We start from the raw sequence: 57,671 nt of genomic DNA, 5'->3' as shown, positions 1-57,671 counted from the left end.
GTGAGGGCGAACCGATCCGGAATAACGATGGAAGCATTAAGACAATCATGGTTCAGGAAGAGGTCCAGGTTTCTCCTGGGTATGAGCTGAAAGATGTGGATACCCCTGTAACGGCTGTTTATGACGGGAAAGGTTATACCATAGAGGTGGGAGGGGAAAATGAAACCACTTCTACTGATTACAAGATTTCCTATACAGATGATTTTGTGGAAGGGACAAATACCACACCGGAGGAATACGCTGGGTATTACGGAACTATCTCCGTATCTCCTAATATGGCCGGGGCAGGGACCTACATTGAAACGGTTACGCTGCATTATGATAAAAACCAGTTATATTCAGATGGAGGGACACGCCAAAGGAAAATTTCTGTAGAAGAGCGTCCCATTATGCAGAAGATCAAGATTACAAAGGATATTTCTACTAATAATGATGGAACTTATAAAGATAATACCTATGCAGAAACTGGACATGAGGATAAGTTTACGGAAAACGCAGGAGGTAAAGAAAATGACGCAGGATATTTAAAGAACTTTCGGTTCAAAGCCTATTTAAAGTCCAACTTAGAACGGCTCTACCGAGCAGAGGATGGAACCGTAACATGGCAGAATCGAAATGGTAACACTGTGGATATCAATACCTACCGGGCAGCTTTCCCTGAAAAAGCCCAAAAGCTTTACACCAGGGTAGATTACCAGACCAATTCTCTAAGTAAGGATTCAAACAAGGCAGCAATCGCCAATACGGAACTTTATAACTATACCAGTGGCTTGATTAATCTAAATCAGAACCCAGGCTATACGACGATTTTGGAGAAAACGAAGCAAAAAGTCAAAGACAAGGCTGGAAATGAACGGGAGGTCAACTGCGACAATTATAAAAAATTCTTTGATGCAATAAAAGTGGCCAATGAGGACCAGTGGGACCGGACAGATAATAATAGCAGCTCCTTTAAACCATTTGCAATTATAAAAAAACTCCTATTTGGAATAAACGGAGGGGAAAAAGACTATCCAGCCTTACATAACAATGCGGATATTGAAAATAAGATCAATACCTCAGATACCGCAAAAGATAACGCCCTTCAGTCTGATCATGTCCGCCAGTTTGCCATAACCTGGTATCTAGACGATGAAGTAGCAAAGCTGGTCAAAGATAATCCTGCTGGGGAGAAAGAAAGTGCTTCAGGTAATGAATCATATTCCGATGAGATTTATGATAAAGCCCTTTCCGAAGCAATTAAGAAGGCAGAAAACTACTTAAAACCGTTTTTTACTTATGATTTAGATGAAATCTACTCGATCAGCTGGGACAGTGAAACAGACGGAGGAAAAGATAAAGACAATACAACGCTTAGTGCAGATTTAGAAGATACCGGAGCGGGTTATTGTTATGGTATCTCAGAATATCTTCCATACGGAACCTATTTGGCTGTAGAACAGCAGCCCTTTAACAAAGACTTAGGGGACCTTTTTAATAAGCATTATAAAACCGATGCGCCCAAGGAAATCGAACTTCCATCGGTCTATGCCCGATGGAGCGGGGCAGGCTCTGAGGGTGGTAAATCCGGATCAGATCAGACCCCGGAGGTATTAAGCAACTATTATCATTATAACGCAGCGGATAACGTCTCACAGCTTTCCTCCAAATACCATATCCGCTTTAACGAGGAGTGGCCGGGAGAAGGCGGAGATGATTTAAGAAAGTATGTAATCCGGGCGCACAATTACCTGGGGGATTATGAAATTTATCAGTACGGTTTAGACCTTAACAAGCTTTCCGGCTCATCTGCCGGTGATCCATCAGGACGAGGACACTTTACCATTACCCAGGGAGGAAATGATCCAGTAAAGGATTACTACAACACGTTGGTTGATCCGGAAGGCGCCGGTGGAAATCCAAACAGCCACTATCTGGCCGACAATGGAAATTCCGGAAAGCATACTGCAAACGGAACCACTTATGAGACAGACGGAATAGAAAAAATCTACCGTTACGGGTCTGCATCTGAAGATAAACAGACCTATGACAATGTTTCCTTCCCTTCCGGAGATGGAGAGGTCTACCGGGACAATGTGACGGTTATGGAAGGAATGCAGACAGCTTATGACGGGAAATACGCGTCCATGCTGGTACCGTGGAGTGTCGCAGAGCCAGCTGATGAAACGGAAGATACCGTACAGAATCTGGATGGAACATCGAGCTATAAGGGCTATGCTTATCGAAAGTACCGGAACACCTTTTACACAAGCAGGTTACGGATTGAAAAGGTGGATTCCGAAACAGGAGAAAATATCCTTCATGATGGAGCCTTATTTGCCCTTTATGCAGCATCCAGAGAGGATGGAGAAAATACGGACGGCCTGGTAAAGTTTTATGAAGCTGATACCAATATCGAAGGCTCAAAGGAATTTTTAAAAGCCATGGATGCCAGTAACATTATTCAGTCCGGAGAGACATGGACCGGAACTGTACCAGCAGGAACTCCGATCTGTAAAGAGGAGGAGCAGGTAATCCTTGCCGATCAGGAAGGAAGAAGAACCGGGCAGTTTGAGGCTATTACGACCACCAGGGATGGAACACAGGCGAAGGAAAGAGATTTAACAAGTACTTCTTATCAAGATCAGAATACAGGCTATTTAGTAACACCGCAGCCCCTTGGGGCAGGGACCTATGTCCTGTGTGAGATCAAACCTCCGGCTGGCTATGTAAGAACCAAACCGGTAGCCATTGAAATCTATTCCGACCAGACAACCTATTATCTTGACGGAAACCGGGACAGCCGGGTAGCTGCAGCCATTTATGCGGACAAGAATCAGGCTGGAACTAAGGTAGAAGATACCGCCAGAATCTATATAGGAAATACTCCAGTACGCCTTGAAGTGTCTAAAATTAAGGATTCGGTTCATACCGTAACCTATAAAACGGATACCAGGCTTGAAGGGACAGAACTGGAATTAAAGCAGAAGTATGGAAATGAAAATTTAGAATTTGCTTATAAAAACGGAACTTACTTAGGATATGCCTGGTACAAAGGAACTATGGAATACCTTCAGTCCAGAAAGGATGCTGGGGACGATGTAAATCTGATTTATGTCGATGGTGTTTTTGCCGGCTACGGTCTCATAGAGAGAACACTGGATACCGATGATGATCAGAACCGTTACGTATCTGGCGCAAAAATGGTCCTATACGATGCCATAACCATAACAGAGAGCGGAGACAGCGGAGATTATGGATACAACGGCGTGGAAGTGAAGAGAGACCGGAATAATAATGTTCAGACCGTAAATGTATTAAAGGGTTACGCTGGCAATACCGTGGAGTTTTTAAGAAAGGAAGATACAGAGGGAAGCCTTGCAGGAGAGACCGGGAATGGAACCTGGACCTATGAGACTATAGAAAGAGGGGATACCGATATCCTGTTTTACTCCCTTGGAGGGCTTAAGGTAACAGAGACCGGAACGGACGGAAAAATTTATGGCTATGATAAAGACGGGAATAGAGTTCAGGTGAAGAATCAGGAATCAATTTATGTTTTAAAATCTGGCCAGCCAATCTTTGAACTTACAGGAGGGGATTTATTGGCAGTGAAATATAACCCTGTCGATAAAATTTTCAACTTAAGCTCTGGGACCACTATGTATCACTTGGACAGTGATGGAAACCGAGATTCATATGTAAATCCTACCACCGGCATGGCTTTTGCTAAAGAAGGGGAAAAACTTCTGGTATGGCCGGTAAAGATCTCTCAGACGGAAAGCGGCGCAGTGATTGCCAGGGAGAAAATAAAAACCTGGAGAGTTGCTGCTATCAACGCCGATACGGATCAGGAATACATTACAGGGACCCACAACGGAAGCAGCCTGGTAAAAAGCATGAATCCAGTTTTAAATGGTCATGGACTTCCGGAGTATTATCAGAAGTCAGGTGAAACCTATAAAAAAGGAGAACCCATTTATGATATAGACGGTGACTTCGTCCGCTACAAATATGATGATCTTCTTTTTGCTTATAACAATTCTTCCTACAGCATAAACAATCAGACTGGTATGAAGGATATTGGAGAAGAAGAGAATATCACAGATGATAAGAAACTTTATCACCGCCAGGGAGAGTCCTGGGTGATGGAAAACACCTGGATTACCGGAGAGAAGTATCCTAACGATCCATTTAAGAAAGATATGACAGTAGGCCAGGCAGATATGCTAAAGAGAGTGATTCCAGGGACCTACATTATGGAAGAGGTAACGGCTCCATCAGGTTATGTAAAGGGACTCCCGGAAGGCGTTACTGTAAATGAATTCAGAGAGGTCAACAAGACCAGTATGGAAGATAAAAAAATCAAAGTTGAGATTGTAAAAACAGATGCAGCGGATCAGTTAAAGATTAACGTAATCAGCGATTACCAGAATGGACTAACCGTCACAGAGCCGAAAGGAGCCTATAGTTACAGTCAGGTATCCGGTGCGTATTTAGCACTTTACAAGGGAAAAAGAGTCTATACCACCGACAGTGAGAATTATCCCAAGGGGTATTATCTGATAAAAGCAGAAAATACACCAGCTAAGTGGACGGTGGAAAATAGCGCAGATAATGCTCCGATGACAGTGATTGTCGACTGGATCACGGACGGAACTCCCAAATACTTTGAAGGAATCCCGGCAGGAGATTACATACTTGAAGAAGCAGAGGCCGCAAGCGGTTATGTCCGTACTTCCATGGAAGTTGAGATAAAGGAAACTGGAGAGGTCCAGACCGTCAATATAAAGAATGATCACACTAAACTGGAAGTCTATAAATATTACATTGACAGCAAGGGGAATAAAGTATCCCTTCCCAATGATCACGCTGCAGGACTTGCTTTATTTAAAGCCAAATCTGACAGTGAAGGAAATATTTTATTTGAAAACGGAAAACCAATGTATGACCCGGCAAAAAAGATTGAAGAATGGACTACTGATGATTTAACGGAATATACAGAAAAAACGGAAATCAGCACTAGTATCATTGATCGATTAAAATCATTTTTCAGACTATCGGAAAACCAGTCCAGTTTTATTACGGATTTTGAAGCTGCCTACAAAGAAAGCGGAAAGGAATTGACTTCCATCACCTGGCAGACCAAAGAAGGGGAACGAACTGCTTCCCTTACCAGAATGATTCAGTCTGGAAACGGGGAAGGAATCACAGAAACCTGGACCACAGACACAGGAAAAACAATACGGATCACCATTTACCGGAATGTCACAAACGGCTCCCTTGATACAGACGGTCAGCTGCCGCTGAACTTCGAATACCAGTTTAATTACAAAGAGAATGGAGGAATCAAAAGTTATGATACGCTAGAGGGAATGCACCGGATCGATTATTTACCTCTTGATACAGAAAAAGAGGGTAATAAAATAGGCACTTACGTTCTGGTGGAAGAAACGGTTCCCTATGGGTATGAAGCAGCCGATCCGAAAGCAATTGTCCTTACTGAAATCGGAGATGTGCAAAGATTCAGCCTTGAAAATGAAGAGAAGTATATCAATGTCTTAAAGGTAGTAAATGATGGTACCAACGAATATGCAGTTACCGGAGCCATACTTGCCTTATATCGGGCAGATGCAGACGGGAATCTTTTAGAAGATGAATCTCATTTAGTTGAATCATGGACTTCTGGATCAGACGGAATCTACACAGAAGAAGATAAGTTTAATGGGAACATGCCCGAAGGCTTTTCTGTTGGAGATTTAAAACCTCACCGAATCGATAAGACTGCCTACGGTACCTATTACATCGTGGAGAAAGAGGCACCACCCTATATGCAGAAAGCAGATCCGGTAAAGTTTACGGTAGGCGCTGAAAAAGTCCCATTTTATAAAGTGGTCAACATTCCGGCTACTGGGAAACTGGAGATAAAAAAGAAAGCTTCCGATACCGGAGACTGGCTGGAACATGCAAGGTTTAAAGTAACAAACAAAGAGACAGGAGAAACCTGGTACATGACTACCGGATCAGATGGGGAGTCACAACTCACCGGCCTTTCGGTGGGCGAGGTCCGGACAGATGGGACCATAAAACCATACTCCTATACGGTAGAAGAAATTTCCCCACCGGATTTTTACCAGATTTCCGAGGGAGTGAAAAAATTCCAATTTGATGGGAAAGGGAACGGAAATGAACTACTTTATTCCTGTGAAATTGAGAATAGTCCAACCAACATTAATTTTAGAAAAACCAATTTTGGCACTGGTATGGCGGTGGAAGGAGCTGAGATTGCTGTTTACCATGCAGTAGCTGTAAACGGAGAATATGAAAAGGACGGAGAAGCCATAGCAATAACCGTTTCGGGTCCCAACGGTTTCACCCTGACAAAGAAGCTGTCTGCAGGACAGGTTTATATCATGGAAGAGTTAAAAGCTCCAGCTGGATACGTTCTTTCAGCGCCGGTGATTTTTACTGTAAATCATTCAGGAACAGGAATCCTAAACGTATCCAATGATTTCAGTGTTTTAAAACTGGCAAGTGAGAATGGCACCATAGAATCACTTACCATAATCGGAAAAGTTCCAGTAAAAACCTACCTTATCTTAAAGGATTTAGATACCGGGACAGAGCTTCCAGCCTTAATGGGAACAGGAAGCAGCCTTTCTCTGACTGCTAATGACGGGATCATGGACGGACATTTATATGAGATTACCGAGTATACCAGGTATTCAGATGGCCAGACAGAAAAATCTGGGAAAGAAACTAGACGGATCTATCTTGATGAACAGGGAAACTACTCGCTGCCTTCCAGAACTTATTTAGAGACCAGGCAGGAACTGACCGACTCTGAGGGAAATGTGCTGGCAGACTGGATCGTCAGTGATGATACCCACGATTACAACATAACCAACCCGGTTACGAAAGAAAGTCCAATTGTCGAAGTGACAAGCATCGTTGGGACAGGTCACAGTGCAGTTAAGGTAGGAAGCGTCTTGAAATACACAATTTCCTATAACAATCCATACAGTTACCCGGCAGATATAAAAGTAAAAGCGGTTCTCCAAGGGGGACTTGATTATTTACGCTCCACCGCATATGGAGTGGAATTAAACGGAAATGTAACCTGGAATCTTACCAATGTAACTGCCCATGACAGTGGAACCGTGGATGTGGTAGCTATAGTTAACGGAGAAAACGGAACGGAAGCCGAAGCAAACTTTATAACGACAGCCGGAGCGGTCATAAAAACTACGAATCTCTGGAACCCGATTGTCCCGGACGGATCAGCCAGCATAATAAATAATCTGACTGGGACAGGAAAGAGCCAGGCAGATACCTTTACCTATCATGTGAAATTCACAGATCAGGCAGGAACGGTCTTAATTGGATATCAGGCGTTTGCTGGTTCCAAAACAGGAAGAATCAAAGGAGAGGGTGATATCACTCTTACCGGAGATGGATTTATTACCTTTTCCGGTCTGCCCTATGGAACCAGATATGAAATCACCAAAGTGGGAGCAGATGGATATGAACCGGGTGAGAAGATCATGACCGGAGAAATTCAGAAAAACTTCCAAAGTGAAGTGTTTGAAAGCAACCGGAATGATGAATCGATCAGGGAAATCCTGACAGCCGGAGGAAGCTATAAACTTATGGAGACAACCTCTTACAGCGATGGGAACAGCCTTTTAAGCGGTGCATACCGATTTGAAGTAAATCCTTCAGGAATGGTTGATAACGTTGATATGGAAGACCGGACTATGCAGCCGTTTTTTTCCAAGCTTGACCATGATACTGGCAAGGAGCTTTCCGGAGGCAGCTATCAGCTTATTGATGCAGAGACAAATAAAACAATTTATGAATTTACTAAGGAAGGAGAACGGGTACAGATCCCAGCAAAACTTGTGACACCTGGGAAAGAATATATCTTAAAAGAAATCTGTTCCCCAAATGGATACGCTTACGAGAAGGATATTAGATTTACTGCAGAAGACAGCGGAATTCCTGAGACCATTATCATGGAGGATCAGAAGACAGAAGTGAGCATTTTAAAAACGGATGCAGAATCAGGAGAGCTTCTAAGTGGAGGGCGGTTTAGTATCAGGGAAAAGGATACTGGCACATTGATCAAAGAGTTTACACCAACAGGACAACCAGTTATTTTTTCAGGACTTTTAATTGCCGGAAAAACCTATGAACTTTCGGAGGAGGAGCCTCCTGCCGGTTATGCCTATAGCGAAAGTGTGACATTTACTGTGCCAGAAGAAGCAGAAACCATAACCGTTACTATGAAGGATCGAAAAACGGAAGTTGAAATTCAAAAACTGGCCAAGTTTCTGACGGAGAGTACTCCTTCTGAGGCAGCGCATTCTCTATCTGGAAGTACGCTTCAGATCTTAAATGAGGATAAAACAGCTGCAAAAGCGGTTCGTGATGGAAATGGCATCACAACCGGGGAAGATTTAATCTTTACAACAGGAAATGAGTTTAAAGTATTAAAAGGACAGTTAATTGCTGGAAAAAACTACTGGCTCCATGAAGTAAGACCGGCAGATGGCTATGCCTATGCGGAAGATATCCCTTTCTCCATTAGCTTAAATGGTGATAAAGATAAGGTGGTAATGATTGATGATCCGACTCATGTAATACTCTCTAAAAAGGCAATCACGGGCAGCGAAGAACTTCCCGGAAATCGTCTGAGTGTAATAGATCATGAAGGGAATCTGTTAGAAGAGTGGATGTCCGGAGAGCAGCCCCATGAAATCATCGGAAAACTAATTGCTGGAGAAACATATCACTTAATTGAAGAAAAACCGGTAGATGGCTATGCCTATGCAGAAGATATTACCTTTACTGTCAGCAAGGATGGAAGAGTAGATCAGTTAGAAATGAGAAATGATGAAACAAGAATCCGTATAAGAAAAATGGATTCATCAGGTCATATTTTAAGCGGAGCTACTTTACAGATATTGGATCAGCAAAAAAACGTAGTTGTACCAGATTTTGTATCAACAGATGAACCGATAGATATCACAGCAAAATTAGTGGCAGAAAGAACTTATTATCTTCATGAGGTAAATGCTCCAGCTGGATACCTCCTTTCCTCTGATATAGCATTTACTGTACCCAAAGGCCCCGGACTATTTGAGGTTAATATGACAGATCTCAAGCAACAAAACCCAGGCTCAGATAAAATGTATCTCTACAAAACAGATGCAGCAACAGGGCAGGGAATTAAAGGAGTGGAATTTTCTATTTACCGCCCTAACGGAAGTTTATACCTGACTGTGAATACTGGGGAGGATGGATACGCAAAATTCGATATGCCAGAAAACGGGACCTATACATACAAAGAGACAAAGGCAGCTCCTGGCTACCTTACAACAGATAATACTTACTCTTTTAACATAAAAAATGGAGAGGTATCAGAAAACAGTACAGTATCAGTTGTTAATTACCTTTCTCCGGAAGTGATAATCCAAAAGGCAGATACTGAAACAAGGGAAAGATTAGCTGGAGCTGAGCTAGAGATCAGAAATGAAGCTGGAGAGCCGGTATTCAAAGGGATGACAGATAAAAATGGCATTATTTCATTCCATCCGATCCGTTCTGGACAATATACTGTTCATGAAATGAAAGCTCCGGAAGGGTATAGAAAGACTGATTCCTATTTGACTATTTACGTAAGGGACGATGGAACCGTAACAGGAGAACTAACAATGTTTAACAGTCCGGAGCGCGGAAAGAAAAAAGGCATTATAACTGCACAATATCAATCTAACTTATATGGTCTTGGAATTACAAGTCATAAAGGAAAAGGATTCTGGGGCTGGTTGAGCAGATTACCTAAGACAGGTGATGGAGGCCTGGGTGGTAGATTTGTTTTATGTATCGGACTTGCTGGTATTGTGACTGGAATTGTCATCGTAAGGAGGAGAAGAGATAAGAAAGATGAAAAATAAACTTAAGAAAGGTTTTGCTGCTATGATCCTTGTTGCACCCCTTGTTCTGGGGTGCGCTGGATTAGCACATGCAAAAGAAACGTCCATTGAAATAAAAAAAGAGTATAGGACTTATATAAAAGAGGAGGATGGAAGATCTCAGTTTAAAGATACTTATGAAAAGGAGGGTATTATCTATCGGCTAAAATCTGTCAAAATAGATAATGTAGAAGAAGTCTATCCAGGTGACATTATTATATATGACTCTGATCCCTTTGTTGGAGATCCAGAAGTATATGCTCCGAAAGAGGAGATAACGAAGGAAGGGAAAAAGTATCGTTTAATAACCAGTAAACTAACAAAAATAGTAACGGAAGAAACTTCAAAATATTCAGAAGCCCCCATAATTTACAAAGGTGTAGAATATATAGATTCGCTTCCGGAGATCGTAGTGGTTAAGGTAATAAATGAAGATTTAAAACAGGAAATACAAGTAAAGCTCCCAGCGGTTGATTATAAAGAGAGCAGCACTTACTGGGACTATAATTTTTCTTTTCCAATAACCGTGACTGGTTACGATTCAGATTCCTATATGCTGGGTGAGACCGAGATATCTAATAATTCTCCATTAATAGATCATGCAAATGAGTTTTTAAATTATCTTAATTTACCTTCACAGTATTATGAGATAACAAAAATAGAATGGGATGGAGAACCTGAATTAAAGGCAGGAGAGATGACCCGGAATGCAATCGCTTCCGGACGTAAGCTTGTAAAAGATATTAATGGAGTCTATGGAGGGGATGTGACCTTTCCTTCCATAGGGGCCAATGTCTATCACGGAACTTATATTGATGAAAAAGCTGAAAATCAGACAGAGAAGATTATTTATAAGAAAGAAGCAACAGCTACTTATGAGCGGGATGGACGAAAGGGGTTCTGGGATTTCCTAAAATGGCTGTTATCGAATCCAATAACATTAGCAATACTACTATTTTTATTACTAATTGCAATTATATTGTTGATTCTTGCTAAAAAGAGTATGAAACGTAAGAAAAATAAATCACCTGAAATTGAGGAGGAAGAGGATGAGGAAATTTAAAAAAGAGAGCCAGACGATTGCGGTTGCTGGCTGCCTGGGGCGCATTGGAACTACGACTCAGGCAATGCAGATTATAAAATATTTAAGCTTAATGGGGTATCGATCCTGTTATATAGAAATGAATCGCCATGGATATATCGATGGTGTAAAAGAATTATACAATAACATAAAGGAAGACAGGAAAACGAAACGTGTTACTTTTGATGGAATTGATATGTTTAAACAGGAAAATATTGCAGAGGTTAGTAAGCTGGAATATGAATACCTAGTTAAGGATTACGGATCTATTGCCGACCCAGTCTTTGAAAAAATATCTTTTCTGGAGCAGAATTTCCGGATCTTCTGCGCGGGAATTAAGCCAGGAGAAATAAATTCCGTGTACAATGTGCTGTTAAATCAGACATATGCGGCTACGGGGTATATCTTTAACTTTGTACCAAATGGTGATAGAGAGGCTATAAAGGAAATGATGGAGGAAAAAGGGGACCTTACCTTTTTTGCTGATTATGTCCCGGATGCGTATTCCTATTCTGCTACGGCTAATCAGATATATCGAACATTCTTAAAACTATAGGAGTATACATATGGCGAAATTTAATAATGTATTAGTGAAAAAGGTCAAGGAAGATCTTGCTTATGAAAAGGATCAAAGATATTTAAAGAAAAAGCATAAAATCAAAAATAAGAATGTTGTTGTTGTGGAAAAATCCAGCAATTTGAAATTCTTAATTTATACTTTGAGAGGTATTATAATAGCTGCTCTTTTGATTGCGATTGCAGTACTTATGTTTATTGCTATTACAGCACTCTGCTATCCGGAACCCAGGTATGGACTGCAAACTGTTTATCTACAGGGAATCGAGGAGCTGAGATCTTATTGTCATAACCCTCATATCGTTGTTTTTTTAAACAAAATTGCAGAAATGCTCAGATACAACTTGTCTTGACACAAGAATTAACGATACAAATCATATATTGAAACAAAATAAAGTACTTAATGGAGTGAAATTGTATTTTATGAGAGTAGAAAATGTGTACCCGGACTATAAAGATGCCCTTGAAAGAGAAAAAAGACTACAAGCTGTATATACAGAACTTCAATTGATTTTCTATAATAAAGAGAAAGGAAGTAAAAAAAACAGTGCCATTTCTGACAACGGGAAGAACATTGATTTTAAAAAGAAAGGGAATTAATTGAAAAAGATATGGATGCTATTTATGCGAGGCAATCAATTGAAAAAAAAGACAGTTTATCAATCGAAACGCAATTGAATTTTGCCAGGAGCGTTGCAGTTGGTGAACCAGGAATATATATTGATAGAGGAATATCAGGAAAGGATGTCATACACAGACCAGAATTTAACAGACTTTTAGGTGATATAAAAAATGGAGTTATAAGCAGAGTATTGGTTTATAAACTGGACCGATTTACCAGGTCTCTTCTCGATTTTGCTAATATCTGGGAATATATGAATAAGTTTGGGGTGGAATTTGTTTCTGTTACAGAGAATTTTGATACATCAACCCCGATCGGAAAAGCAATGATTTTTATTATGGCTGTGTTTGCGCAACTGGAGAGAGAACAGATATCAAAAAGAGTATATGATAATTACTACGACAGAATTGAGTTAGGCCGTTGGCCTGGCGGTCCAGCCCCATATGGATATAGTAATGCTATAATTGTACAGGATAATAAAAAGGTATCCTCTTTGAAGGTAGGCGAATCAATAAATGTGCTGGAAGAAATCATGAAAATGTATTCCTATCCAACAACAAGCCTTGGTGATATACGGCGTATACTTACGCATAAGAAATGTCCTGGCCCCAATAGCAAAAACTGGTCCTCTACCGCTATTGCTCGTATACTCAGAAACCCAGTTAGTGTAAAATGTGACCACGCCGTTTATACTTATTTTAAAAAGCTGGGTGTAAGCATTCTAAATCCATTAGAAGAATTTGACGGTAAACAAGGTGGCATGTTGATTGGTAAACAGGGAGCTACGAATAGGGATACTTTAAAACCACAGGAAACTACATTTGCTATTGGTAACTGGCCTGGCTTTATAGATTCAGAATTGTGGTTAAAATGCCAACAAAAGCTTGATACCAACCAGCAAGTGGTTTCTAATGATGGACCGCGTACCAGCTGGCTGACTGGATTGTTAAAATGCGGTGTTTGCGGGCGAGCGGTCATGGTTAGAAGATATAAACGTAAGACGGACGGTGAGACAATCCGTAACATGCGGTGCAGGGGAAAAGAGTATTTTGATTGTGATCTGGCGCTTGAAATGAAGATTGATGATATTGAACAATCTGTAGAAAAAGAACTGGAAGCTCTTTTTGATAGGTGCAAGCCGACGCCGATGGAAACAGTCCATGGTACAAATGAAATTGAACTTGAGCTTATCAGGATAGATGAAGCCATAACTAATTTGTTGCAAGTGCTTAAAACAAAAACGGTCAGTGCATTGACGATGGAATACGTTAATAAAGAACTGAAAGAGCTTACTGAAAAAAAGAATAAGTTGATGGATCAAAAGGCTAAAGTGATCCAGGAGTTAGTAACTCCGCAAAAGATTATATTTTCGGAGCTAAACAAAGACGATAAGAGGGCAGTGGCGTTCTCTTACATTGAAGCTGTTATTACATATAATGACTATATCAAACTGGTATGGAAGAAGTAACAAGACACCTATCCATCTGGGTAGGTGTCTATTAAAATCTTACAGGAAATATAGAAACATAGGAAACAAATTAATTAAGAGAATGGATATTACTGTATATAAAATCTGAACATAGGGAGGCAGAAAATGTATAATACAAAATTTGTGTTAATTAGCAATAAAGATGTATATCCTGGATATTTAGACAGAGAGCATAGAGAAATAATAAAAAAACAGTTTAATGATAAAAAGGAATTTATGTGGTGCGGCTGCAGAAGTGATCAAAAGCTATTTTACAGAATTTCAGAAGATTTAAAAATTTATCCAGAACATAATAATTATGAGCATAAAAAATCTTGTTGTCGTTATAAAACTTCTTCAGGTGAACAAGAAAGACAAACGGCTTATGTTATTGATGAAGAAAGTGGACAAGTTCTCACCTATCTCACTTTTAATCCTAAAAAATTTGAATTAAACGAAGAAACAGAAATGGATCAGGCTACCTCTAAATCATCAAATGAAGATGATTTAGAGGTAAACGAAGAAGTGGTTTGCCTTTATTGATCCGAAGTATTAATGTTGATACATTTTCTGAAAAAATTCTTAATAATAAAAGTATTAATTCTAGGGAGCTTTTCTCCAAATATGTTTTTCATAGAATGAAAAATATTAAAGTAAGTAAAATGAAAAAGAACATTGGAGATTTATCACTTGAAGCTGACGGAGTAAGGTTTCTTTATGCTCCATTTGCCAGAATAGCAAAGAAAACTGAAAAAGGGCTTACTAAGTGCTATATTCAGAATTGAGGACCAGACGGAGAAGTATATAGTAATTTAATTTATCCTGATACATTGAAAAAAGTTGTAAAAGATTTTGTAGCCTATCCAGGTATAGAACCCAATGAACACTATGCTTGCCGGATTTCAATATAAAAAGAAAAGCAGAAATGGAAGTTCATATAGGGTTCTGGGACGAGTACATTTATTCCAGACTTCTAAAGTAGGCATATATTGTAGGAATCTAAATGAAAAGGAAGCTTTCGATTCTCTTTACGATTTTTGTGAAAAAAACAAAAATGTAAAATTCTGGATACCACCAGAAGATGATAGTATTGGAGGAATTCTACAAGTAGAAAATAAGGAAAAGAAATTTTTACTTCTGTTTAAGGGGAAAAAAAGTGAATTTTTATCTTATGATACTTCTATGTACGATCCAATAGTTATAGGCTTGGATACTCCTTTAACAGAGGAAATTTTGTGTAATATTATTGAAAAGGGGTAAATGGAGAGTGATGGATTAAAAAACGACTTTTTTGATTTTGAAATGCCTATTTGTAGCACTTTAAATAATTCTATCCACCCTAAATGTATACATTTAAAGTGGATTATAAAACCCTTAAAAAATAACCCCGAAAAGTATAAAGCAATATATTTAAAACACCCCAATTATAAATTTACATTTCGGGGTGTTTGTAATATACTTGTAATATGAGGTGATTAATTTGTATTATGGATATCATAGAGTAAGTACACAAGAACAACATTTGGATAGGGGGTTGAAAGAACTCCATGACTTTGCGTATACAAGAAGTATACATCTACAAAAGATATATGTTGACAAAATATCAGGAAAAGACTTTAATCGTCCTCGATATACAGTATTAAAAGAAGATGTATTAAGATCAGGTGATACCCTCATTATAACAGAATGTGATCGATTGGGTAGAAATAAAAAAGCAATATTGCAGGAGTTACAGTTTTATAAAGATAATAATATCAGAGTTATGATTTTAGAGATTCCTACAACATTAATGGATTTTTCTACTTTCACAGATCAATTAGCTACAATGTTGATGGAAACTATTAATAATATGCTGGTTGAAATGTATGCGGCATATGCGCAAGCAGAAATGGAAAAGCGGCAAAAGCGGCAAAGAGAAGGTATTGAGACTATGAAATTAAGAGGGGATTGGCAAAAATACGGAAGGCCAAGATCCCTATCTATTGAAGAGTTTAGAAATCAATATGATAGAGTTTTAATAAGTGAGATATCAGCATCAAAGTTAATGAAGGAATTAAATATATCGGATACAACATATTACCGTTATAAAAAAGAACTAGAAATTGAATCAATGAATAATAATAAAATTTTTACAACATAATTGAGAACTTCACAAGTAGAAACCAGATCGTTAAGGATTCTTCAAAATAGATTATTAAAGATTGAAAAAAGAATAAAAAAACCAAAGGGAAAACCGAGGATTTGGAAGTCTTAATATAAGACAGCAGTTTAGGGGATTTTGCGCCTTGCATTTATAAAGGTAGCTTTGTAAATATCCCCGAATCTCTGGGAGAAATAGTCAGTAAACTGAAACTCCGCAGAGCCTGCCGGTCCAGATCGGCAAATAGCTTTAGTTAAAAATTTTGGAAAGCTAATATTTCGATGTAATTAAGATAACAAAAGGAGTAACATTATGAGAGGCAATGAAGATAAATTTATTATACAAAACAAAATAAATCACGAAGCATTGTTTGGGGGATCTTATTGTGATCCAGAAAGAAAGCTTGATAAATGTACAGGGTATATTAATAGTGACTATGCATGTATCGGAAGAGCATTTCTAACATTTTGTTTTTCTAAAATGTTTAATATACATAGACTTTATGGATATGAAGATGGCTTTATGCAACAAAATGGTAATAGTTACGATATCGAAAGAGCTTTTTCTTTATTAACTGAAAGAGATTTGATAGAAGCGGAAGAAGAGTTAAAATTAATGTATGTAAAAACACAACAATACTTGGAACGCGAATTAAAAAGTAATTTTATAAAAATAGTTCGTGCATTGAGACCATTTGAGATTGATCAAATTATTGATCAGATTGAAAATGGTAGAGAGGAGATTATATTAAAAACAAACACAATTACATCATATGCAGGGGATGGGCAACCGTTTCATTATGGTGCCAGTATTACTATTGTACGCAACATACCAATAGAAGATGTTGTAATTCATTATAAGGTTTTAGCTTATCCAGAAGATACTTGCAGATATTCACCTATGCACGGGGGTGAATATGAAATTTGGGTAAAAAACGAACACCCATTAGGGTTAATAAAATTATCAAGGGATCAAGTATGCATTCAAAGAGAGCGCTATGAAGATTACTTAAATATGCGTAATTCTAGGAGCAATTATGTAAGTGACTGGGACGAGTGGTATTCACAAAGACCATTGTTACGCGATGACGAGGCAAATAAAATATTCCCAAAGTTCTATCGGCCATGCATTAATGATCCAATTTTAAAATTTCTTATGAAATGGAAAAAGTATATTTAGTGTTATTATGATTTTTAATAAAATACACCTTTTGATAGATTTAAACATATAAATAATTCAATAAATTTAGATGTTTTGAAAAGTTGAAAAAATATTTTAAAAATATTATCAAAATATATTGGTTTTTAAAAAAAAGCGGTAATATATAAAGAAGTGTGAACTGAAGTTTAGACCGCTTTGGGAGAATTATACTGAAATTAAAGAATGGAATCGTATTATTAATGTGATCTAGGCGGATATTAAAGTGCTAGATCTACCTTTGTTGAATACAGGCATAGAAAAATCATCAAAAGGGATCCTGATTTAGAAAGAAATTCTATTAGAAATTTAGTCTTTATTATTTTTATGTTATGTTTCAGAAAAAGAGCGGGAGAATATAAAACGACTACGACTGCAGTAAGATAGTATAATAGATATATAACTAACGAAAGGAATTTATATAATGGCAGTTTATGAAGAAATTTTAGATTGGGCACAGGGTAAACAAATATTTATTCAAGATGCTTTAAGAAGAATTATTACATCGACAGAGCTTACACAAAATGATATTGATGAACTTGTTCTATTAGTGAAAAAAGAATGTGGAGATACTTCTATTACTATTAATGCACTTCCTATAAACAGAACTCATATTCCTACAACAGTTTCAGTAAATGGAGATTATCCAAGATTAATTAGTTTAAGTAATCCAATAAATATTTGTGCTTTACATGAACAAGCTAGCTTACAATTTTCAAAGACAGGTTTGACTGTTATCTATGGAAATAATGGCTCTGGTAAATCAAGTTATTCGCGTATTTTTAGAAAACTTTGTTGGAGTAGAAATCCAAGTGTTATATTAAAGAAAAATGTTTTTAGATTATCTAGAACTCCCCAACAAGTTAATTTCGTTCTTGAAATTAATGGTATAAATAATTCGTTTACTTGGAATGAAAATAGTCAAAAAAATACGCTCCTCAATTCTATTTATGTTTTCGATAACGATTGTGGTGAAACATATATTAACAATGAAAATCCAACTGAATATAAACCTATTGGAATTGATGTCTTAGAAAAATTGATTTCAATATTAGGAAGAATTTCGCAAACATTAGAGTTGTCTATTTCACAATTTAATACTCAAAAACCTGTTATGCTACAAAATATGCATCAAACGAATTCTGCTCAATGGTATAAGAGTATTGAGACTTTACAACTTGCTGATGTTGAGTCACGAATTCAATTTTTTAATACAGATGTGGAGAGAAAACAACAACTAACTAATTTATTAGCATCACAAAATCCTCAGCAAAATATAACAAATTTAATAGCCAAGCGAAAACGGATAATCAACTACATACAACAACTATCACTTATAGAAGTATTATTTAACGAGCAAAATATAAAAGAACTAAGAATAAATCGAAATCAATTTGAAATTATAGAGCAGGCTAATATAATTGCTATAAATGAACTCAACAGTGTAAACACTTTAAATGGATTTGGAACAGACCCCTGGAGAACATTATGGGAAGCTGCAAAAAAATATGCAGAAAAATCAAAGCTCACGGATGGTAATAATTTTCCTTCATCAATTTCTTTAGAGAAATGTGTATTGTGTCAACAAGAACTTGATGAAAGCGCAAAAAAAAGAATGGCTTCATTTAATGACTATGTTCTTAATGACGTATCAACACAATTAAGTTCAATAAATGAAACAATTCAAAATAAAATAAATATATACAATTCTATAGTTGTACCTTCATATGAGTATTTTACTGAATTAGAACAATTTTTACCTGAATTACGTGAAGACTATGGTTTATTTGCAAGTTCTGTAGATATATTTAAAAATTTAATTATTTCATTTTTAAAAAGCGGTGGTAATCTTGACATTAATCTACTAACTCTAACACCACGTATAATGAGTATACTTCCAAGTATTGATTCAGAAATTAATATGAATAATCTGCTAGTGCAAGATAGAAATGCTTTAATTGCTGAGCTAAATGAACTTACTGTTAAAGAGTTTTTGTTTAATAATAAGGTGATAATTCTACAATATTTCAATGAGTATAAATACAAACAATGGATAAAAAATTGTCAGATGCAATTAGCGACAAATACAATATCGCGAAAGATTGGCGAGTTAATGGATACTCAAGCGGTAAATTTACAACACCAAGAATTTATATCACATTTGAGCTCTTTTAATAGAGATCTAGCAAGTAAAGTTCGGATTTCAAAAACAAAGACAAGTCAAGGGAGTACATATCAAAGGTGCGGCTTTTACAGCATTAATGATCCAATAAATTCTATTATGAGTGAAGGAGAGCAAAAAATTATTGCCTTATCAAATTTTTTGGCAGAATGTACAATTGATAACCGTTTAAATACTATAATATTTGACGACCCTGTTACATCTTTAGATACAAATTATAGAGATTTAATTGCACAGAAAATCGTCCAATTATCTGAAAATCGACAGATAGTAGTTTTTACTCACGATTTATCATTTTTGCGTTTGCTTATAGATACGCATAATACATTTATATTAACAGATTGTAATGTTATCTGTATTGATAAATACAATGAAATAAGTGGTATTGTTACCGATGAAATTCCATATTTAGTTAAAAACGTGCAGGAAAGGATTGATTCAATTAAGAGAATCCTAAGGGAATATGATTCACTTGAATTAAATGATGCGCATGGAAGAGAAATAAAGCTCGATTCTGCGCGAAAAAGGTTTCGGATGTTACTGGAACGTTCTGTTGAAGAAATTTTATCAAATAAAACTTATGAGCGATTTAATAAAAATATACATTTAAAAAAGGGAAATTTATCAAGTTATATAGTTACTGAAAGAGCAGATATTGATTTTCTTTTGAATCTATTTAGTAGATACTCTATAACAGAACATGATGGAGGAACATCAACAATCTCTCAACTGCCATCTAAAATAGAAATTGAACAAGATATCAGAAGCTTTACGACTTGGAAAGAAGATTTTAAACGAAAGTTATATGCATTTTCAGCAACATATCGTTAATTTAAAAAATGGGTGAATAATTTTCATTATAAAAAATAAAGTTATTTAGAAATTGCATTATATTAAATTGACATTAACTGGAATTTAAATGGAACATATACTAAAAAATTGGTGATACATTAGAAAAAGAATGCAAGTTTAAATAAGGAGAAAATATGAATGAATAATACAATAAAGTTGGAAGAAATATATTTAGCCAGGCCTTTTAGAACAAGAAATGCGGATGAGTATGGGATAGAAGAAATTTTAGATTTATTTGTTGATCCTACAGATGGGTTAAATAGGCCATTTGACTATGAAAATACAATCGTTAAAGGCAAAATGGGATCGGGAAAGACTATGTATTTAAGAGCCAATTATGCCTTTTATATACATACGTTAGTGTCTGATTTAATGGAAAATAATAATATTATTCTTCCGATTTATATTAATCTCAGTGATTGCCAAAATATATTAAATAGTAAAGAGATTTATGAAAAAATATTATTTAAAATAAATATAGGAATGGTAGAAATATGTGACAATCTTATATCAGCTGAAAAAATGGCAGAAATACATAAAGGTTGTCAGAATATCGGAATGCAATTACCAAGTCAAAAGAAATTAAGCGAAATTAAAAAGAAAATAAACTTAATGTCAGCAGCAGAATATATTGAAATAATACAAAAAGAAATAGAGACTGAGGGTAAAGCAGCATATAAATTTTTCAATCTTTGTAAAAGTGAACGAAATAAACAACAACTTGAACTGAAAAAAATAGGAACGCCGCAATTTGATGATATTAATAACACATATGAACAAATTTTAAAGCCTTTCTCTGGAAAATTAATTATCTTATTTGATGAAGTCAGTTCATTAAACAAAGATTTTTTTAGAGAAAATGAAAATGAAATATCATATTTCGAAATCCTTATGAATCAATTGAGAACTCTACAATTTGTAAGAACAAAAGTAGCAATATATCCATATAGTATATGCGATGTGTTAATGGAAACAAGATATGGTGATAATGTGCAGTTGGAAAGTGATATTTACAGTGGATATGAATCATATTTAAACAGGATTATTACTCTAATCGATAGGTATTTACAAAATGCTTCTCATGAAATAGCAAAAGCAGAGGACTTGTTTGAAATATCAAATGATGAAATGAGACCGATAGAACAATTACTATTTGCATCCAATGGAAATATGAGAAGATTAGTGCATCTTATTGATTTAACAATGGACTGTGCATATAGGAGAAATTCTGGAAAAGAAAAAATTACAACGGATGATGTATTTGAAGCAATAAAAAAGCAGGCGAGAGATTGTGAAAGTTTATTTACATATAGTGAAAATGAATGGCTATCTAGTATAATTAAGGTTTGTAGAAGTAGAAGTACATACCGCTTTATGTTTCCAAATAAGACAGTAAATCTTGCAAAATATATTAATAGATCATCAGAATATAACATAATAAATGTTATAGAGAACGGTGCAGGTAGAAAAGGAAGCACATATGAGTTTGATTATGCATATTGTGTATATAAAGATATACCAACACATTATATAGAGGGGACAGAGCGTTTGGACAAGTTAAGAAGTAATAAAAATGGAAATTTAATAAAAAAAGTTACTAGAATTACAGATACGCTTATACAGCAGGCTGTTATACCAGGAAAAATTGAAGGCGAAGTTACATTCATCAATTCAAAAAAAGATTATTATTTCGTAAATGGAGATGATGGAACGGAGTATACTTTTTCAAATACAAATATTATCGAAGATGATAAAAAGAAAAAAATACTAGTTTCAAAGAGAGTAAGATTTATTCCACATAGCTTAGGCGAATTGCTACTTGCAGAAGAAGTAGAAATATTATAGTATAATGCGAAACATAGTGTTTAAATTCAATGGCGACTTTGTGAGTTGAAATAATAGAAATATTGGATAAATGATTAAGAGAAAGGACAGAAAAATCGCACTTAAAGTTTAAACGTATCTTTAAGTGCTGAGAAAAGTAATTGGAATTTGGCAAGTAAATTAACTAGGAGTGTAAGGAATTAGTAAATATGATTATTTTATATGAGAAAGAAATTTTGAAATCAAGTTTACTCTAAACGTAAAATTTCATTGAAATATTACGTTAGAAGTGGTATAATATAATGAGAAGAAAGGAGGGCTTATATTGATCGTATTTAATTTAAAAAGCTTATTAGATAAAAGAGGTATGACTCAGACGGAACTGGCACGTAAGGCCGGAATAAGAGAGGCTACCATGTCTGCAATTCTAAATAACACTATTAAAGAGGTCTCTGTAATCAACATGGAAAAGATTTGTGATACCCTAGATTGTGCACCTGGTGATTTTATTGATAATATACCGGCGGCCGATTTTGAGAAGAGGAGGAATATATTGAGCAAAGAGTATTTTATCCCTACCACGACCAGGGAAGAACGTGAGAAAATTGTTAATGACGCTCTAGCTTTATCTACTTTAGATGCTCCTGAACCAACAAGACATACAAAACAGTTAGCAGATCAGTTTATCGAAGGTAATATATCTGAAGAAGATATGCTGAGGGCAGCTATCGAGAGATATCAACAGTAGGGAGAGGTAACATGAGAGATCCATATTTGTATGATGATGTTCCCGTTTTAATAAATAAGTTAAACATAAAAGATGCTGCTCGGCTACAGGCGGCGGAGGCTGATATTACATTTATTAAATTTCTTAGTATAGACAAGTTGAATCAGGGACAAGAGTTAGATTTTGATTATGTGAAAGTTCTTCATCGTCACATATTCGAAGACGTGTATCCATTTGCTGGTCAAACAAGAACAGTTCAAATTTATAAGGCTGAGGCTGTATTAGGTGGAGATACAATAAGATATTCACATCCTGATAATATAGAAGGACATGCTGTAAATATCATAGATGAAATGAATGGCATTAATTGGAGATCACTTAGTTTAGAAGATCGATCTATGATGTTTTCAAAAAACATTGCAGCGTTATGGCAGGTGCATCCTTTTAGAGAAGGAAACACAAGAACAACTATGACTTTTGCTTCTCACTTTGCGGGGAGAAATGATTTCCCACTTGATAAACAACTCTTCAGAGAGAATGCTTCTTTTGTAAGGAATGCATTAGTAAAAGCCTCTGATGGAATGTATGCCGATTACCAGTACTTGAACAAGATAATGAAAGACTCTATGGTACTGGGAGAGGAAGCCTTCATAGTAGATAATATTAAATCAGCGGGTTTTCGCCCCACAAAACTGCTCATTCAAGGAATGAAAGATATTAACCATGCGTTCCAAAAACTTAACTCAGTTAAAGAATTGAGAGATTATTATAAGAATATCAAAAGTCTTGACAAAGACAAAGGAGAATTGGTAAGATCCGTGGCAAAGGATTTCGCTGACCAAGAGATACAAAACAAGAAAGTTAAAAGTATTAATCGAGCCCAGAATATTTCTCCTGAGCAATAAAACGTATAAAGACTGTATAAACTATCTTGAGTTATTTTTCCATCCATAGAGCAATACTTAAAATAAGTAGATCTTATAAAGCTGCTATATTTACACAAAATTTAGAAAAAAACTAAAATAAGTATTGTAATACCATAAAATGGATGATATGCTTAAAGCACCATTTCTAGAACATTTTTTAGATCTTTTTCATATCGAAACATATTTTCCAACTGTACGCAATGCGAAATCACCGGGATGAGAAAATAGTATAACCCAGTGTCCTTTGTAGTCGGATAATTTTATAGGTCCGAATGTAGTCATCGCAGTAAAATCAGGAGCTTTCATTCCTGTGCTAACATTCATAAGTATTCCTTAATTGCATTTTGTAATAGTATATGACGGTGTGAAAAGAAATAGTTCTGTGATCTCTGTCCTTCTTATATATTTGTAAGATTTGGTTAATTATATTTTTAGCCTCCCCCAAAAAAGTTGAAAAACTTTTATTTAGGGTATTTAATATTTATGAAAGTTCTGGTATAATGGAACTCAGCACATTATTTTTATCTGATATTGCTTTCTTTTTATATTCTGGTTATCCCTGTTTTATTTCTTTTATTCCACAAACATATTTTAAATAACGGAATGTTTATGACCGTTTTTGACAGGTGCATTCATCAATGCATTTTCTTAATTTTCCTTTTTTAAAATTTCTCAACTAACGCTATGACTTAACCTTAATGCGGGTCTTGCTTGCTGCGTTTTTGTTTTAATTCCATATTCCCATATAAAATTTCTTAAGTTCATATTATCTTTCGGTAAATTTCCAATAATGGTAACGGTTCTAACTATATCTATTTTTCCCAATTATTTATAAACAGATTATTAAAAGAAGGAGATTTCTTAATTATTAAGAGAGGGGGACATCTTTAAGTGGCAGCTTATTTACATTTTTTTAAATAAATCAGGTTGGTGGTATGAATGAAAAACAGAAAGTTTATTGCTTTATTTAGTTTGTTATTAGTATTTGCAAGTATTCCGATGCCAAGCTGTGGGGCCTGGATTAAAGAAGGACACAGCAGGTCAGGTACAAAAAACAGTGCAAGCCCCAAAAGTGGAAAACCAGATGAGTCACAAAAGGAACCGGCTTCTCCTTACAAAGCAAAAAAGGTTTCCTGGAAGCTGTACTTTGTGGAAGCGGATAATCACAGCAATGAGATTTTTAAATCTCAGAGTGGACAGAGTGAGGAAGAGACGGAACTTACAATTGACTTCCCGGAAACGTTTCTGGGGAAAGACAAGTATTATTATCATTCCCGGGTATCCAGTCCCTGGAGTATGGTTATAAGCGGTACTGGGACCCAGAAATATTATGTGGAGTTTGAAAAGGGTGAGAAACTGCCAGAGGAAGATGATCCGGATCAGGAGACAAAAGATAAACTGAGTCAATGGCTGGATACAGCGAGAAAAGCAGATTTTGCTATTACAGGGAGTGAGCCTACAGATCAACAGCTGATTACAAAAAGTTTGGGAGAGAGCAATGAACGGCTTTTAAACCTCGCTTCAATGGCAGATAGCTCTGGACGCATGGAGCTGTATTTAATTGCAAAGAATCATACTCCTGCAATTTTAATTATTAGTCAAAAAATAAATAACATTAAGAATCTGTCACAGCTGATCATGACAGAATTGGTCGTTGATGGAGATACATACACGGTTATGAGAGTAGGGTTTGAAAAGACCTATGAGGAAAGCACATGCAGTCATGATCATGAAAGAATTCAACGGGTAGAACCAACCTGTACGGAAAATGGTTATGAAATTATAAGGTGCAGAAGGTGCGGTAAGGAGGAAAATGTGATTCTACCTGCGAAAGGACATACAGACATAGATTATGACGGAATCTGCGATATCTGTTTTAAATTGGTTAATAGAGCGCCGGAAGCGGTTCATTACAGCCTTGGAGATATCCAGGCCGGAATCATTGGTAAGCGTATTTATTTATTCCGCTGCATTGATGAGGATTATGAAGATACAATGGGGAACAGCCAGAAAACGGCACTGTTTCTTTGTGATAGTGTAATACGCTCCGACATTATCGGAGCTTCCAAAAAGTTGAACTTTGGAGACAGCAATAACTATAAATATTCTAATGTACGAGAATGGCTTCAAAAAAATGCAGTTGATTCGATTTTTCTCTCTGATACCTGCGTTGGCATAACGAAGGCCTTCTTAGGCTCAACCAGAAGGGGAATGTATGACCAACTAAATGAAAGCGGACTAACGGGATATGGCCGTTTATATCAGTCTATGAATGATAAAATCTTTATTCTGTCAGTGGAGGAGGGGTTAAGGTACAGGGATTATTTGTGGAAGTTTAATGGCAGTGATATTAATAATCCTAAATCCCAGATCTCCGCTTATTCCAAAGGATATTATCTAAGGACTCCGCAAGATGGTGGACCGAATGATTTTAGGTATGGCGAAGGGATTTATACAGTCAGTCTCACAGACGGGAACATACAGCCAGTTAATGTGTCAGAGACAAGTATCGGAATTAGACCTGTCATGACGATTCCGCAGGGATAAAGAGGTAGAGTGATGAAAAAAATTGTGAAACTGTTAGGGGAGACATTTCCTGGCATAATTGATTTATTTTATGGAATTTTGAAAAGCATAGTGGGAGAAGTTCCAATAGAGTTTATGGGAGCTGAATTTCAAAAAGGAACATTTTCTCAAAGTGTAAAGAGTTGCTTTTCAATCTATATAACGTTTAGGATATTTTGTTTTTTTATGATTATAAAACTGGGGTTAATGATTATAACGAGTATATTTAAAATTTCTACAAGGCATTTTGGCAGCTTTGAAAAAGAGACAATACATCATAAACAAGCCTTTGCAGTGGCAACCGGTACGAGCAAAGAGGTGACAAAATCATGAATATTCTGTTTTATATATTATTTGGATTTATTTTTGCATCAATTGTAGTTTTTATTTTTATCACACTATCCTCTTTGACAATTGTAAGTTCCGGGGACAAAGATCAGGAGGATCAGGAACAAATACAATGGATAAATGATTATGGAAAAAATTAGGAGAGAAAGGAACATGAGAGGTAATGCAAAAAGAATTATATCCCTTTGTCTTGCTGTTATTATCGCAGTAACTACAGTAGGGTATGCGCCGCCATCCTTAGCGGCTACTGCAATGACAAAATCAAAAATGGAAGAAGCAGTAGGAGCGCTTGCGTCTCCGTCACAAGCAGAGGAAAATGTGGCGGAGACGGCCACCCCGTCAGAGGCAGAAAGTCCGGGGGATAAAGCTACACCCTCTGAGGCAGAGAGTCCAGGGGGAAAATCAACACCTTCTGAAGCTATAAAAAAATTTGTGAGAGCAGAACCGGAAGAAATTCCGGAATATTACTCCCAGGTATCAGCTTCTGGAAAAAGGTTTTGGAGGTTTGAGGACCGGTATGGAATGATGCAATACCGGGATTATGGCTATATGCAGGGGGGAGTTGAATTCCCCTCATGGTATGAAGCGGATCAGACGGGATCTGTTGAAACACAAACAATTATTAATCAGGATGAGGAATTTTATGATCTAGCCCCGTACATATGGACTAGTGTGAAGCCCAATGAAGAAAATTGGAAGGAACTTTCCGAGCAGCAATATTGCAACATACAGAGGAAGAAGTTATTACAATTCGAGAATTGGGATGAAACAAAGTATGGCATATGGCATGTAATAGTAACAGAAAAGCAAGTTGAACATAAGGCTGACGATTATGATTTATCGGAAAAGGAATCATATCAGCAAAAAAGCTATGACCTATATTTTTTTTATGGGTTTGCACAAAATGTTCGTTCAAAGGACGATCCTAAATGGTTAGAGTCTGATAGTAACGGGCATGTGATGATGAGAGGAAGCACTTCGTATCAAAATATAATGGCAAAAATGGCGTTGAATGTGGAAGCTGAATCATTGATTCCTATAAAGTTCAGAAGATATAACCTAAATCAGGCAAATTCATTGGAAGAATTTTATGACGAAAAGGTGATTTATGCTGGTGAATGGCCAGCAAACAATAATGACTATGACGCCATGAATCTATGGAATTCAGATGCGAATTTAGAAAATGTTCAATTTCCAGTGCTTAAGAATGATGGAGACATATTTTTAGGATGGGCAAAAGATATTGAACTAAAAAATCCATTTTATGGAAGTATCAGTGCTGACAAGGAATATTTAGGGCAAGTACCACAGATTTTTAGAAGTACGAATTCATTCACCCAATATTTTAGTGTTGGAAGTGACAGCTCCCCCATTTCAAAGTATAACACTATTCCGGGATTTCCCTTAATACCTGGTGGTACCGAGGTGGAAGCTAGATCCTTTATGGGTCCTCATAATTCAAGTAGTGATAGGATTTATCAAGGTGTATGGATTCCTGGTGATAAGCCATCATTAATATTGATAAATGGACTTAAGGATTATTATGGTGGATTTGGATTTAGATGGCATGATTATCAATTTTTCCAATATTCCACCACAATGGCAGAAAATGTAGAAATGGTGGAAAGTATATCTGTAGCTCAGAATTTTGGCGATAAATTTAGCGACCTGAAGTTTAGAAAAACAGGATCAAGTGATTTAGGCTTACCAAATGCACTAACATATTTTTATGAAGGATATAGTGCTTCGAATTCAAGCACAAAATACTATGATTCACGAAGGCTTGTGGGGTATTTTTCCAAACCAAACGGCATGGGGCAGAAATTAGACGCCAATTATGAATTTAACAAGGTGGGAGATAAATATTACGCATATTTTGTACCAAAAACGCAAAATTTTCAGGTGGAATTCCAGGATGAATCAGGCAATACCATCAGAAAGGGTCAGGTGGTTCCAGGTCGTGCAATAAGCAACCCGCCAGTAGCACCTGATAAATCAGGGTACGCATTTAATGGATGGGTGGATGCAAGTGGCGGTAATTCCACTTTGACTCAAGTATTAAGGGATACCGTATTTAAACCAAGTTATCATAAGGAAAAGGAGGAACGCACATTAACGCTGGATACCAACGGGGGATCATTTGCAAACTATGGCGGATCAGGCAGTATATCGCTTCAGGTGGAGGTAGGGAGCGGCATAAATTCCATAATATACGGACAAAGCGAAAACATACCTTCCATGCAGGATTATGTATTTGACGGATGGTACGAGCAGCCAGATGGTCACGGTCGCTTGGATGACGTAACGGAAAATTTCATGCCTGATCATGATGTAATATATTACGCACACTGGATTAAGACTCATAAGCATATTGTTTACAAAGATTGGAATGGGAATATTTTAAAAACTCAGAAGGTAGCTATTGGAGAGGCTGCCACACCACCGACAGATCCAACCCGGACCGGATATACTTTTACAGGCTGGGATCAATCATATACTGACATTCAGGATGATACTATTTTAACCGCCCAATATTCCATTAATGGATATTTGTTGACTTTGAATGGAAATGGCGGAACCCTGGAGGGAAATGCTAAGAAAGAAATAGTGATTTCTTTTAACCAATCATTTGATCAGGCACTAAGAGATGGAAGAGATGAGGCAATACGACCTGGATATTATTTTGATGGGTGGTGCACCAGTAAATCAGGAGGAAACATCTATTCTTACAGTGGAAATCAGATGCCAGCGGCCAATGTGACCGACTTTGCTCATTGGACTCCAAATACTTACAATGTGATCTTTGTTGCTGATCAGGAACAGTGGCCGGGAGAAGTAATAAAAGAAAAACTAACCTTTGATACGGAACTTGGAAGCCTTCCCTCACCGAAAATTTATGGTTGGACGTTCCTGGGCTGGTGGACAGGAAAGAATGGAACAGGTACAAGGATTACGGAGCATACCATGGTAGAACCAAGGGATGCAGTGTATTTCGGTAACTGGGAGCCTGTAACTTATGAGGTCTGTTTTGTTTCAACGGTGGAGCAGCCGAATGGAGATTCGGTACAACCCTTTACAATAAAACAAAAATATGGTCAGGAATTTGGCAGTTTACCAATTCCTGAAGAAAAGGGTTATACCTTTAACGGCTGGTATGATGCAGATAATAACAAAATCAATCCTCATACAATCTTTCGGCCAGATTCCGGAGCGGATGTATTTACCTATCATGCAAAATGGAAAGCCAATTCATACAAAATCCGCTTTGTTTATACGGATGCAGATGGAAAACAGAATGTAGTAGAAACAGACCGAGATTATTTCATGCAGCTGGGAACGCTTCCGTTACTAGAGAAACCTGGCTATACCTTTGCCGGCTGGTTTAATGAAAGTAGAGAGAAAATAACCTCCGAAAGCTGGGTAGAGGCTGGAAATGTGGAATATAAGGCCAAATGGATCGCAAACCAGTATACAATTCACTTCAAGAGTAATTCAGAATTAATAAGTGATCCGAAAGATAAGACTGTAACATATGCCCTTCCAATTGGGGATTTTCCAATATTATATGAAACAGGGTATGCATTCCTGGGCTGGTATACGGAGCCTGAAGGTGGAACCCGAATTAGGGAGACTACCTTGGCAGCACTGGGGAATCAGACTTATTATGGTCACTGGTCTATCAGCTGGATTAATAATGGAAATGGTACATACAGAAGACCCGGAGCAGATGGTAGGTGGAACACAGCAGACGATGAACTCTGGTGGTATGGCCCGGATGGAATTATAGGAACTGAAGATGATCGCCAGATTCACATAATCCCTGGAGGGACCGAAACCTATATAGACAACGGTGACGGAACATACATCACACCGGGAGCCGATGGAAGTTGGACGAATCCGGATCACTGGTGGAGCGGCCCGGATGGGGAGATTGGTACTTCTGATGATAAAAAAATTGATAGTGGGAATGTTGATCCGGAACCTACGAACCCAGAATCTACACATTCAGAATTAGAGGATCGGGAGGAAGAGGAGATAATAACCGTTCCTCCTACACCGATTATTGACAGCACGGCAAAGCCAGAGGTACCTGATACCGGAGGAACATTTACCGTAAATCCAAATGATCCTCTTGAAGTTACCTACACAAAGCCGGATGGAACGACCGCAAAGGATGAATGGGTTGGCGATGGCAAGGACTGGTACCATGTTGATGAAAAAGGAAAGTTAAATTACGACTGGTATCTGGAAGGCGAAAAGACCTGGTATAAGCTTAACAAAGAACCGGGAGACAGGTTTGGTGCAGCGTTGAGTGGTTGGAATTATGAACCAATGGATGATAAGAGATATTTCTTTGATCCTGCTACGACTAAGATGCTGACCGGCTGGCAACTCATTGATCATAAATGGTATTACTTCACAAAACAGAATGAGTCACAAACTTATTTTGGAAGTAATCCTAGTGGAAGTAATCCGAATGGCTGGAAATACGATAAAACAAAGCCTGGTAAGCCTTATGGATCAATGTATCAAAATGAGAGGACTCCAGACGGCTATCTGGTAGATGAAAATGGAGTTTGGAAAAATAACGAGGAGGAGTAATGAGAAAAAAATTTGTGAGAGGGGTGGCATACGTTATGTGTGCCACCCTGACAGTCACCGCGGTACCGCCTTGGGCGGTATATGCGGAAACGGGGACAGAAACAAAAAGTTATAGTTCAGTGGCCACACCTTCTGAAGCAAGCCTCGATACAGAAATAGAGGGTGAAGAAATTGTTAAGGAAGAAGATCTGCCAGAAGTGGAACCGGAAAAGATTCCCACTGTAGATCCGGAAACGATTGAAATGCCAGTAACAGATCCGGTAGATAGTGCTACGCCGTCTGAAGCAGTGGAGCCTACTTTTACGGATATAAAAAAAGCGTTAACAGCTTCCCTTCTCTCTTCGTCCCCTTCGTCCAGTTCTCTGGGAGATATCTGGGATTCCTGGTCCGGTAAGACAAGCTTTGAATTTTTAAGCGGAGGTCAGGGAGAAGGAACAGAGGAAAAGCCATATCTGATTAAAACGAAAGCACAGCTGATGGGACTATCCGAACTATCAGCTATGGGTATGACTGTGCCTGATGCGGAAGGTGCTGATTACACAGGAGATTATTCGGGGTGTTACTTTGCCCTTGGCAGTAATATTGACCTGCAGGGAGTCAACTGGATACCCATTGGATTTTACCGGGATTCTACGGAAAACTCCGGAGAGGTTCCCTATCCGTTTTCTGGGAACTTCAACGGAAACGGATATACTATTAAAAACATAAAACTTGCTTCCTTTTCTGGTTATAACAACGTTGGACTTTTTGGTTCTGTAAAGGATGCAGTGATTGAAAACATGACCATTGTCCCGGACAGCAGTGAGATCAAGGGCAATGATCGGACAGGTGTTGTGACTGGTTATGCAGCAGATTCCATTATAAAAGATGTAACTGTTAAAAATGCCTATATCAGTTCCACCGGAATTTCCGGAGGAATTGCAGGAGAACTATCCGGAAGCGTGATTGAGAATGCAGCGTGCGAAAAAGTTATGATTGATGCCGCTGACGGAGCGGATGTGATTTATGCCGGTGGAATTGCGGGGATCGCATCGGATTCTTCTATCGTGGATTGTGAAGTTTCTACTGGTGATGGGACTACCGCAAGAATCCAGGGTACGGGTTATATCGGTGGGATCGTGGGATATCAGAATGCAACAGATATTCTTAACACCCATGTTAGTGGGACCATCGGCGGTTATCATTCCGCAGCCATTGGTGGTATTACCGGAAGATATGCAGCCGGTAAGTTAAAGGTAGCACGCTTTGAGGGAACCATTGGTAACTCTCAGCTGGGGTCCATGGCAAGGGAAGGAACCTTTATTGGAACCAGACAGGGAGCAGCAACAAACTTTAATTTCGTTGATGATGTAGCCTATTTATTTGCAGATACTGAAAGCAAGATTAGTGCCAATGTATGCGGATCAGAGATCATTGACGATAATGATTATACCTATGATGCACATATAGGCTACTGGCATTCCGGAGATCTTTATTACACTCTGGTACAGGGCGGTGCGAAAAAATCCAGTTCCGATCAATACTTTTACGAAGAATTGGAAAATGGAATCTTAACTGTCATGGATGAGGAAACTGGGGATTATACCTTAGATCATTTTGCCCCCAATTCCCTGGGACATCCGGTAAGAGGGTATTTGCTTACCGTAGATCAGATCGATACCATTGCCAATGGCCAGAACTTTTATGATATTGCCTCCATGGAAGTAAGAGGTAATTCTCAGTATTCAAAAACCATTGATAAGGAGAAACGGGGAGCCATTGGAGCTGGGAGCGTGGTCAGTATAACCACTTCTCCGAACAATACAGACACAGAAAAATTCCAGATGGAGGGAAGCCCTACTTACACCAATGCAAAGGGAAAGAAAAGGAGCACCACCTACTCAGACGGCAGCCATTCGTATAACTTTACCATGCCGGATGAGGATATAAGTGTTTCCGCTGTATACAAAAAGGTGGCAGTTTCCATCAATGTAAATCCGGAAACCTATACCTTTCAAGTGAGCCAGACAAGAACCGGAAACCGGAAGAATCCATCGAAGACCATGGAGATCCGGAATAAGGAAGGAAAGCTGATTGCCCGGCATATTAACGGTGCGTTAGAGCAGGGAACCCAGGTTCAGCCGGTGAATATATCCGCCCTTATTGATGCGAATAATGATGTATTCGATAACCGGGTGAAGTGGGGCATTGATGATCCGGAGTTAATCCGTCTTGCGAAAAACGATGATGAGGAAACGGATGGCTATACAGCGAAATCGGCCAGTATCTCATTGAATATGGAATCTGCTTTTTTTACGGATATTATTCAAGAAGCGGAAAAGAAACAGGCAGAAGAAAGTTATCAGTATAAGATTCCAAATACCATTTACGGCGCAGGGCATCAAAATGGGGGAGTTGCAGTACTGACAGCTCAGACCAGACCCTCAACTTCCTTTGAAGGAAAACCCTGTACCGATAACTGCCGGATCAATGTCACCTTTCAGATCATTGATAATACGTTAGTAGCAACAGAAGGGGCAGTGCTTGATAAGACAGCTTTAACCTATACCGTTACAAGGACTTTAACGGGGGACCGGACAGCACCGGAGGAAAAAATAACGGTAACAGCTCCCCAGTCCCTGACAGCAACTTTTACTCCGGATTACTTTTCTAAAGATGAAGTAACCTGGACAAGCTCCGATCCAGCCGTCCTTACCGTATCACAGGATGCGCAGGCTTACCGGGAAGCTTCCATTTCTGCGATCAAGGATGCCAAGTGGATTAAGGATATCATTACTACTGATGATGGAATACGAAACAATGATATTTACGAGAAAATACAGGGTAGCGGAAACAGAGAAGCAACGATAACGGTGGTCGGAAAAGATAAACTGGGAAATCAGGCATCAGCTGTCTGCCAAGTAAAGGTAGACTTCACTACCAATGACCAGACCAGAATTGTACCAGAGGGAATTATCTTAAGTCAGACAGCACTTTCCTACAAGCTGGGATATCAGAAGGCTGGGGATATCAATTCCCAAACGGTAAAAAAGACTGGTTTTGAAGCAAAGAAGCTGACAGCCATTGTTCTTCCAGTACTGGAAAGGACCGCAGAGCATGAGCCTTACAATGAGACTGTGGTATGGACCTCTTCCGATCCGGGAGCGGTAATGGTGGATCAGAGCGGGACTGTTACTCCGGTAGATGGAGCAGACTGGATCAAAGAAGCGCTTTTAGGAGCACCATACAAGGGAAAAAAAACAGCAGAGATAGCCGCTGTAACGTCAGACGGAAAAAAGATAGCCTCCTGCAGCATAACACTTACCTTTCAAGCAGAGTGCATCGAAGCAGACCGGGAAACGGAACAGTTTGACCTGGTACTTACGAAGTCGGGAAGAAGAAGCAATCCAACCCTTACCTGGAGGGGAGGAGAAAGCAAAATATTTGCTGCCTCCATTTACTCCACAAATGAGAAATCAGTTTTATGGAAATCATCCGACAATGGAATTTTAACCGTAAACAAGAATGGATCAGTCGCACCGGTAGTCCTAAACAGAAATAAAGAAGTGACAGCTGGCTGGATCAAAGAAGCAATAAACAAACAGTCCAATACAGAAACAGCTGCAGCTGATATTTATGCCTTATCCAGTGATGGAAATTTATCAGATCCGGTACATGTGATTCTTACTTTTAAAGTTGTAGATCAGACCTATTCCTCCGGTGGTAGCAGTGGGGGAGGAGGCGGCGGTGCACGCTCCGTAGGCGTAACAACCGCTGGAAATACCAAAGGGCCGGCAGCTCCTGCAGGTGCAGTAACCGGCACATGGACACAGTTGGCAAGCGGAAAATGGATTTTTGCTACAGATTGGACCTACTCGGATGAATGGGCATATATCAGTAACCCATATGCAGGAAACGGCCAGGAGCCAGCGTCATGGTTTCGATTTGATAAAGATGGATTTATGATAACTGGCTGGCAGACAGATGCAGATGGAAATACCTACTATTTGAGATCTGCATCCGATGGTACCCAGGGACAGATGCTTACGGGTTGGCAGTACATAGATAATACTTGGTATTATTTCAACCCAGTATCAGATGGAACGAGAGGAAAGCTTTTAACAAACACGGTTACTCCTGATGGCTATACCGTAAATGAGAAAGGGCAGTGGAACAAGGACGTTGAGGTGGTTACGGTATGAAAATAGGATATCAGGTTGTTATGGTATGTTCTGCTCTTATGAAGAATGGAAAATTTATTAGCTTTGAAATTCCTGTAGAGGTACCGTTTGCAACCCAACAGGAAGCAGAATGTCATGAATCCAATTTTTCGGCCAGAATGGAACGAAAGGACGTTGAGGTCGTTATCAATCTTTACCAGAGGAACCAACAGGAACAGGATTTGGTTGGAACCATTCGCTGGGAAAACAGGAATCTCTATAAGTGCACTATAACAAGGGAATCAAGTGTAGGTAAAACGTTCATAGATCCCGTTGAAGATGAAGAACCATGTGCTATGGACAATGGAATACTACCTCTTTTAACGGAAAAGGATAGTTTTTCATTACAATATTTAGCTTACGGAGTAGAACCTCTTTCATATAACGGGAAAGAGGAAGAGTAATTAAAAGAATATCTCCTCTGCTAAAAGCAGAGGAGATAGGAGGAAGATATGAATCGTGTGATTTTAATGGGAAGGCTGACTCGCGATCCCGAAGTCCGTTATTCCCAGGGTGAAAAGTCCATGGTCCATGGCAATTGCAAGATATAGCTTAGCCGTTGATCGAAGATGGCATAAAATTCAGGAAAATGAACAGATGGCAGATTTTATCAACTGCGTGGCGTTTGACAGAGCGGGGGAATTTGCAGAGAAATATTTCAGACAGGGTATGAGAGTCTTAATATCAGGACGCATTCAAACTGGAAGTTATACAAATAAAGACGGCATTAAGGTTTATACAACAGATGTTGTTATAGAGGATCAGGAATTTGCAGATAGCAAGAATGCATCAGGTGATAATTCCAGACCAGAACCTTCCAGTGCCACGGGTGATGGCTTTATGAATATCCCGTATGGGGTAGACGACGAGGAATTACCATTTAATTCATAGGAGCTGTCTAATAAATATTTTGCGGCTAAGTGTACATTGACAACCGAATATGTTTAACCGATAGAACTTCAAATTTACGAAAGGGAAATTAGCTATGAAAAACAAATTACTTTAGCATCTGATTATTGATATAAGTATTGCTTTCGTTATATTGTTTCTTGATGAATTAAGGAGAAGAAGAAAAGAAATCAAGAAATTGAATCAAAAGCTTGATGAAACGAAATCCAGTATTCAGGGTATAGAATTGAGTGTCGAAATTATGGAACAAGGTTATAAGGAAATAAATAACTCTATAAAACACCTTCCTCCAAAAGAAACTCAATAAAATATTCAGATATATTGTATTAGATTTATAAACGTGATATAATACATATATGGAGTACAAAAACAGTAATAATGTGGTTTACTCATGCAAATACCATGTAGTCTGGTGTCCCAAATATCGGCGTAAGGTTCTAGTGGAACCAATCTCTGAACGATTAAAGGAGCTGATCGAACAAAAATGTTCAGATATAAAGGCTGATATAATCGAAATGGAAATTATGCCTGACCATGTGTACTTGCGGATAGAAGTAGACCCACAATTTGGAATTAATAAAGCGGTACGTAGTATTAAGGGTTATACATCGTCTGTTTTACGCAGAGAGTTTAAAGAACTGACAACCCGCCTTCCTTCTCTTTGGACAAACAGTTACTTTGTGTCCACAGCGAACAGTGTGCCGCAAACGGTTATTAAGCAGTATACAGAAAGCCAGAAAACATCGGAAAGGAAGTAAACATCCTGACGATAAAGTGAAAAGAAAGGCAGGTGGTATTATGTCAGAAGAATACCAGATCTATGGTGAAACAATCAACAAGACCGTGAAAAAAAGTTATTGGGATGCTGCAATAGGACTTCAACGAGTAGATGGTCTTACTCCTACAAAATATTTATCTGAATTGGCAGAAGCAAATATTGAGGGGGAATTGTCATATCACCAAATTGAAGATTTATTGTATAAACGGTATGAAAATGAATCTAGTGAGGATATTGAGAATCGCAACAAAGAAGCAGATCTTGTAGCTGCCAGAATTGCACACATTCTTGACAGTCCGGGTTATCCTTCGAAAATTACTTCGCTAAAAGCAATTCACAAAGAGCTTTTTAAGGATATTTACGATCATGCCGGGCAATTTAGGAAGGTCAATATTTATAAACCGGAACCAGTCTTAAATGGAGAAACGGTAAAGTATACAAATTATACGGCTTTGGAAGATACGCTTGAGTATGATATGGATACTGAGAAAAGTAAAAGTTATGCTGGTCTTACTGAGAATAAGGTAATTAAGAGAATTGCTACATTTACTTCTTCCATCTGGCAGGCACATCCATTTATGGAGGGTAATACCAGAACAACGGCAGTATTTATGGAATGTTACCTTAACAATATGGGATTTTCAGTAGACAATACCATGTTTAAAGATTACAGCCAGTACTTTAGAAATGCACTTGTGAGAGCAAACTTTGCGGATTACAGGAATGGAATTACAGAAACAAACCAATACCTTGAAAATTTCTATAAAAATCTTCTTTCAGGCGCTGGGTTTCAATTAAGAAACAGGGATCTTATTTTAAAAGAACGCTTTACACCAGGCAGAGACAAAGGAATCGAACTGTAAGAGTAAAAATTTGTAAAAACTACCAAAATATGATAAAATTCTTTAGGAAAGTATCAGATATAGAGCAGTCAAAAAGAACAGCCTGAGGAAAACTCAAGCTGCTCTGAATGTGATTCTTTCCAATTGTACCAATTTGCGGACGGTCAGCCGGTAAGTGTATGGGGATTGCTTTTCCCCCTGGTGGCTATAATGGTGGTTTTCATCCTTAAATTTACGGAAAACAGACCGTATTTTAGGACCGAGGATATTTTAGGGCATGTTTCACAGAACTTCCAGAGGGAAGCCTGAAAAAAACAATATAAGGATACAGGACAGTTAGCAGAGTCTTGCATACGTCCTTCCGGCTTGTTTCATTTGACAGCCGCCACAGACAGGACAGATAAGGATATCATAATTCCAAACCGCTTTTAACAGTTCTGTCATGGAAAGGTCTGCATATTTCTGCCTGAACTTCTGGCAGCCCTGCAGGCGAAAAATAACTTTAAGATTTTTCGATTTAGTACGGTTGTTTAAAAATCCGTAATAACGGATTTTCTGAAATCTCTGCGGGAGTACGTGCATGAGAAAACGCCGGATGAATTCCTGGTTATCAAGGGTGATCTCCCGTTTCGGTTCACCGGGCTTTTTCCCTCTGGCAGAGAACGTGTTTTTTGTCTCTGTAACAGAAAGAATCCGGCTGTTGGAAATGGCGATTTTATGAGTATAACGTCCCAGATATTCAATGGCATTACCAAATCCATTAAATGTTTCTTTGATGTAGGGACAAAGTCCTTATTATAAAGCTTGTTTTTGAATTCAGACCAGTTGTAGGAATTTCGTAGTTCTTTACAAGAAGACGAAAAAGAGAGCTTTCCACTATGATAATAAACCTCCATTTCAGCCAGGTATTTTCCTTTAAACTTATCACTGAGAAAACCCCTACCGGAATAAAAAACCTGTTTTACCAATGCTTCTTGCTTTAAGTCTGGGAGAGTGGAAATAAAAGTAAATGCCTTATCTTTTGATGGAACGAAAGGAAGATAGGCATCAAACTTACGCATAGGGAGCTGGGTAGGATCCCATGGCTTATGAAGGACGTAGAGAGTAAAAAAACGAAGCTGGGAAATACAATGGTTTATGGTCCTGTCAGAAAGTTCTTTTTGATTTTGAAGCCAGAAAATGAAATGACCAAGTTCCTCCCATGAAACGTCCTCCGGAACTTTGTGAAGAAATTTATCAAGGTAATGAAGATAATCCCTGACATAAATGGAATAAGATTTCAGGGTATGGTCGGTAAGACCGCGAAGGGAGAGCATCTCCCGATAAGAGTTTAAATAGTCCATAAAGGAACCTCCTTAAGATGAATGTGAATAGAGTTCTTAACATACAAAAAAGGAGGAGGACGGATAAAAAAGTAAGATATGTAGTTGCTGAATTAAAAAAAGCATGATAAATTAAACATAGTAGCGGTCTTTGTGAAATGTTTTAAGTTGTCTTGTGGTGATTCAACAATAAAACATAAATGCAAAAACTGCTACTATTTTTTTATAAATACGAAAAAAGTAGTGGGTAACTTTTTAACTGGGACTAGCCGTCGCGCTAGCGACTTGGTACAATATGAAATGGGTAGTCAATCTGCCGGGTGGTTTCCATCTCCGAAAGGAGGTGGTTGTTATTAGTACATATGAGGAATTAATGATTATTATCAATGTTTCATTGCTTATAGTTGCAATCCTTACATATACAAATAGCAAAAATAAAGATACAAAAAAATAACCACCCTGCCGACCAAAGCTATGGGTGATTATTTATTAATTAAACATTAACTTGTGGAAGCCACTCTGTGGAGTTGGCTACCTTTGTATCTTTAGAATAACACGAATTTATAAGATTGTCAAATCCGAAATTTACGATATTTTATAAGGAGGGCTTGTATGAAAAAGACATTATTAGGATTTATATTATCAACAGTACTTACAGTAACAATGGCAACACCGGCGTTTGCGGAGATTATTTGGACACCGGATAGGATTCCGGCTGGATATACAACAAATGAAGTTGAAAATAAAAAATTTGATTTGAATTCTGGAGGTGTGATTGAAAAATCCACTTATACTGGTTATATCAAGGACATGTATGGGAATTTCATGAAAAATACAACATTCGCTGGAGGTTCAAGAACTGATGAAAATGGTATTCTCATTTATCCAGATGGAACTAGTTCTTCTTTTGGTAGTGAACAAAAATATTTAGAATATTTAAATTCCACAATTGGTCAACAGATAGAGAAAGAGTCATGGCATCAAGATACATTAAGATCTTTAAATAACAATGGGATAAGTAATTATTGGTATGGAACTAATAAATATGGCTCTGGTTATTCCAGTAATTGGGTATGGTTAATGCAAGCTCCAGATGGAACAGAAGATGGACTAAAATATGCCTACTGCTTCAATGAATATGGCTATCTTTATACCAACACAATTACTCCAGATGGCTATCAGGTCAATGAACTTGGCCAGCTAATGATAGATGGAAAGGTAAAAACGAAGGAAACAACTGATTTTACAGCGTGGCATGGATATTCAAGTTATGCCATAGGGTATCTGGTTTATGATACTATGACGAGTGAAGAACATAAGCTTGATAAACCAAATCCATTTTTCTAAATTATTTTTCTAACAGAATAAAAGTTTTTTAAGACTATCGGTTAAAACATAATCGGTAGTCTTTTTTATTGCAAATAGAGGAAAATAAAATGAAGAAATGGTTACAGAGACTTGAATTGAAAAGAAAGACAGCGGCTTTTATGGCTGTGATTTTAGCTACGATGGCTTTTCTCCCATACATACCGAAAAATATGGTATCTTTTGCAGATTATGCACAGACGATTGAACCGTCTGCCTGGGTATCTTGGAATCCTAGTGCATATGGTGGAGAAGCAAATAGTAAAGGGTATACTCCCACTGGTCTAATGTATGAAACCAAAGACTTTCATTTAGGAGCGGCAGTTGAAGAAGGAAATTTCCCGGCAGGAGCGAAGCAATATCTGGTAAAAAACAATAGTTCAACTGAGAGTGGATATGATGAGTTCGACAAAATTTTTCTTTACTGCGTAGCTATGCATAGTGAGAGTTCCAGGATATATCTTGGAAGCCAGGCGTTTTTTCAAAAGTATTGGACAGTGGATGACATGCCAAAAGAGTTCCCAGATGGGGATAATGCAAAAGTGCCGAAGCTGAAGAAGTTTAACTTTCTTATGAACATTTATGCAACCCATATGGGACGCAATGATAGTATAGCTGCATGTAATGACGCGAATGCTGGAACTGCAAAATATATTGTAGCAGCTATTATCAACTGGATTGCAGCCAATAATTGTGAGTTTACCGGTGAATGGGAAGCGGATTTAAATTCATTTCGTGACAGTGCTGATTACAGATCGGTTATAAAGCAGATGAATCCCAACTCTGTAGGGGATAGATCCGTGTTTAATCAGCTTACCAGTACCCAAATTGATTCCCAATATGCAGCCAGAGGGTGTAAGAACTGGGCCGAGTGGATGTTTGGAAATGTATGGGATGCAGCAACGATTACTAAGCAATTTGATGTAGATTCTGAGGAAACGGTTTATTTTGCAAAGATGGATCATGCTTCAGATACTTATACCATTACAATTCCATATTCAAATGATGCGGTAAAAGACTATTACCAGCATCTTTCTGCTAAGGATCTTTACGGTGACTGGACCTTTACAGGACCAACGGAGGCAGGATTGGTTTTTACTTCTATGAATGGGGAAGTACCCAGTGATGGAAAAAGAATAGCTACTCTTTATTGGCCAAATCAAAGCCAGATAGGGGCAGACTTAGCAAAAGACTTAGGCTCTGCACAACTTGCTACATTTAAATTTTATACAAATGCAAATGATCCGAGGAATCCTAATAGATATGCTTTTGATATTTCACAGACCTACTTTGCCGCCAAAATGGATAAGGACTTAGAGGTTCATGTCCGTGTCGGCTCAGGTTCAGCCGGCACAGCGGTAGTAAACCGCTATAAACATACAGAGGGTTTTGGAGCCAATTATAACGTAGGTCTTAATGCTTTTGATTCCGAAACCGGAAAGCCCCTGGCTGATACTCATTGGGATATCTTAGAAAAGTTTGATGATTCCCAACTTGATAGTACGAATCTGGATTTAAGAAGAGCAGGAGATTATTCTTCCAACTTAGGCTCCCTAACCGGGGCATCATGGGAAGAGGATAGCGGAAATGATGAGGAACGGATATCCTTAAACTATGATGGGGATACAGGGCTGAATGATTCAGAATCTAACCTTTATAACCAGGGGAATTCCTCCGGTTCCCAGTTTGAACGTTGGTCTGATCCGGAAAATGATCCATGTAATGCTGATGAGCATATCACGGATTCCAACGGAGTGCTTCATTATGTAGATTCCAGAGGGAATATCCATAGTGAAGTAGCACATCATGATTCAAGAAGCTATACCTATCAGAAAGGATATTGCAGCGGTCATCCAGCTCCTGTCGTTGAGTATGAGGAAGTCCCGGAACCGGAATATGATGAGGAGACCGGGGAGCAGACCAATGAAGATGAAATTGAAGCCGTAGAGGAATATAATCAGGAGATTCACGATACCGCATGGGCTAAGTGGCTGGAAGGAGTAAAGGAATGTGAGGATCGTGTAAAAGAAGGTGGTTTCTTTCATGCCATTGATCCAACCGGAACGACACAAAGGGAAGCCTTGGAAGCAGACAGGGATCAGTTTTATAAGGACTTCATTTCCTTAAACTATGAGTATTCCGCAAAGGAAACAAATCCGGCTCCTGGCTATTCCCTTCACGGAAGCCACCCGGATGATATTCCTATGGAGTGGCGTACTGTAACTTCAAGTGAATATAAAGATTACAATTCCCATGGGATTGATCATTCAGGTGGTAGCTTTAGTGGTGGTGGACCAGACATGGAAAAGGACAGTCTGTCAGAAGAGGCTGTACAAGTACCGGTTCCAAAAACCGGAATGCCAGATCAGGCAGGTATGTTTGTCAGCTTTGGGACCTCTAATAACGTGGCGGGTTTTGAGGCTGTGACAGAAGCAATAGGAGAGACTGAAGCAGAGGTTGAAAGACAGTCTGAGCCGGAAGCCGTGAAGAATACCGAAGCGGAGCTGGTAGAAGAGACTCAGCCAGAAACTACGGAAGTAACAGAACCAGAAACCACAGTAGCTGAACCGGAAACCACAGCAGCTGAACCAGAAACTACAGTAGCTGAACCGGAGACCACAGCAGTTGAACCAGAAACTACAGCAGCTGAACCAGAAACCACAGCGGCTGAACCAGAAACTACAGAAGCACAGCCGGAAACAATTGCAAATCCTGATCCTGTAATTGTGAAGGAACCTGTTGCATCAGCTTCTGAAGCTATAATAAAGAAAACAGCTACTCGATCTAATGCAGATAGAGTGGATGGAGGGATTTCCTTTACTGGCTTTTTGGAAGGTCTGGTATCCGGTGTTAAATTACTGGCATCTAAGGTTCAAACCATGGCAAATAATGCTGCATCATTTCTTTCCCTTAGATCCTTCGGAGATGATGAGTCCGATGTGAGTGGTTCATCCCTTTCTTCTCTTCCGGAATCTACTGATACAAGCCGTGTTGACCTTCTTGATTCTTCAATGAAAGACTGGACCTTCATAGCATTTGACCATCGGACTGAGGGAGATATCCATATGAATAAGAAGGATATGGACTTGAAGAAAGGTGAAAAAGATTCCTACAATGCCTATGGAGATTCCCAGGGAGATGGAACTTTAGAAGGGGCTGTCTACGGACTGTTTGCGGCAACGGATATCCCTCATCCAGACGGACATTCCGGAGTAGTGTTTCAAAAAGATGATCTGGTTTCCATTGCGACAACAGATCGGAATGGGGATGCCAGTTTCCTAGCCATTACCCAGGCTCCCGGATATACCTTCAATTACCAGACCGGTGCTATCGAAAAGACAAGTAACGGCTGGGCAGAGCAGGCACCAGGGAACCTTTACACCGGCATGGGAGCAGCAATTGGAAAAGAGTCAGATATTGAAAGCTTTGAGGGGCATACCGAAAGGGGAAGCAGCATTTCCCTTACAGACAGCCGGAATGAATTGTCTTCCGGTTATGAGAAGCTTTCCTCCAACCAGGGAAAGGACGGTACCGGGGACAGCAGCCATTCCTATCCTATAGAAAATAATGAAGCGTTAAACGGAAACTGCTGGATCGGACGGCCCCTGATCGTAAATGCAGATGGGACCCAGTATTACATTAAGGAACTGACCCGTTCGGAAGGCTTTGAGCTGTCCGTTTATGGAAAGGATGCAGCTGTTAGTAATAAGGACGCTTTTCAGGCCGGCGGGAATCCGTCAGCGGAGGGAAACGTATCTGCAGGAACTATTGGCGTAGATCGGGTAAAGGGAATTAATACCTTTACGGTAAAGAGCAGCGGAACCATAAACGGGTATCAGATTTATGCGCAGAACATTCCAAAAGGAGCCTCCTTTTATACAACGAAAAGCCAGGTGGTAGAAGATCCAAGCGGAACGCATACGGAATATGTAATCAGAGAAGAAAACGCACTGGCAGAAACGGAAGGAGCTAAAGTCATTATAAACGGTGCATCTGTACCAGCAAAGGCTGGGGATATCATTTCCCTGCCAAACGGAGATACAGCTACCGTCACTAAGGTATCTGAACCGGAGTATGACTATACCGCAGCCCGGCCTGATAATGCTCTGCGTTATACGATTCCAACCTTTCAGGATAAGGAAAATACTGGGGACATCGCAGAAGATGCCAACGCCGCATTAAAGAAGGCTTCCTTTAAGGAGCCAGATGAGAGTGCACCGTGGATGCTGATTCCGGTAGAGGGACATACCTTTGAGGAACAGGCCAAAAGCCTATATGAAGGAATGGAAACTGCCGGGCTATCTGCTTTTAACTGTTTAAAAATAGAAGAAATAAAAGATGGAAAAGCAGTAATCCGCTATTCCTACCGGGTGGGCACTTCAATAGCGGCAAGTATCTATGATGAAGTATTAAAGATACTTTACATAAAGAAAGACATTTATTTTGACATCAATGGAACGGAAATAGCCGGATATTTGTATGTACCATATACGCAGGATCAGTTTGCAGATTCAACCGAAAACTCAAACGGATTTGTGACCTATGCGAAGGTAAGATCCGGTGAATTGTCAAAGAAAGAAACCGTCTATCTGGAAGATCTGTCAGCTATTACGGTGACGGAAAGCCCGGAACGTACTTACTGGGTATACAGTGAGGGCGAACCGATCCGGAATAACGATGGAAGCATTAAGATAATCATGGTTCAGGAAGAGGTCCAGGTTTCTCCCGGATACGAGCTGAAAGACATGGACACGCCTGTAACGGCTGTCTATGATGGGAACTGTTATACCATAGAGGTGGGGGGAGAAGATGGAACCACCTCCACCGATTACAAGATCACCTATACAGATGATTTTGTTGAAGGAACCTATACCACACCGGGGGGATACGCGGGGTATTACGGAACTATCTCCGTATCCCCCAACATGGCCGGGGCAGGAACCTACATTGAAACGGTTATGCTGCGTTATGATAAAAACCAGTTATATTCAGAAGGTGGGACACGTCAAACGAAGGTTTCTATAGAAGAGCGTCCCATTATGCAGAAGATCAAGATTACAAAGGATATTTCTACAAATAATGAAGAAGCTTATGAAGATAACACCTATGCAGAAACTGGACACGAAGATCACTTTACTGAAAATGGGGGAGGAACCGGAGCGAATGCGGCGTACTTAAAAAACTTCCGCTTTAAGGCTTACTTAAAATCAAATTTAGAACGGCTCTACCGGGCAGAGGATGGAACCGTAACATGGCAGGATCGAAATGGTAACACAGTGGATATCAATACCTACCGGGCAGCTTTTCCCGAAAAAGTCCAGAAGCTTTATACCAGAGTAGACTACCAGACCAATCCACTAAGCAAGGATTCAAACAAGGCAACAATCGCCAATACACAACTATACAACTATACCAGTGACTTGATTAATCCAGATCAGAACCCAGGTTACACGGCGATTCTGGAGAAAACGAAGCAAACAGTCAAAGACGAGGCTGGAAATGAACGTGAGGTCAGCTGTAACAATTATGACAAATTCTTTGATGCAATAGAAGTGGCCAATGAGGACCAGTGGGATCGGACAGATAATAACAGCAGCTCCTTTAAACCATTTGCAATTATAAAAAAACTCCTTTTTGGAATAAACGGTGGGGAAAAAGAATATCCAGCCTTACATAACAATGCGGATATTGAAAATAAAATCAATACCTCAGATACCGCAAAAGATAACGCCCTTCGGTCTGATCATGTACGCCAGTTTGCCATTACCTGGTACTTAGACGATGAAGTAGCAAAGCTGGTCAAAGATAATCCGGCTGGGGAGAAAGAAAGCGCCGCAGAAAACGAGACATATTCAGATGAAATCTATGATAAAGCTCTTTCCGATGCGATCAAGAAGGCTGAAAACTATTTAAAACCGTTCTTTATTTATGATTTAGATGAAATCTACTCGATCAGCTGGGACAGTGAAACAGACGGAGGAAAGGATAAAGACAATTCAACGCTCAGTGCAGATTTAGGAGATGCTGGAGCCGGTTACTGCTATGGAATATCGGAATATCTTCCATACGGAACTTATGTGGCTGTAGAACAGCAGCCCTTTAACAAAGACTTAGGGGACCTTTTTAACAAGCATTATAAAACCGCTGCACCAAAGGAAATCGAACTTCCATCGGTATACGAGGGTGGTAAATCAGGATCAGTTCAGACACCGGAGGTATTAAGCAGCTATTACCATTATAACGCAGCGGATAACGTCTCACAGCTTTCCTCCAAATACCATATCCGCTTTAACGAGGAGTGGCCGGGAGAAGGTGGAAAAGATTTAAAGAATTATGTAATTCGGGCGCACAATTACCTGGGGGATTATGAACTTTATCAATACGGCTTAGACCTTAACAAGCTTTCCGGCTCATCTGCCGGTGATCCATCAGGACGAGGACATTTCACCATTACTCAGGGAGGGAATGATCCGGTAAAGGATTACTACAATACCATGGTCGATTCGGAAACGACCGGAGGAAATCCAGGCAGCCATTATCTGGCTGATGATGGGAACGAAAGAAAAAGTACAGCAAATGGTTCTACTTACGAGACAGACGGGATAGAAAAAATCTACCGTTACGGTTCTGTATCCGAAGATAAACAGACCTATGACAATGTTTCATTCCCTTCCGGAGATGGAGAGGTTTATCGGGATAATGTGACGGTTATGGAAGGAATGCAGACAGCTTATAACGGGAAATATGCGTCCATGCTGGTACCGTGGAGTGTAGCAGAGCCAGCTGATGAAACGGCAGATACCGTACAGAATCCAGATGGAACATCAAGCTATAAGGGTTACGCTTACCAAAAATATAGGAACACCTTTTACACAAGCCGGTTACGGATTGAAAAGCTGGATTCCGAAACCGGAGAAAACCTCCTCCAAGATGGAGCTTTATTTGCCCTTTATGCAGCATCCAGAGAGGACGGAGAAAATACGGACGGTCTGGTAAAGTTTTATGAAGCTGATACTGATATTGAAGGCTCAAAGGAATTTTTAGAAGCCATGGGTGCCAGTAACATCATTCAGTCAGAAGAGACATGGGCCGGAACTGTACCAGCAGGAACCCCGATATGTAAAGAGGAGGAGAAGGTAATATTTGCCGATCAGGAAGGAAGAAGAACCGGGCAGTTTGAGGCTATTACGACCACCAGGGATGGAGTACAGGCGAAGGAAGGAGATTTAACAAGTACTTCTTATCAAGATCAGAATACAGGTTATTTAGTAACACCACAGTCCCTTGGAGCTGGTACATATGTCCTGTGTGAGATCAAGCCCCCGGCTGGCTATGCAAGAACCAAACCGGTAGCAATTGAAATATATTCCGACCAGACAACCTATTATCTTGACGGAGACAGGGACAGCCGGGTAGCTGCAGCAATCTATGAGGACAAGAATCAAGAAGTATTAAATCCGGATACTGCCAGAATCTATATAGGAAATACTCCGGTCCGACTTGAAGTGTCTAAGATTAAAGATTCTGATCATACCGTAACCTATAAAACGGATACCAGGCTTGAAGGGACGGAACTGGATTTAAAACAGAAGTACGGAATGGAAAATTTAGAGTTCGCATATAAAAATGGAACCTACTTAAGCTATGCCTGGTACAAAGGAACCATAGAATACCTCCAGTCCAGAAAAGACGCCGGGGAGAATGTAAATCTGATTTATGTAGATGGTGTTTTTGCTGGTTATGGTCTGATAGAAAGAACACTGGATACCGCTGATGATCACAACCGCTATGTATCTGGGGCTAAGATGGCTCTTTACGATGCCATAAGCATATCAGAGAGCGGTGACAGCGGAGATTTTGGATACAACGGCGTGAAAGTGACCAGAGACCGAAATAACAATGTCCAGTCTATAACGGTATTAAAAGGTCATGCCGGGACAACCGTGGAGTTTTTAAGAAAGGACAGCGTGTTCCACCCTATCGGGCAGGACGTAAAAGGGAGTTTTTTAGGAGAAAATGGTGACGGTACCTGGACATATGAAACCAGTGACAGGGCTGATACCAATATCCTTTATTATTCTCTTAGTAACTTAACGGTTACAGAATCAGGAACCGATGGTAAACTCTATGGTCGTGATCGAAATGGAAACAAAGTATTAGTGAAAAATCAGAACTCTATTTTTGTGTTGAAAGATGGACAACCGGCTTTTGAGCTGACTGGAGGGGATTTAACCACTGTAAAGTATTCCGTGACTGATAAAATATTATCGTTATCTTCTGGTACTACCATGTATCACCTTGACCAGAATGGAAACCGGGATGCATACGTTGATTCGACCACCGGTATGGCTTTCGCGAAGGAAGGAGACAAGCTTCTGGTATGGCCGGTAAAAATCTCCCGGACGGAAACCGGAGCAGTGATTGCCAGAGAGAAGATAAAAACCTGGAGAATCGCTGCTATCAGCGCCGATACGGATCAGGAATACATCACTGGAACTTACAACGGAAATAGCCTGGTGAAAAGCATGAATCCAGTCCTGAATGGTCATGGCCTCCCGGAGTATTACCAACGGTCAGGTGAAACCTATAAAAAGGGAGATCCGGTTTATGACATTGACGGAGATTTCGTTCGCTACAAATACGATGATTTACTAAAAGCCTTTAACAATGCTTCCTATAGCGTAAACAATCAGACTGGAATGGAGGACATCGGAGAGGAAGAGAATACTACTGACGATAAGAAACTCTACCACCGTCAGGGGGAGTCATGGGTAATGGAAAACACCTGGATTAGCGGAGAAAAGTATCCAAACGATCCGTTTCAGTCAGTTATGACGGCCGGCCAGTCAGATATGCTAAAGAGAGTGATTCCAGGGACCTACATCATGGAAGAGGTAACGGCTCCTTCCGGTTATACAAAAGGGTTTCCCAAAGGTGTTACGGTAAAGGAATCAAGAGCTGAACAAAAGACTGAAATGGAAGATGAAAAGATCAAGGTGGAAATTGTAAAAACTGATGCAGCCAGTGAACAGACATGTAAAATAATCAGCGACTATCAGGACGGACTAACTGTCACGGAGCCTAAGGGGGCTTATAGCTACTGCCAGGTACCCGGAGCTCATTTAGCAATTTATAAGGCAAACCGTGTTTACACAACTGACAGTGAAACCTACCCCAAAGGATATTATCTGGTGAAAGCTGAAGCAGCACCAGCTAAGTGGATGGTAGAAAATAAAGCAGATAATGCACCGGTGACCGTGACGGCCGATTGGATCACTGACGGAACCCCAAAATACTTTGAGGAAATCCCGGCCGGAGATTATATATTAGAAGAACTTGAGGCTGTAGCTGGATATGTTCGAAAGTCTATGGAGCTAACCATCAATGCAACGAAAGAAGTTCAATCGTTCAATCTGAAAAACGATCATATCAAGCTGGAAATTTTTAAGTATGATACAGACAGGAAAGGGAATAAGGTTCCTCTTTCCAATAAACACCCAGCCACGCTTGCTTTATATGAAGCGAAAACGGACACCAATGGAAATATTTTAATAGAGAATGGAAAACCGGTGTATGACCATACAAAACCGGTAGATCAGTGGATCACGGACAATTTGTCGGAGTATACAGAAGAAACAGAGATTAACACCAGTATCATGGAACGATTAAAAGCTCTTTTTGGACTAAAGAATAACCATTCCGGCTTTATTCCAGATTTTGAAGCTGCCTACAAAGAAAAGGGACAGGAATTAACTTCCTTTACCTGGCACACCAGAGCAGGAGAGCGGACTGCTTCTCTTACCAGTATCATTCAGGTGGGAAATGGTGAGGGGATCGTGGAAACATGGAACACTGATACAGGAAAGACCATTCGGATCACCATTTACCGGAATGTGACAAATGGTTCTCTTGATACAAACGGTCAGCTGCCTCTTATATTCGAATACCAGTTTAATTATAAAGAATTTAGAGGGATCAAAACTTATGATACCTTAGAAGGAATGCACCGTATGGATTATCTGGCTCTAAATCTGGAAAAAAATGAAAAAAAGATTGGAGCCTATGTTTTGGTGGAAGAGAAAACTCCTTCTGGTTATAATGCAGCTGATCCAAAAGCCATAGTCCTAACCGAGACCGGAGCCGTACACCGCGTCAGTTTGGAAAATGAAGAAAAGTTCATCAACGTATTAAAAGTTGTATCTGATGGAACCAATCAGTATACGGTTGAAGGAGCAGAACTGGCCTTGTACCGGGCCGGCTTAGCAGGTGATTTTGTAAAGGATGATACACACATGATAGAAACATGGATTTCCGGAGCAGATGGCCGTTATACTGAAGAGGATCAGTTTAATAATGATATTATAGAAGGGTTTCAAGTAGGAGATATAAAACCTCACAGGATCAGCAAGATTTCAAATGGAATATATTACATTGCAGAAGTAACACCGCCTGCTTATATGCAGAAAGCACAACCTGTGAGGATAGAAGTGAAAGGAGAAAAAGTGCCGTTTTACCGGATCACTAATATCCCTACCGTTGGAACCCTGGAAATTAATAAAAAAGCTTCTGATACCAGAGAAGGACTAGAAAATGGCAGGTTTAAAATAACCAATAAGAATACAGGAGTCGTCTGGTACATCACAACCGGCACCGATGGAACCGCCACCTTAAAAGATCTTCCAGTCGGAGCGGTTCAGCCAGATGGAACAATAAATCCATATAACTACACCGTGGAAGAAATTTCTCCTCCTGATTATTATCAGATAAGCAGTGGTAAGAAAAAGTTCCGGTTTGATGGGGCTGAAAGCGGGGAGGAAGTTAAATATAGCTGCGAGATTCTAAATAATCCGACAGAGATTTATTTCCGGAAAACAGACTTTAATACCAGACTGGCCGTAAAGGGCGCGGAAATTGCTATTTATGAAGCTGGAGTAATTGATGGGGAATATCAAAAGAATGGCAGAGCTATATCAATCGTTCGTACCCAAAATGATGGTTTTATACTAAAGAAAAAACTGAAAGCAAATCAGGTTTATATCATGGAGGAGATAAAAGCTCCATCTGGATATGCTATTTCAAAACCTGTAAAATTTACCGTTAATAAATTTGGAACTGGCATACAAAATGTATCCAATGATTTTAATGTTATCAAACCAGCGGTTGAAAACGGAACCATAGAAGCTCTTACCGTAACCGGCCGGGTCCCTGTAAAGGTGTATACCATACTAAAGGATCTGGATACCGGTTTTGAATTACCAGCAATAATAGGAACCGGAGATAATCAGATTATTACTGCCATGGATGGTATTATCGAAGGCCATTTGTATGATATTTCTGAATATACCAAATATTCAGATGGAAAATCGGAGAAAACTTTTAAAGAAACCAGGAGGATCTATTTTAATGAAGACAGTATGTATAAATTGCATTCCAGAACATATCTGGGAACCAGACAGGAATTATCGGATAAGGAAGGAAATGTCCTGGCAAGTTGGGCGATCAATGAAGATAACCACGATCACACAGTTATAAATCCGGTTGTCAAAGAAATTCCAATAGCCAGAGTATCAAGTAATGTTGGAGCCAATTTCGCAGCTGTCAAAGCAGGAAGTGTTATGAAGTATTCCATTTCCTTTACGAACCCCTATAATCACCCGTCAGATATTCTGGTAAAGGCGGATTTAACCAACGGGCTGGAATATTTAAGATCCTCTGACTGCGGCACGGAACACAACGGCATGATTACATGGAATCTTACTGACATTGCGGCTTATGAAAGCGGTACAATGGAAATGGCTGTAGTTGTAAAAGATGAGACGGGTCAGGCAAGAGCATGGTTTGAAACAAAAGTGGGTGCTGTATCAAAACGCACGATTCTGGAAAATCCAATCGTTTCTGACGGATCAATTACCATCATAAATAAGCTGACCGGTACCGGAGAGAAGCAGACGGATACATTTACCTGTCATGTGAAGTTTACAGACAAAGATGGATCTGTTTTAACCGGATACCAGGCATATGGAGGCTCTTGCATGGGACGGATTAAAGGAGAAGGGACTATAACTCTGGCTGGGGATGGAACCATAACTTTTACAAAACTCCCGTATGGCACAAGATATGAAATAAGTCAGGACATTTCAGATGATTATGTACAGGAAACAGGGATCAGATCAGGAGAGATACAGAAGTCGCTGCAGAGTGCCATATTTGTAAACAACAGGGATAATAAATTGATTAGAGAACTGTTGGCAGCAGGAGGAACCTACCAGTTAAAAGAAACAACGGTATATAGTGATAAAAGCAGTATTACAACAGGAATTTATGAGTTTACCATCAATGATACCGGTATGATTGATAATGTTGATATGGAAGATAAACCTGTAAATCTGAGTTTCGTAAAAAGAGACAGAGATACCAGGCAAGTTCTTTCTGGCGGTCATTATAGCTTTATAGATGAGAATAATGGAGAAATTCTTTTTAAGTTTACCATAAAAGATGAATCAGTCGTAATTCCACCAGAACTTGTCACTCCGAACCATGGATACATATTCCGGGAAAATCTCCCGCCTCAGGGTTACGCCATTGAAAAAGATATTCATATTATTGCAGATCAAAGTGGAATTGCGGAAATTGTTATAATGGAAGATAAACAGACAGAAATAAGCATTACAAAAGTGGACGAAGAAACCGGTAAACTTTTAACTGGGGGACGTTTTACTATCAGGGAAAAAGAGACCGGAACCGTAATAGAAACCTTCTCTCCGGTAAAAATGCCATACCAGTTAAATGGGATTCTGATTGCAGGAACAACCTACGAATTGATAGAAGAGGAGGCGCCTGCGGGATATTCTCACAGTCAGAATGTGGAATTTACTGTACCAGTGACTCCCCAGCCGATTAACGTGATCATGAGGGACAGGCAGACAAAAGTTATAATCCAAAAAGCGGTCAGCTCATCCAGTACTCCATCAGAAGCGGTCAGCCAGATTCCGGGATGCATCCTTCAGATTTTAAATGAAGATAAAACACCGGCAAAAGCTATAAGATCTGAAAATGGAGTATATGCGGGAGATAACCTTATATTTACAACTACTGACCAATCCGAAATACTAAAAGGTCAGATGGATGCCGGGAAAAATTACTGGCTTCATGAGATTAAACCAGCGTCTGGATATGCTTATGCAGAGGATGTACCTTTCGTGGTCAGCCAGTGGGGGGAAGAGGATTCTGTAATCATGTTTGATGATCCAACCCACGTAATACTATCTAAAAAGGCAATTACTGGCATAGAGGAGCTTTCGGGCAATCACATGAGTGTAGTAGACAATGCTGGGAATGTAATTGATGAATGGATATCCGGGGAATTGCCTCATGAAATAATCAGAAAGCTAATAGCTGGTGAAACTTATCACTTTATCGAAAATAAGCCTGCAGATGGATATGCATATGGAGATAATGTGAGTTTTACAGTCAGAAAGGCTGGCGGAATAGACCTGGTTGAGATGAGAAATGACAAAACAAAAATTGAAATTAAAAAAATAAATACTTCTGGTGAAATTTTAAAAGGTGCATCATTACAGATATTGGATCAACAAAAGAATGTGGTCATTCCGGAATTTATTTCAACCGATGAGGTTATTGATATTACCGGAAAATTAATTGCCGGCAGAACCTATTATCTCCATGAGGTAAATGCCCCAATGGGATATTTTCGTTCCTCAGATATAGCATTTACTGTTCCCAAAGAAGCAAAACTGTTGGAAATTACAATGACAGATCCAAAGAGACCAGATATTGATTCAGGTAAAATGATTATCCAGAAGATTGACGCCGAAACAGGACTAGGTATTGAAAGTGTTGAATTTTCTATTTATCAGTCTGATGGGGAGCTATATCTGGCAGTTAAAACTGATAAGGATGGTTATGTAAAGTTTGATATGCCACAGAATGGAACCTATACCTATAAGGAGACTAAATCAGCACCTGGTTATCTTGCTACAGATCATACTTATTCATTTACCATTAAAAATGGTGAGGTATCAGAAAACAGCATAGTATCAGTCGTTAATTACCTCTCACCGGAAGTTCAGATTCAAAAGGCAGATGCCAAAACAATGAAAAGATTAGCGGGAGCTGAACTGGTGATAAGAAATGCAGATGGAAAGGCGGTATTTCATGGTGTAACAGATGGAACCGGTATGCTATCTTACTATCCATTACGTTCCGGGCAATATACTGTGCATGAAGTAAAAGCTCCCGTGGGATATAAAAAGACTGACACATTTCTGACAATTTTGGTAGCAGAGGATGGAACTGTAACAGGAGATTTTACGTTGCTCAACCGTTCTAAAAGAGGAGAGAAAAAAGGGATTATAACTGCAACCTATCAATCAAGCCTGAAAGGCCTTGGAATATCCAATCAGGAAGGAAAGAGATTTTGGAACTGGCTGGACAGACTGCCTGGAACAGGTGATACGGGTCTGGCTGGGAGGTGGCTCATATATTTTTTGCTTGCTGGTATTGTGACGTTAATTGTAATTATAAGGAGAAAAAATATTTAAGTATATTAAGCCGATTTTTTCTTCTACAGTTTCCTCAGACAGGAATAGATAATATCTCCGTAGAGCAAATGAGGTTAACATTCGAAGTCAACTTTTATGGCCTGTTCATAATGACTAAGTTGGTGATTCCCTATTTAAAATGTGGTAGTTCTATATTGTTACTATCTGAAATTGAAAAACTATATTTTTTGTGATAAAATGTAACTAATTTCCAGATGAAGAAGGAGGTTTACCATATGAGTAAAGAAGTATTGGATTATATTGTTGAAAAAACACACGAATTGATCAATGCACCGTCCTGTAGTAAAGAGGCAAAAACAGCAGCCCAGAACTGGTTGGATGCCGTTGGAACAGAACAGGAAGTAATGGAAACCAAGAAATTTATGGATGAGCTGAAAGCGGATGTGGTACCAATTGACATGTTAATCGGTTTTGCAGAATCTGATGACGGAATTCGTGTTTTCGGAGCAGATACTGCAAAGAATATAGCTGGACATGCTAAGGAAATCAAGTCTGCAGGGGCAATCTATTGTGATTGTCCGGCCTGTTCAGCAGCTACGGCAATTCTTGAAAAGAAAGATGTTATTTTGGGATAAAACTTCGGTATTTTAAGGAGGGCTGTGAGTAATGATGATTTTTTCGGTTATTAATTTAATTCTTTTACTTTTAGGATTATTTGGTGTAGGAATGGGCATGTATGCTTTATTTCTTGCTATTAAAGCACTCAAAATTTATATAAAGAAGAATACGTGATTAATATTATAAAAAGCCGGCTTAATTGTCGGTTTTTTTTATTATTCAACTGTATGGAAATGTAGAATCATTAATACATTTGTCGGGGCCAGCATAATTTATAGTATAGATCAATTTTATAAGGAGCTTCCTGTATAATTCAAATATAGGGAATTCCAAGAAAGAAGGTTGAGAAAAAAATACCTCAGTGTAAAATAAGATTACTGACTTTGCCGGTTAGTAAAAAATCTTATTAAACAGAGAGGTATCTAGAAATGAATTATAACACACAGAATGCAAAATTAGGAACTATTACAGAAAAAACTTTAGTGGTTGGTATTGATGTTGGAAGTGAAATGCACTATGCCAGAGCTTTTGACTGGAGAGGTTATGAGTACTCAAAGAAGGCCTTCTCCTTCAGTAATACAGAAGCTGGATTTAACTGCTTTTTAGCATGGATGCATGAACTGGGAGAGAAGCATGATAAACAGGCTGTGCTTCCGGGGATGGAGCCAACAGGCCACTACTGGTTTGCTCTTGGTAAGTTCTTACAGGATAACGGCATGAAACCTGTTCTTGTCAATCCCCATCACGTAAAGAAATCCAAAGAACTTGATGATAACAATCCAACTAAGACTGATCGCAAAGATCCAAAAGTTATTGCAGGACTAATTAATGAGGGACGATTCTCTTACCCTTACCTTCCGGAAGGTGTTTATGCAGAGCTTAGGACAGCTTCAAATCTGAGATTTCAGGCGCAGGAGGAACTCACAAGGGTTCTTAATAGGATTGCAAGATGGTTCAGCATTTACTTTCCAGAATACAAAGACGTTTATGGGAAGAAAGATGCAAAAAGTGGATTGATGATTTTAGCACAGGCACCATTGCCGGTAGACATTATAGCGTTAGGTGTGGACGGAGTAAAAAGCAACAGGAAAACGTCCGTTTTAAACAACGCTGTTGTGGGAGCAAAATCAGTAATCAAAAGAAAGAATGAGCCAGTAGTCGGCAGGAATATTTTCCATAGGGCATAGACCCAGTAAAGGAGCTAAGCTGACACCCTGGTTATGGATAGGCAGAACGAAGGTAGTTAGGACGCATGCGGAAACGGATGGAGATCCAGGTGGACACAGGAGGTTAGCTGCCATAGAGGGATGGGTATACACAAGGCCATGTAAAGCGAAAAGCAAAGACGTTTTACTTCGTGTACCCTGATACCACTATTTTAGTATTCAATACAGAGAAATATCCATAACAATGGCTCATTTACCTGAGATAAAGAAACAAAAAACCTTGATTTTTCAAGGAAAAAGACTTGACTATATGAGGAGGAAAAAGGAATGAATAGAGAATATCTGATAAGATGGATAAAAGCTGCAGGAATCAGAGCGATAAAAACAATGGCACAGACCGCAATTGCCACAATAGGAACTACAGCGGCTATGTCGGAAGTTAACTGGGTAATGGTAGCTTCTACAGCTGGACTGGCTGGTATTATCTCACTTCTTACGTCAATAGCCGGACTACCTGAATTGAAAGTGTAACAGGGACATATATGCATAAAAAAAGCCCCGCAAACACGAGGTTTTAAGTAAGCTCCCGGGGGGACTCGAACCCCCGACCCACGCATTACGAATGCGTTGCGCTACCAACTGCGCTACGGAAGCAATCCGGAATTTCGGCAAGTGCCGAACCTTTGACAGTATAACAAATAGAATGTGAAAAATCAACCCTTTTATGAAAAAAAACTTAGATTATGTAATCATTGCCAAACGTACCATAAAAAGCTATAATTAACATAAAAGAACCAGATGTCAGTTTATATTTCTACAAGGAGTCTGACTTTTATGCATGCTAAGGATGAGATCAGGATTAGAAAATTGGATATGGCGATTCC

At 39.1% G+C, this 57,671-nt stretch carries 32 protein-coding genes, 1 tRNA gene and 2 pseudogenes (2 of these 35 cut by a window edge); 31 read left to right on the top strand and 4 right to left on the bottom strand.

The genetic code is table 11. The features are described from left to right. The 15 genes from RZO55_RS14590 to RZO55_RS14520 form a co-directional block, all read left to right on the top strand. Positions 1-9,938 carry the 3' portion of a SpaA isopeptide-forming pilin-related protein gene (locus tag RZO55_RS14590; RefSeq protein ID WP_318064994.1) on the top strand. It extends 1,924 nt beyond the left edge of the window, so the window shows 9,938 of its 11,862 coding nt (coding positions 1,925-11,862); its start codon lies beyond the left edge, outside the window; the stop codon is at positions 9,936-9,938. Further along, positions 9,928-11,019 (top strand): hypothetical protein, encoded by a 1,092-nt coding sequence (locus tag RZO55_RS14585; protein WP_318064993.1) that lies wholly within the window; start codon positions 9,928-9,930, stop codon positions 11,017-11,019. The genes RZO55_RS14590 and RZO55_RS14585 overlap by 11 nt, the downstream gene beginning before the upstream one ends. Next, positions 11,006-11,593 carry a hypothetical protein gene (locus tag RZO55_RS14580; RefSeq protein WP_318064992.1) on the top strand — a complete coding sequence of 196 codons (588 nt, stop codon included), beginning with the start codon at positions 11,006-11,008 and terminating at the stop codon, positions 11,591-11,593. Before RZO55_RS14585 ends, RZO55_RS14580 begins: the two co-directional genes overlap by 14 nt. Before the next feature lie 10 nt (positions 11,594-11,603). After that, a complete protein-coding gene (locus tag RZO55_RS14575) occupies positions 11,604-11,966 on the top strand; it encodes a hypothetical protein (protein ID WP_318064991.1) in 363 nt (120 codons plus the stop codon). A gap of 70 nt (positions 11,967-12,036) precedes the next feature. Next, positions 12,037-12,213 (top strand): hypothetical protein, encoded by a 177-nt coding sequence (locus RZO55_RS14570; protein ID WP_318064990.1) that lies wholly within the window; start codon positions 12,037-12,039, stop codon positions 12,211-12,213. 11 nt (positions 12,214-12,224) lie between these two features. Continuing rightward, positions 12,225-13,703, top strand: a complete 1,479-nt coding sequence (locus RZO55_RS14565) for a recombinase family protein (protein WP_318064989.1) — start codon at positions 12,225-12,227, stop codon at positions 13,701-13,703. Positions 13,704-13,829: 126 nt separating this feature from the next. Further along, on the top strand, positions 13,830-14,246 hold the full coding sequence (locus RZO55_RS14560; RefSeq protein WP_318064988.1) for a hypothetical protein: 417 nt from the start codon (positions 13,830-13,832) through the stop codon (positions 14,244-14,246). Between the two features lie 119 nt (positions 14,247-14,365). Further along, positions 14,366-14,488 (top strand): hypothetical protein, encoded by a 123-nt coding sequence (locus RZO55_RS14555; RefSeq protein ID WP_318064987.1) that lies wholly within the window; start codon positions 14,366-14,368, stop codon positions 14,486-14,488. 94 nt (positions 14,489-14,582) lie between these two features. Further along, entirely contained in the window at positions 14,583-14,963 is a 381-nt protein-coding gene (locus tag RZO55_RS14550) for a hypothetical protein (protein ID WP_318064986.1), read from the top strand. Positions 14,964-15,183: 220 nt separating this feature from the next. Further along, the gene (locus RZO55_RS14545) at positions 15,184-15,843 is read left to right on the top strand and encodes a recombinase family protein (RefSeq protein ID WP_318064985.1); all 660 of its coding nucleotides are present in this window, start codon (positions 15,184-15,186) and stop codon (positions 15,841-15,843) included. A 312-nt stretch (positions 15,844-16,155) separates the two neighbouring features. Beyond that, positions 16,156-17,022: a hypothetical protein gene (locus tag RZO55_RS14540; protein ID WP_318064984.1), complete on the top strand. Its 867-nt coding sequence runs from the start codon at positions 16,156-16,158 to the stop codon at positions 17,020-17,022. Between the two features lie 442 nt (positions 17,023-17,464). Then, positions 17,465-20,053, top strand: a complete 2,589-nt coding sequence (locus RZO55_RS14535; protein WP_318064983.1) for an AAA family ATPase — start codon at positions 17,465-17,467, stop codon at positions 20,051-20,053. Between the two features lie 159 nt (positions 20,054-20,212). After that, complete coding sequence (locus RZO55_RS14530) at positions 20,213-21,919, top strand: ORC-CDC6 family AAA ATPase (RefSeq protein ID WP_318064982.1); 1,707 nt, start codon at positions 20,213-20,215, stop codon at positions 21,917-21,919. Between the two features lie 304 nt (positions 21,920-22,223). After that, positions 22,224-22,646, top strand: a complete 423-nt coding sequence (locus tag RZO55_RS14525; RefSeq protein ID WP_318064981.1) for a helix-turn-helix domain-containing protein — start codon at positions 22,224-22,226, stop codon at positions 22,644-22,646. 11 nt (positions 22,647-22,657) lie between these two features. Further along, complete coding sequence (locus tag RZO55_RS14520; RefSeq protein WP_318064980.1) at positions 22,658-23,530, top strand: Fic/DOC family protein; 873 nt, start codon at positions 22,658-22,660, stop codon at positions 23,528-23,530. A gap of 189 nt (positions 23,531-23,719) precedes the next feature. Here RZO55_RS14520 and RZO55_RS14515 read toward each other — a convergent pair whose 3' ends face one another. Beyond that, entirely contained in the window at positions 23,720-23,857 is a 138-nt protein-coding gene (locus RZO55_RS14515) for a redoxin domain-containing protein (protein WP_278321386.1), read from the bottom strand. Positions 23,858-24,490: 633 nt separating this feature from the next. Between RZO55_RS14515 and RZO55_RS14510 the strand changes: the two genes are divergently transcribed. From RZO55_RS14510 to RZO55_RS14470, 9 genes and pseudogenes are all read left to right on the top strand, one after another. Beyond that, positions 24,491-26,098 (top strand): DUF6273 domain-containing protein, encoded by a 1,608-nt coding sequence (locus RZO55_RS14510; protein ID WP_318064979.1) that lies wholly within the window; start codon positions 24,491-24,493, stop codon positions 26,096-26,098. 12 nt (positions 26,099-26,110) lie between these two features. Next, a complete protein-coding gene (locus RZO55_RS14505; RefSeq protein WP_318064978.1) occupies positions 26,111-26,449 on the top strand; it encodes a hypothetical protein in 339 nt (112 codons plus the stop codon). A 168-nt stretch (positions 26,450-26,617) separates the two neighbouring features. Beyond that, the gene (locus RZO55_RS14500) at positions 26,618-31,066 is read left to right on the top strand and encodes an InlB B-repeat-containing protein (RefSeq protein WP_318064977.1); all 4,449 of its coding nucleotides are present in this window, start codon (positions 26,618-26,620) and stop codon (positions 31,064-31,066) included. Next, a complete protein-coding gene (locus tag RZO55_RS14495; protein ID WP_318064976.1) occupies positions 31,066-35,247 on the top strand; it encodes an N-acetylmuramoyl-L-alanine amidase family protein in 4,182 nt (1,393 codons plus the stop codon). Before RZO55_RS14500 ends, RZO55_RS14495 begins: the two co-directional genes overlap by 1 nt. After that, positions 35,244-35,669: a hypothetical protein gene (locus RZO55_RS14490; RefSeq protein ID WP_318064975.1), complete on the top strand. Its 426-nt coding sequence runs from the start codon at positions 35,244-35,246 to the stop codon at positions 35,667-35,669. Before RZO55_RS14495 ends, RZO55_RS14490 begins: the two co-directional genes overlap by 4 nt. 48 nt (positions 35,670-35,717) lie before the next feature. Next, a pseudogene (locus RZO55_RS14485) lies at positions 35,718-36,156 on the top strand (single-stranded DNA-binding protein). Positions 36,157-36,307: 151 nt separating this feature from the next. Then, complete coding sequence (locus RZO55_RS14480) at positions 36,308-36,481, top strand: hypothetical protein (protein ID WP_318064974.1); 174 nt, start codon at positions 36,308-36,310, stop codon at positions 36,479-36,481. 49 nt (positions 36,482-36,530) lie between these two features. Continuing rightward, on the top strand, positions 36,531-36,932 hold the full coding sequence (gene tnpA, locus RZO55_RS14475) for an IS200/IS605 family transposase (RefSeq protein ID WP_318064973.1): 402 nt from the start codon (positions 36,531-36,533) through the stop codon (positions 36,930-36,932). A gap of 16 nt (positions 36,933-36,948) precedes the next feature. Beyond that, the gene (locus RZO55_RS14470) at positions 36,949-37,815 is read left to right on the top strand and encodes a Fic family protein (RefSeq protein WP_318064972.1); all 867 of its coding nucleotides are present in this window, start codon (positions 36,949-36,951) and stop codon (positions 37,813-37,815) included. A 315-nt stretch (positions 37,816-38,130) separates the two neighbouring features. Here the strand turns inward: RZO55_RS14470 and RZO55_RS14465 are convergent, their stop codons facing one another. Continuing rightward, entirely contained in the window at positions 38,131-38,529 is a 399-nt protein-coding gene (locus RZO55_RS14465) for a transposase (RefSeq protein ID WP_318065000.1), read from the bottom strand. Positions 38,530-38,882: 353 nt separating this feature from the next. Further along, positions 38,883-39,137: pseudogene (locus tag RZO55_RS14460) on the bottom strand (phage integrase N-terminal SAM-like domain-containing protein); the annotation flags it as partial. 591 nt (positions 39,138-39,728) lie between these two features. Between RZO55_RS14460 and RZO55_RS14455 the strand changes: the two are divergent. The 6 genes from RZO55_RS14455 to RZO55_RS14430 all read left to right on the top strand — a co-directional run bounded on the left by RZO55_RS14455 (position 39,729) and on the right by RZO55_RS14430 (position 57,318). Then, the gene (locus tag RZO55_RS14455) at positions 39,729-40,463 is read left to right on the top strand and encodes a hypothetical protein (protein ID WP_318064971.1); all 735 of its coding nucleotides are present in this window, start codon (positions 39,729-39,731) and stop codon (positions 40,461-40,463) included. An 89-nt stretch (positions 40,464-40,552) separates the two neighbouring features. Further along, the gene (locus RZO55_RS14450) at positions 40,553-55,042 is read left to right on the top strand and encodes a SpaA isopeptide-forming pilin-related protein (protein ID WP_318064970.1); all 14,490 of its coding nucleotides are present in this window, start codon (positions 40,553-40,555) and stop codon (positions 55,040-55,042) included. A gap of 236 nt (positions 55,043-55,278) precedes the next feature. After that, on the top strand, positions 55,279-55,638 hold the full coding sequence (locus RZO55_RS14445; RefSeq protein WP_318064969.1) for a molecular chaperone Hsp90: 360 nt from the start codon (positions 55,279-55,281) through the stop codon (positions 55,636-55,638). Positions 55,639-55,669: 31 nt separating this feature from the next. Then, positions 55,670-55,795: a hypothetical protein gene (locus RZO55_RS14440; protein WP_318064968.1), complete on the top strand. Its 126-nt coding sequence runs from the start codon at positions 55,670-55,672 to the stop codon at positions 55,793-55,795. A gap of 254 nt (positions 55,796-56,049) precedes the next feature. Continuing rightward, positions 56,050-56,808 (top strand): IS110 family transposase, encoded by a 759-nt coding sequence (locus RZO55_RS14435; protein ID WP_336624305.1) that lies wholly within the window; start codon positions 56,050-56,052, stop codon positions 56,806-56,808. Positions 56,809-57,114: 306 nt separating this feature from the next. Next, positions 57,115-57,318, top strand: coding sequence for a holin (locus RZO55_RS14430; RefSeq protein ID WP_318064967.1), 204 nt, complete (start codon positions 57,115-57,117; stop codon positions 57,316-57,318). A 50-nt stretch (positions 57,319-57,368) separates the two neighbouring features. Here the strand turns inward: RZO55_RS14430 and RZO55_RS14425 are convergent. Beyond that, positions 57,369-57,441: transfer RNA gene (locus RZO55_RS14425), tRNA-Thr, on the bottom strand. Between the two features lie 180 nt (positions 57,442-57,621). Between RZO55_RS14425 and RZO55_RS14420 the strand changes: the two genes are divergently transcribed. Beyond that, positions 57,622-57,671 carry the 5' end (the start) of an EAL domain-containing protein gene (locus tag RZO55_RS14420; RefSeq protein WP_318064966.1) on the top strand. The gene runs 2,101 nt beyond the window's last position, so the window shows 50 of its 2,151 coding nt (coding positions 1-50); the start codon lies at positions 57,622-57,624; the stop codon falls past the right edge of the window.

The sequence above is a fragment of the Clostridium boliviensis genome (genome assembly GCF_033342255.1).
GTDB lineage: Bacteria > Bacillota > Clostridia > Lachnospirales > Lachnospiraceae > Lacrimispora > Lacrimispora boliviensis.
This window is presented reverse-complemented; position numbering and strand designations above follow the sequence as displayed.

Bases quoted from the DNA above. Each gene is read 5' to 3' on its own strand.
- RZO55_RS14585 (WP_318064993.1), top strand. From the start codon at position 9,928: ATGAAAAATAAACTTAAGAAAGGTTTTGCTGCTATGATCCTTGTTGCA.
- RZO55_RS14580 (WP_318064992.1), top strand. From the start codon at position 11,006: ATGAGGAAATTTAAAAAAGAGAGCCAGACGATTGCGGTTGCTGGCTGC.
- RZO55_RS14575 (WP_318064991.1), top strand. From the start codon at position 11,604: ATGGCGAAATTTAATAATGTATTAGTGAAAAAGGTCAAGGAAGATCTT.
- RZO55_RS14570 (WP_318064990.1), top strand. From the start codon at position 12,037: ATGAGAGTAGAAAATGTGTACCCGGACTATAAAGATGCCCTTGAAAGA.
- RZO55_RS14565 (WP_318064989.1), top strand. From the start codon at position 12,225: ATGGATGCTATTTATGCGAGGCAATCAATTGAAAAAAAAGACAGTTTA.
- RZO55_RS14560 (WP_318064988.1), top strand. From the start codon at position 13,830: ATGTATAATACAAAATTTGTGTTAATTAGCAATAAAGATGTATATCCT.
- RZO55_RS14555 (WP_318064987.1), top strand. From the start codon at position 14,366: ATGAAAAAGAACATTGGAGATTTATCACTTGAAGCTGACGGAGTAAGG.
- RZO55_RS14550 (WP_318064986.1), top strand. From the start codon at position 14,583: ATGAACACTATGCTTGCCGGATTTCAATATAAAAAGAAAAGCAGAAAT.
- RZO55_RS14540 (WP_318064984.1), top strand. From the start codon at position 16,156: ATGAGAGGCAATGAAGATAAATTTATTATACAAAACAAAATAAATCAC.
- RZO55_RS14535 (WP_318064983.1), top strand. From the start codon at position 17,465: ATGGCAGTTTATGAAGAAATTTTAGATTGGGCACAGGGTAAACAAATA.
- RZO55_RS14530 (WP_318064982.1), top strand. From the start codon at position 20,213: ATGAATAATACAATAAAGTTGGAAGAAATATATTTAGCCAGGCCTTTT.
- RZO55_RS14520 (WP_318064980.1), top strand. From the start codon at position 22,658: ATGAGAGATCCATATTTGTATGATGATGTTCCCGTTTTAATAAATAAG.
- RZO55_RS14515 (WP_278321386.1), bottom strand. From the start codon at position 23,857: ATGAAAGCTCCTGATTTTACTGCGATGACTACATTCGGACCTATAAAA.
- RZO55_RS14510 (WP_318064979.1), top strand. From the start codon at position 24,491: ATGAAAAACAGAAAGTTTATTGCTTTATTTAGTTTGTTATTAGTATTT.
- RZO55_RS14505 (WP_318064978.1), top strand. From the start codon at position 26,111: ATGAAAAAAATTGTGAAACTGTTAGGGGAGACATTTCCTGGCATAATT.
- RZO55_RS14500 (WP_318064977.1), top strand. From the start codon at position 26,618: ATGAGAGGTAATGCAAAAAGAATTATATCCCTTTGTCTTGCTGTTATT.
- RZO55_RS14495 (WP_318064976.1), top strand. From the start codon at position 31,066: ATGAGAAAAAAATTTGTGAGAGGGGTGGCATACGTTATGTGTGCCACC.
- RZO55_RS14490 (WP_318064975.1), top strand. From the start codon at position 35,244: ATGAAAATAGGATATCAGGTTGTTATGGTATGTTCTGCTCTTATGAAG.
- tnpA (WP_318064973.1), top strand. From the start codon at position 36,531: ATGGAGTACAAAAACAGTAATAATGTGGTTTACTCATGCAAATACCAT.
- RZO55_RS14455 (WP_318064971.1), top strand. From the start codon at position 39,729: ATGAAAAAGACATTATTAGGATTTATATTATCAACAGTACTTACAGTA.
- RZO55_RS14450 (WP_318064970.1), top strand. From the start codon at position 40,553: ATGAAGAAATGGTTACAGAGACTTGAATTGAAAAGAAAGACAGCGGCT.
- RZO55_RS14445 (WP_318064969.1), top strand. From the start codon at position 55,279: ATGAGTAAAGAAGTATTGGATTATATTGTTGAAAAAACACACGAATTG.
- RZO55_RS14440 (WP_318064968.1), top strand. From the start codon at position 55,670: ATGATGATTTTTTCGGTTATTAATTTAATTCTTTTACTTTTAGGATTA.
- RZO55_RS14435 (WP_336624305.1), top strand. From the start codon at position 56,050: ATGAATTATAACACACAGAATGCAAAATTAGGAACTATTACAGAAAAA.
- RZO55_RS14430 (WP_318064967.1), top strand. From the start codon at position 57,115: ATGAATAGAGAATATCTGATAAGATGGATAAAAGCTGCAGGAATCAGA.